The organism is Saonia flava (genome assembly GCF_011927795.1).
In the GTDB taxonomy this organism is placed as follows: domain Bacteria; phylum Bacteroidota; class Bacteroidia; order Flavobacteriales; family Flavobacteriaceae; genus Saonia; species Saonia flava.
The window spans coordinates 1,061,351-1,119,021 of record NZ_JAATJJ010000001.1; the positions used below are offsets into that span (position 1 = coordinate 1,061,351).

Here is a 57,671-nt window from a genome sequence, read left to right on the forward strand (position 1 = left end):
CTAAAAGTATACTGACTAAATAAAATCCACCAAAATCCAACAGTAACAAAAGAAACCTTCATTGCCTCCAGTGAGGCTATATTTTTTGAATTCGTAATAGCTGTACTAAGTTCCTCTTCTGTGCCATTTTCCTTGATATATTCTGAGATACCCACATCGAAACCAAATAACTCCGGCCTCATTACCATAGCCAAATTTACCAATAACAAAATAACGCTGCCTACATATCCCAAAGAGAAACCCTTGGCGCTTATACGATCATGTTGATCAGGAAAGGCAATATCCGGCAAATAAGAGTTATTAATGGCAAAACTTACCCAAAACCCCACAAGACCAAAAAAATAGCAGGCCAAGCTAATATATATATTCTCCAAAGAGAACCAATAAAGCCCTATGCAAGAAACTCCGCCCAAATAGCAAAAGAACTTCATAAAGACCTTCTTATTACCCAAATAATCTGCAATACCTGATAGTAGAGGAATTATAAGTGCTATAAATATAAAGGCCAAAGACGTAACATAGCTTATAAGTGGAGCACGGGCAATTTCACCACCAAAAACTGTAACCTTTTCTATTTCCGCTGTCCTAAAAAGAGCGCCATAAAAAATCGGGAATATGGCCGATGCTATGACCAAACTGTATACAGAATTTGCCCAATCGTAAAATGCCCACGCGTTTAAAAGTTTCTTACTTCCCTTGATTGCCAATGCTCTTGTCATATACTAAAAATAAAAAAGCTGCTCCAAAAAGAACAGCTTCGAATATACAATTAATAATTTCTTTGCATTAATAATATGATACTACGCCATATTTAGCAGCCTCTTCTTTTGCCAAGGGTGCCCAAGCCGTAAGATTAGCTATTCTAGTATCGTTTGATGGATGCGTACTCATAAACTCAGGTGGAGCTTCCCCCCCGCTATTTGCTTTCATTCTTTTCCATAGTTCGGCAGCTTCATCTGGATTATAACCAGCAATTGCCATAATTTGCAAACCTATCCTATCTGCTTCTGTTTCATGGCTTCTACTAAATGGAAGCATTACACCTAATTGAGAACCCAAACCATATGCTTGATTGAACATATTACGTTTTTGTGGATCTTGAATGGCTACATTACCTGCAACAGCTCCTAACTGTTGTAATGTACCTGCACTCATTCTTTGAGCACCATGATCGGCCAGGGCATGGGCCACCTCATGACCCATTATTACAGCTACACCTGTTTCTTGTTGCGCTATAGGAAGTATACCTGTATAGAATACAATCTTACCTCCTGGCATACACCAAGCATTCACCGTTTCATCTTTTACAAGATTGTATTCCCATTGATAGTCCTTAAGATAACCCGGGTATCCATTTGCTGCCAACCATCTTTCTGCAGCAGCGGAAATTCGTTGGCCAACTTTTCTTATCATATTGGCTTCTGACGTACCAGTTATTGTTTCGTTCTCTCCCAAAAATTGATCATACTGTGCAAAAGCCATTGGAAAAATCTGGCTATTTGGGTAAAAATTTAATACTTTCTTTCCCGTAAAAGGGTTTACTTTACATGAAGCAACTGCCAAAAAAATGGCAATTACCAATACTACTTTTTTCATCTTGCTAATGTTAATGTTAGTGTTTATTTTAACAAAGGTAATTTACAAAAAAATTAATTCCCTGTTATATGTAGTTCCGTAAAGTCCTTACTTATTTCTATGCTATTATTCTGGTTCAGCTTCACAGAACTAGGTTCAACTTGCTCATTATCCACCTCTATTGTTTTAATAGAAAAGGGCAATCCATGAAACTGTAGTTTAAATGTTTTATATGGCGTAATAAAACTACCATCTTTGAATTGCTGAATAATAAGCTCGTCTTGTTTTCCCCTTAATCTAAATTTTCTCAAACTATACCTTCCCTTTTTATAGTCGTAACCGTCTTGTTGGTCCTCATAAACTTCAGAATTCTCGATACCATCTTTATAATAAACATCCAAAACCAATTCATTTATTTCTTTTTCGCCAACATATTGTTGTACGGGATATTTAGGAATCATAGCTCCTGCTTTTATAAACATTGGGATTTTACCCAAATCAGCAGACACCCATTTTTCCAAGCCACCGTTAACCATTTCATCTGTCCAATAATTGTACCATTCTCCCAATGGTATATACATTCGACGTCCCTGAGCGTTTGGTTCTTGGACAGGGCAAACCAAAATTTGTTCCCCAAAGATAAATTCATCTGTTCTAAAATGGGTCTGTGAATCACTTTGGTCATAGAAGACCAGAGACTGTATCATTGGCAAACCATCTTTTATATATTTATAAAACATGGTATATAAGTAGGGTAACAATTGGTATCTAAGTTCTATGAATTTTCGAACAATATCAGTAATTTCTTTTCCAAAAGACCAGGGTTCCTGATCGCCATGATCACCACTGGAATGTACACGGCAAAAGGGGTGAAAAATACCCAACTGAATCCATCTGGCAAATAACTCACCATTTGGTTGTTCAGCAAAACCACCTATGTCTGTCCCCACAAAAGAATAACCACTGATACACATTCGTTGTACCTGTACATTTGCAATCCATAAATGTTCCCATGTCGCTACATTGTCCCCTGTCCAAGTGGCACAATATCTCTGAGTACCAGAATAGGCAGCCCGGGTAAGTACAAAAGGTCTCTTGGGATATGTAAATTTCTTTAATCCATCATAAGTTGCACGTACCATTTGCATACCATAAATATTATGTGCCTTACGGTGACTACAAGGGTGCCCATCATAATCGTGTCTTACATCCAAGTTGGCAGTTTTTGTAGGTACTTCCATAATTGCAGGTTCATTCATATCGTTCCAAACCCCATGAACGCCCACATCCACCATCATTTCTTTATAAAGACCTGCCCACCATTCCCGAACCTCTGGATTGGTAAAATCTGGAAACTTACATTCTCCAGGCCATACTTTCCCTTTGAAATGCGGTCCGTCTGCTCTGCGACAAAAGAAACCATTGTCCATCGCTTGTTTATATACCCAATAGTCATTGTCTATCTTAATCCCGGGATCGATCATGGTAACGGTCTTAAATCCGATTTCCATTAAATCATCAACCATTTTTTTCGGGTTTGGAAAACGCTTGTTGTCCCAAGTAAAACAACGAAAACCTTCCATATAATCAATATCCAAATAGATGGCATCACATGGTATTTTTTTATCTCTAAAAGTTGAAGCTATTTTTTTTACATTTCTTTCAGGAAAATAACTCCATTTAGATTGGTGGAATCCCATTGCCCACATAGGTGGTAATTCTGGGACCCCCGTTAAATCTGTATAAGCTTCGACAACTTGTGACATTTTGGGGCCATAGAAAAAATAATAATTCATTTCCCCTCCATCTGCCCAAAAACTGGTTACATGTCTTTTCTCATGTGCAAAATCAAAATAGGTACTAAAAGAATTGTCAAAGAAAATTCCATAAGCCGCTTCATTGTGCAACCCAATATAGAAGGGGATGGATTTATATAAAGGCTCTTGATCCTTGCCATATGCATATTGATCGGTCACCCAATTGTTAACTCGCTTTCCTTTTAAGTTAGAGTGCGAGGCTTTGTCACCCATTCCATAATAGCTTTCTCCAGATTGGGTTACCTTGCTCATTTTTACAATATTGCCTCCATAGTCGAAATTTTCTTCCCAATGAAAGCCCAGCTCATCTTCATTTATGATGTTACCATCCAAATCTGCTATCTGTACTTTTAAATCATCTTTTTTTACATAAATTATGATTTTGGCAGTTTTAATAACATATTCCGGGATTTCATTAGTTACTTCTAAATGATTATATCCTGTGCTAGCATCTTCACTTATGGCATAGGAAAAATCAGGTTCAAAATCATGCTCTGTAGCATATCTAAAACGAATGCCACTATCCCTTAACACGGTTATTTCTAGTATAACCCCATTTTTTGTTGTAAAATAAAGTTTATCCTTTTCCTGCTCAAATGAAGTGATAAAATCTGGAAACTGGTTCCCTCTCTTTGCAACGTCAGTATTGGTAATCATAAATTAGTTGTTTTATTCCCTAACAAAAGAAATACTTTGGATGATAATATTAAAACTATACAATACACATTCTTGAAGTATTTGCATAATGTGATTTTTTAGCGGTTTTTTTTATTGAAAAATGACAACACTTAGTGGTGGAATACTAATTTCAACAGAGTTATTATATCCATGCCATGGTTTACTTTCTATTTCCACATTTGTATTATGAATACCACTTCCTCCATACTTAGTATTATCACTATTGAAAACCTCTTTTAACTTACCCTTTCTTGGCACTCCCATTCTATAATTCTCCCTTGGAACCGGAGTGAAATTACAAGCAACTACTATATCGTTTTTTTTATCGTGCCCTTTTCTTATATAGGTCAATACCGAATTTTCATGGTCCCCATAATCTATCCATTGAAAACCTTCTGGGCTAAATTGTTTTTCATAAAGGGCAGGAAAGGTTTTGTATACTGTATTTAAGTCCTTCACCATTTGTTGAACACCAGCATGAAAATCATACTGCAACAAATGCCAATCCAGGCTCTGCTGGAAATTCCATTCAGAAGACTGGCCAAACTCTCCCCCCATAAAAACAAGGTTGGTACCTGGATGGGTATACATATACCCAAACAACAATCTTAAATTGGCAAATTGCTGCCATTCATCACCTGGCATTCTATACAATAGAGATTGTTTGCCATACACCACCTCATCATGCGAAAAAGGCAACATAAAGTTTTCAGTGAAGGCATAGGTCATACTAAACGTTAAATCATTTTGATGGTGCTTTCTATAAATAGGTTCTTTTTTAAAATATTCCAAAGTGTCATGCATCCACCCCATCATCCACTTCATCCCAAAGCCCAGTCCACCATATTCCACAGGTCTGGAAACCCCTGTAAAAGCAGTTGATTCCTCAGCTATGGTCTGGACTCCATCAAAAGTTGTGTAAATGGTTTCATTGAGCTCCCGAATAAAGGACATGGCTTCCAAATTTTCATTATTGCCGTACATATTGGGTTCCCACTCGCCTTCCTCTCTTGAATAATCCAAATAAAGCATAGAGGCAACGGCATCTACTCGAAGTGCATCTGCGTGAAATTGATCTAGCCAAAACAAAGCATTGCTTATTAAAAAAGCCCTTACCTCATTTCTTCCGTAGTTAAAAATTAGACTTTTCCAATCGGGATGATATCCTTTTCTACGGTCAGGGTGTTCATAAAGGTGAGAACCGTCAAAAAAACCAAGTCCGTGTGCATCCTCAGGAAAATGGGATGGCACCCAGTCCAAAATAACACCTATATCGTTTTGATGCAATTTATCCACCAACATTTTAAACTCTTCAGGTTTTCCAAACCTAGATGTGGGCGCAAAATATCCCGTAAGCTGATAGCCCCATGAAGGGTCGTAAGGATACTCCATAATTGGCATAAACTCAACATGGGTAAAGTTCATTTCTTTTACATAATTCACTAATTCATCCGCCATATTCGCATAGGACAAATATTCATTGCCTTCTTTCCTTTTCCAAGAACCTAAGTGCACTTCGTAGACAGCATAGGGCTTGTCTAGCCCATTTTTATCTTTTCTATAACCCATCCACGCTTCATCATTCCACTTGTAATCTGCATTCCATACAATGGATGCCGTGTTAGGAGGATGCTCACAAAACCGACCAAAAGGATCGGCCTTTTCTGTAATCAATCCATAATTATGCGATTCTATTTTATACTTGTACTTGCTTCCATGTCCTACACCCGGTATAAATCCCTCCCAAATACCACTTTCATCCCATCTTACGTATAAATTATGCTCTCCAGCTGTCCAATAGTTAAAATCCCCAACTACCGAAACAGTTTTTGCCGTTGGGGCCCAGACCGCAAAATAAGTTCCCTTTACACCATCTACCTCTAAAGTATGAGAACCCAACTTATCATATAGTCTGTAGTGTTTTCCCGATTTAAAAAGATTGATATCAAACTCCGTAAATAAACTATGCGCAACTACTTTGGCCATATGTATAAGTGATATTGTTATCAGGAATCAAAAGTAACGTTTTTCTGACGAAAAGTGCGTTGGAATAAACTCAGATCAATTTTAATAAAAATAAGTTTTTTGATTAAAAACATTTTTTGGAATGCTTTTTGTTTTTAATCAATAAAAAAGTGTCCAAAACCGTTTTTTCTGGTTTTAAGGCAACCAAACACAAACAATTAAAATTAAACATCATGAACAAATTAACATTAGTACTCGGCGTATTTTTAACTCTATTCATTATTTCTTGTGAAGGCCCCCAAGGACCTCCAGGCTTTGATGGTTTTGATGGACAAGATGGATTGAATGGGCAAGATGGTATAAACATTTTAGGACAAGTTATTGATATTGAAGGAAGCTTTACTCCAGAAGATAATTATTCCATATTCTTTGAGTTCCCACAAACAACAGAGGTTTTTGAATCAGACGTGGTATTGGTATATCTATTATGGGACCAAACCGAGGATACTAATGGTGAACCTATTGATATCTGGAGGTTATTGCCACAGACCCGAATTCTGGATCAAGGGTTATTGCAATATAATTATGACCATACATTTTTGGATGTAAGCATTTTCTTGGAATCGGACTTTGATTTGGGAACACTTCAAGCGGGGGATACGGACAATCAAATATTCAGAATTGCCATTATTCCCGCAGATTTCACATCTGGCAAAATGGATAAAACCAATATTTCATCAGTAATGAAAACAATTGGTGTAGAAGAAAGCCAGGTACAAAAAATTATGCTAGATTAATCCCCAATAAAGTTTGGCAGAGCCCTATTTCTTTCTTAGAAATAGGGCTTTCTTTATATACTCCTGTGATAATTATGTGATACACTTCTTGTACATTTGAAAGAAATAAGAATTAAAACGTCCTAATTAAAAAACAAAATCATGTTCAAAAAAATATACTTTATCCTAATCTTGACCTTGATGGGATGTAAGGGAAACTCCCAAGAGAATAAAATGGTTCAATCTGAGAAACAAGAAGTTTTTACTGTTTCTAAAACTGATGCCGAATGGAGAAGTCAATTGACAGATATACAGTATTATATCCTTCGAAAAGCTGGGACTGAAAATGCATTTACAAGTGATTTGTTAGATAATAAAGAAAAAGGAATTTATGTATGTGCCGGATGTAATACAGAGCTTTTTAAAAGTGAGCATAAATTTAAATCTGGAACAGGTTGGCCCAGTTTTGATAGGGAAATTGAGGGAAATGTGAGTTTTGATACCGATTATAAAATAGGATATGCACGAACAGAAGAACACTGTGCTACCTGTGGTGGGCATTTAGGGCATGTCTTTAATGATGGGCCAAGCAATACAACTGGAAAAAGACATTGTATAAATGGGGCAGCTCTAAAGTTTGTTGCCAAAAATTAAATTTTTATTACACATATATTTTTAGAATCTCTACTTTATTTACCAAGAAATTTGCATTCTCACAATACTTTGTTGGCATTCCTCCAAACTTGAAAAATGAGGTATTTAATGATCATACTTATAAAAACCAGCTGGAGGGTATCTCCCCTGCCACAACAATTACAATAATCGTGTAGTTTTCATTTTGGTTTTGTAACTTTGCACCTGCAAAAAAGCACATCAAAAAATAGATACATGAGCAATTTCGATGTTATTGTTTTAGGTAGTGGTCCTGGAGGTTATGTAGCAGCCATAAGGGCTTCTCAATTAGGTTTAAAAGTAGCCATAATAGAAAAAGAAAGCCTAGGTGGCATTTGCCTAAATTGGGGGTGTATTCCTACCAAAGCGTTGTTGAAATCGGCGCAAGTTTTTGAATACCTACAACATGCCGAAGATTATGGCCTTAAGGCTGAGGGAGTTGATAAAGATTTTGATGCTGTAGTAAAAAGAAGCCGAGGGGTTGCCGATGGGATGAGCAAAGGAGTTCAATTCCTAATGAAAAAGAACAAAATAGATGTCATTAACGGATATGGGAAAGTTAAAACAGGCAAGAAAGTTGTAGTTACAACAGAAGAAGGAAAAGATACAGAATACTCCGCAAACCATATTATAATCGCTACAGGCGCGCGTAGCAAGGAATTGCCGAGTTTACCACAAGATGGCAAAAAAATCATAGGATACCGAGAAGCATTGAGCTTAAAGAAACAGCCAAAAAAACTGGTTGTAGTTGGCAGTGGTGCCATAGGAATAGAATTCGCTTATTTCTACAATGCAATGGGAACTGAAGTAATTGTTGTAGAATACCTTCCTAACATTGTTCCAGTTGAAGATGAAGATGTATCCAAACAATTAGAACGTAGTTTTAAAAAAGCCGGGGTAAAAATTATGACCTCATCTGAAGTTACCAAAGTTGATACTTCTGGTGATGGGGTAAAAGTGACAGTTAAAACAAGTAAAGGAGAGGAAATACTAGAAGCAGATATAGTACTTTCCGCTGTTGGAATTAAAACCAATATAGAAAATATAGGATTAGAAGATGTTGGTATTATAACCGACAGGGATAAAATTTTGGTAAATGATTTTTATCAGACCAATATTCCAGGATACTACGCCATCGGAGACATTACACCTGGTCCAGCATTGGCTCATGTTGCATCGGCAGAAGGAATTATATGTGTAGAAAAAATTGCAGGAATGCATGCTGAACCCTTGGATTATGGCAATATTCCTGGTTGCACCTATTGTATGCCAGAAATTGCTTCTGTTGGGCTCACGGAAAAACAAGCAAAAGAAAAAGGACTGGATATTAAAGTTGGCAAATTTCCTTTCTCAGCAAGTGGAAAAGCAAAAGCTGCAGGCAACCCAGATGGCTTTGTAAAAGTAATTTTCGATGCAAAATATGGTGAGTGGTTAGGATGCCATATGATTGGTGTGGGCGTTACAGATATGATTGCTGAAGCTGTGGTTGCTCGTAAATTGGAAACTACCGGTCATGAAATATTAAAAGCAGTTCATCCCCATCCAACTATGAGTGAGGCAGTTATGGAAGCTGTTGCCGCCGCTTATGATGAGGTAATACACTTATAATGTTGAAAATATTTCGAGGCACGGCAATTTTAGAAGGGGTATCCTATCTTCTACTCTTTGGATTAAGTATGCCCTTAAAGTATTGGGCTAATATTCCCCAGCCAAATAAATGGATTGGCTACGCCCATGGCATATTGTTCATTGGGTATGGGGTTCTTCTTGTCCTATTAACTTTTGAAAAAAAATGGGGGATAAAAAAATTCTTGAAGTTTTTTGTTGCTTCCCTCTTACCTTTTGGAACGTTTTATATTGACAAAAAATATTTAAAACCTTCAGCTCAAAAAGCTTTGGATAGCTAAATCATAACTCTGCAGACCAAAACCAAGAATAACACCTTTAGCTGAAGGAGAAATGTAGGAAACATGCCTAAAATCCTCTCTATTATAGGTATTGGAAATATGAACCTCAATTACAGGGGTTTCTATTCCCTTTATGGCATCTCCAATACCAATTGAAGTGTGGGTATATGCCCCAGCATTTAGTATTACACCATCATACGAAAAACCCACTTGGTGTAACTTATCTATTAGTTCTCCTTCAATATTAGACTGATAATATTCCAATTCGGCATCAGGAAATCTACTTTGTAAAGTTTTAAAATATTCCTCAAAAGTAGTATTGCCATACACTTCTGGTTCACGCTTACCTAGAAGGTTTAAATTGGGGCCATTTATAATAATTAACTTCATGTGTTAAAAGTAACAAAATGTAATACATAAAAAAAAAACGGAAGCAATATTGCTTCCGTTATATGTTTTTAAAATTTGTTTTACCATGCATATCCCAAAGACAAACCTAATCTGGGCAAAATTCCATCTATACTTACTCCAGATATAGACCCTTGAGTCGATGCCGAAATATATTGAAAGCCCAAATTAAGATCTAATGCAAAACCAGAGTTCCCGCCCCCAAATATCCATTGATATCCTGCAACAGCTCCTGCCCCGAAATATGAGAACTTACCATCTTCTCCAGAAGAGGAGTCTGCACTTGCACTTGCATAAGTTGCTACTGGCGCTGCGTACCAGCCTCTTGGGGCGTTATTTGTTGATGAAAAGTACAATTTATACTTTCCTTCTGCCCCAAACCCATTAGCTTTTACTTCTTCTCCACTATTAAAAGTAGCGTCGCTAGAAAAATACGCCAAGGATACCTCCAAAGCTGATTTCTCATTCAATGCTCTTTCATAACCAAGTTCAGCAGAACCTAATGCCAAACCTAGTGGGTTGATTTTAATTACATTTTCCTGAGCATAAGAATTTAATCCAAACCCTAGGGCAACAAAAGTGATAATAAATACTTTCTTCATAATTTATATTGATTTTTTAATTGAAGTAAACATAGGCATTCAGTAAATTGACACATAATCTTAGTTGTATACTGGGTTAAGAATGTTGTAATCCGTTCATTATTAAGAGTCATAATAATTTTAACAACTAACTAGTTAATGTTTTCTATATTTAAAAAATGAAATGGAAACAGGCCGCACAAGATTATCAACACTATTTAAGTATAGAGCGAGGATTATCTTCCAATTCCATTAAAAATTATGTACATGATGTTGAAAAATTAAAACACTTCCTAGAATCCAAGGAAGTAGCCGAAACACCTATTTCCATTGGCAAGGAAACTGTGCAACACTTTGTTCATGAGGTAGCAAAAACCGTAAATCCAAGATCACAGGCTAGAATTATATCTGGTTTAAAAAGTTTTTTTAATTATTTAGTCTTTGAAGATTACAGGAAAGACAACCCAATGGATTTAATAGAATCCCCAAAAATTGGAAGAAAACTTCCCGATACACTATCAGAAACAGAAATAAATACTTTAATCGATGCTATAGACCTTTCCAAGCCGGAAGGTGAACGTAACAGAGCTATGTTGGAAACTCTTTATGGATGTGGGTTAAGGGTTTCTGAGTTAATTGGATTAAGAATTTCCGACTTGTTCTTTGATGAGGATTTTATTAAGGTGACAGGTAAAGGTGACAAACAACGTTTTGTACCCATTAGCCAAGTCAATAAAAAGTACATTACCATTTACCAGAAAGAAATTAGAGTGCACCAAACCATCCAGAAGGGATATGAGGACACTTTGTTTCTAAATAGAAGGGGGAAACAACTTACAAGGGCCATGGTTTTCACTATTATTAAAAAGTTAGCTGAAAAAATTGGACTGCACAAAAGTATAAGTCCACACACGTTTAGGCACTCTTTTGCAACCCATTTATTGGAAAACGGAGCGGACCTAAGGGCAATACAACAAATGCTGGGGCATGAAAGTATTACTACTACCGAAGTGTATATGCATGTAGACCGTAGTCATTTAGCGGAGGTATTGAATAAATTTCACCCTAGACAGAATAGTTAAAAATTATGAGACGAAGACAGTTTACCATTTTTTTCAGTGTTGTTTTATTTTTGGAATTGATAGGATGTATTTTTTCGGAGTATCAAAGTATTCGTTACATCACCAAACCAGCAATCACCATTTCACTACTCTCCTATTTATTCATGCAACAGAACATGAATCCTAGGATAAAAAAATTTCTTGCTTTAGGGTTATTCTTTTCCTTATTAGGAGATATATTGTTAATGTTTACGGACAAATCTCAACTTTATTTTATGTTAGGATTATTTTCTTTCCTAATAGCCCATATAATGTATATATCTGCTTTTTACAAAAAAAGGATTTTCCAAAACAAATCGATCACATTCTTTATTATTGCACTGGCCATTTACGCTGGAGGGGTTCTCTATTTTATAGGGCCTAAACTAGGAGCATTGTTACCCTATGTTCTTGCCTATATGTTTGTAATTTTACTGTTAGGACTTGTTGCTCTGCTTAGGAGACCTATATCAAAACCAAACAGCTATCAACTTTTTTTAATTGGTGCGATTTCCTTTATTTTTTCTGACACACTACTGGCATTTAACAAATTCCACTCACATTTCTTTATGTCAGCAGCTTTAATAATGTTGACTTATGGTCTTGCACAAATCTTAATTTTATACGCTGGTATTACTGAAACGGATTAAAACTTTATTTTAGACTTAACCAATAGAATATCAGTAGGAGAATTTAATTGGACTGGACCAATTCTAGAATTATTAAGTTGATTATCATAAGAAGCTTCGATAAGTATAGACTCATTAATATCATAACCCAAACCTATTGTATAACTTGTTCGATATTTGTCTCCTTTTGGTATGTGGTACGAATTTATGTCCCTAATCTCTGTATCTAATAGGTCCAATTCCAATTGCATACCACCAAACAAGAACATTTTCTTATTTAAATACTTTTTAACGAACATTCCTATTCTAAATCGTTCATATAACATTTCTTTATCATACGCGCCATCCAAACGAACTCCCCAGTTAGTATTAAGGTTATATCCAATAGAAAAATCTTTATGCACACTGTTCCTGTCCATACCAAAATATGCATGTCCTTCATATGGAAATCTCTCTTTGGGTTTCTTAATTTCTTGGGCCATAACATTGTAAGTCAATCCAATGCACAGAAGTAAAAAGGTATATTTAATCATGGATGCCGAATAATTACATGATAAATTACACATATATTATGATGGGGTCCAATATTCAGCGTAGATTATAACAAATTTAACTACTTGTTAATTAAGAACTTGAGTCATTTAATCCTTAAATTGGGAATAGTTTTTCCTATAAGGTCTAATAATTAACCTTGCCTCCCTATCAAAACGAATGTAGTTATAAACCCAGTTTATAAAGACCACCATCCTGTTACGAAAACCAATCAAAAAGAAAAGGTGAACAAACATCCATACAAACCATGCAAACACACCTTGAAACTTGAAGTTGGGTAAATCTACAACAGCTTTGTTCCTCCCAATAGTTGCCATGCTTCCTTTATCCTTATACTCAAAAGGTTTCATTGGTTTTTCTTCCAAAAGTCGAACCAAATTATCTCCCAAACATTTTCCCTGTTGAATGGCAGGTTGAGCCATCATGGGATGTCCATATGGACAATCTTCTGTTTCCATTAAAGCAACATCTCCAATGGCAAAAATAGTGTCAAAGCCTTCAACCAAATTAAATTCATTCACTTTCAATCGGTTGCTATATGTTAAAAATTCCTTGGCATTCAATCCTTTTAAACTAACTGCTTGCACTCCGGCCGCCCAAACCAACGTGGCGGATTCAAAAGTAAGATCTGTTTTTGTCGTCACCAATTTACCATCATAACTGGTCACTCGAGTATTTTTCCATACCTGCACCCCCAATTTTTCTAGAAAATCCTCTGCCTTTTTTGATGCTTTTGAACTCATACCCTTTAAAAGACAATCACCGGCCTGAATTATATTTATCTGGGCCCTTCTAGTATCCAAATCTGGGTAGTCCTTTGGCAAAATGCCCTTTTTAATTTCGGCCAAAGCACCTGCTAACTCAACTCCTGTAGGTCCTCCCCCCACAATAACAAAGTTCATTAAAGCATCCCTTTCATGTAAATCGTCAGTCAATAGGGCTTGTTCAAAATTTTCAAGAATCAAACTTCTTAGATTCAATGCCTGTGGTATGGTCTTCATGGCCATACTATTTTTTTCAATTTCAGAATTACCAAAAAAATTGGTCTCCGAACCAGTAGCGAGTACTAAATAGTCATATTTTAAATCACCAATATTGGTTTTGATCAACTTTTCCTTGGTTATAACCTCATTGACCTCTGCAAGTCTAAAAAAGAAGTTAGGATAGTTTTGCAAAACCTTTCGAATAGGATATGCTATGGAATCGGGCTCTAGTCCCCCAGTAGAAACTTGATATAATAAGGGTTGAAAATTGTGATAGTTATGTTTATCCAATAACACTACTTGCACTTCTTTTTTGCTTAACTTTTTAGCTAAAGAAATTCCTCCAAAACCACCGCCTATAATTACGATTCTTGGAAAACTGGACTGCGGAATATTCATAGTTGATAAATAAGGGGCAAAATTAAGCATTAGCATACTGTCAACATAAAAGAATGTATTGTTTTTGGTATATTTATCTTATAGCTAATTTATTCCTCCAATTATGAAAAAAATATTCTTATCCCTATCTCTTTGCTTATTCACTGCTTTTGGCTTTGGTCAAAAAAATGTAAATGATGTACTTAAAAAATTAGATAGCAAAAGTGATACCTACGGTGCAATTGCCCAAAACATTTGGGATTTTGCAGAAATGGGATATTTAGAAGAAAAGAGTTCCAGCTTGTTGCAACAAACATTGACAGATGAAGGGTTTTCTGTAAAAAAAGGAGTTGCCGGTATTCCAACAGCATTTATTGCTGAATACGGATCAGGTTTACCAGTAATAGCTATTCTTGGGGAGTATGATGCCTTGCCCGGGTTATCACAACAAGCAATACCAGAAAAAAAATCGGCGGAAAAAGCTGCTGGACATGCATGCGGACACCACTTATTTGGAACGGCATCCGCCGCTGCCGCAATAGCAGTTAAAGATTGGATAAAAACCAATAAAATTAAAGGAACCATCCGTTTTTATGGTTGCCCTGCAGAAGAAGGTGGTTCTGGAAAGGTATATATGGTGCGTGAAGGTCTTTTTGATGATGTAGATGTAGCCTTGCACTGGCATCCAAGTGCTCAAAACTATGCTAGTGCCGGGGCGGCCTTGGCAAATAAATCTGCCAAATTTAGATTTTATGGAGTTTCCGCGCATGCTGCTGGAGCCCCCGAAAAAGGTAGATCTGCATTAGATGGGGTTGAGGCCATGAACAATATGGTAAATATGATGCGAGAACATATTCCGCAGGAAGCTAGAGTTCATTATGTAATAACAGACGGCGGTAAAGCACCCAATGTGGTTCCAAATTTTGCTGAAGTATATTATTATGCCCGACACAACAAAAGGGATGTTGTAATCGACGTTTTTGACAGAATAATAAAAGCAGCCGAAGGTGCTGCTTTAGGTACTGGAACTACAATGGACTATGAAATGATTGGAGGAGTACATGAATTATTACCTAATCTTACTATCCAAAAAGTGATGCACAACAATTTGTCCAAGATAGGTGGTATTTCTTATACTACTGAAGAAAAAGAATTTGCCGATAAAATTTCCAAAACTTTGGGATATATGTCAACGGATTTAGAAACGGCAAGTAATGTTCAACCCTATAAAACAGAGGCCAGAGCTTACGGTTCCACAGATGTAGGCGATGTTAGTTTCACCGTGCCAACTGCAGGAATGGGCACTGCCACATGGATACCGGGAACACCTGCACATAGTTGGCAAGCTGTTGCCGCAGGAGGAACATCCATTGGCAAGAAAGGTATGATGGTAGCGGCCAAAACATTGACTCTTACAGCTATTGACATTCTCAAAGACCCGAGCCTTATAGTTAAGGCCAAAGAGGAGCTTGTTGAAAGAAGAGGTGCCGATTTTATATATATTCCCCTTTTAGGAGAGCGTCCACCCGCATTGGACTATAGAAAATAGACCCTAAAAACTCTTAATAAAAAGATCGATAGTGAGAATGTTATCGGTTTTTTACTTTATTGGTGTAACAATAGTACTTACTTTGCTACCTATAGATAACCAACACTAAAAAAACACTTGAACAAGGAACTGGAACATAAGTTTGTAACAGAACTTGAGAACAATCAAAACATTGTTCACAAGGTGTGTAGTCTGTACACGAACGATAAAGATTCACATAATGATTTGTTTCAAGAAATTACCATACAATTATGGAAGGCATATCCAAAATTTAGAGGTGAATCAAAATTTAGTACTTGGATGTATCGTGTAGCATTAAATACAGCTATTACATTATACAGAAAGTCCAAAAGAAGAATAAAAACACAGGACTATGACTCGGTTATTTTTAAAATAAAATCCAATGAATATGACAATACTCAAGAAGAACAATTAAAACTGATGTACAATGCCGTAAAACAATTGGGGGATATTGACAAAGCATTGGTATTTCTATATCTTGAGAATAAAAGTTATACAGAAATAGCGGAAACATTGGGTATTACAGAAGTAAATACTCGTGTTAAAATGAACCGTATAAAAAATAAATTAAGAACCATACTTAATCCTTAAGGATATGATGGATGAACTGGAATTATTAAAAAAAGATTGGGAAAAAAAGGAAGAAAGTCTTCCAAAATTGTCCTTTGATCAAATCCATAAAATGTTATGGAAAAAATCATCATCCATTGTTAGATGGATACTAATTATTAGTATACTGGAATTGGCATTACCCCATTTACTCTATCTGCTCCCTTCTACAAAGAAAAATTTCGAGGTATACCATAATCTTGGTTTAAACAATATTTTAGTGGCATTATCCATTATCCAATATCTTGTTGTGTTTTATTTCATTTATCAATTTTACACCCGATATAAGGAAATTTCCGTGCTGGATGATGCCAAAAGTTTAATGTCCAAAATAATAAAGACCAGAAGAACGGTAAAGCACTATGTTATTTTCTGTTTAGTATCCCTGTTTATTACATGTGTAATATTGGTCATTGGAATTTATTTAACTGACAACATTTCTGATATATTCCCTATCCCGGAAAGCAAAAATGTTTCACCAGAAAAATTTAAACGCATATTACTATGGTCTATGAGTATTTTCAGTATTGTAATAGTGTTTGTAATGGGTGGAATATACTTCCTCCTATATGGGCTACTTTTGAGAAAGCTTAAAAGAAATTATAAGGAACTAAAACAGCTTGAGGTTTAAGACCTCCATTCACGTTTTTTGTTCTCTTCTTCATAGGCCAGCAGTTCTTTTTCTGAAATCACCTTTAAAAAGGATGGGTGTTGCTCAATTGCATATTCCAATTTTTCAATAATGGATTCTACAGATTCGTTTTCATAGTCAATCTCCAAAGGCTCTTTAATGACCATAGATTGTAGAATTCCCTTTTTCTTGACCCTAAGTCCTTTTTTGTCAAAAGAACGTCTAAACCCATCTATTACCACAGGCACAACAACAGGCTTATACCTCTTTATTATATGGGCCGTCCCCTTTCTTAAAGGTTTCCATGGTGTTGTGGTTCCTTGTGGAAAAGTAACCACCCAGCCATCATTTAAAGCAGTACCAATATTGGAAATATCGCTCATCTTCACCTGTCTGTTCACATCTTTACCTTCTGAACGCCATGTACGTTGAATACTAATAGAGCCCGCATATGCCAAAATTTTGGTCAATAAACTCTTTTTCATGGTTTCTGCTGCGGCAACATAGTACATATTCAATTTGGGATGCCATATGTAGCCAATATTTTTAATATTGTCATCTCTACCACTAAGGCTGGCATTAAAAACATGGAACATCGCTACAACATCTGCGAAATATGTCTGATGGTTGCTTACAAAAAGTACATTTGTGTCGGGCAAGGCCCTGATAATTTCCGAGCCCTCTACTTCCAGTTTATTAAACCCTTTATAACGTTGGTGTGACATAATTCCCAAAATGCGAATCAGCCATTTCTTCAAGAACAAAATATGTCCAAAAGGATTTTCTTTAAATATGCCCATAATTGCAAAACTACAAAATATGGACTTATAACACTTGTTTAAACAGTTCCTTTACCTCGCTCAGCATCATAGCAGTTGCCCCCCAGACCGTATAACCATTTAATTTAAAAGCAGGTACCTCCCATTCTTTGGCATAAGAAGTTGTGATTTTTTCTTTGACAATTCTCTTTTCGTCCATAAAATCCGCTAAAGAAACCTCCACCAAAGTCTCCACTTCTTCATCTTGGAGCTTAAAAGGTTCATTCATATTATATAGACCAAGATAGGGAAACACCTCAAAATTACTTGGAGGTATATATATTTGAGATAATTGTTTAATTACTTTAATATCTCTTGGTTTTACCCCTACTTCCTCATGCGTTTCCCTAAGTGCGGTAGTTAACAAGTTCATGTCTTCTTGCTCCATTTTACCCCCAGGAAAACTTATTTGGTTAGAGTGTACACCTTGGTAGGTTTTTCTTAATATAAGAAGTAGGTGGGTATTCAAGACATTATCAGGGTAAAACAAAGCCATTACCCCAGCTTTCCTAGGGTTTCTTTTTTTTATTTCCTCTGTTTTTAATTCCAAAACTGTAGCCAATGGAGCCATTTTATAGTGGGAATCCACTCCAGGAAGCGGTAGATTTTCTATTTTTGAAATCTTACGGGAAAAATCAGTGAAATTCATAATGGCCAATAGATTAGCATACATTACAATAATACTGCTTTTTTTAGGAGCTTGTAAAGAAGCTCCCAAGGAAAAATCAACCCCTAATAAAGCAACTAAAAATATGGCCATTGATTCTATTCCCCCTAATACCCACGAAGAAGAGGAAGAGGAGGAGTTTGTTTTGACTGAAGAAAATGCTATTGATTTCTTTTTTAATTATCAAAAAACACTGATAGAGGACAAGGTAAAAATAACTACCAATTTGGGCAGTTTTACTGTGGAGCTATATGATAATGTTCCCTATCACAAAGCAAATTTTATATACCTTACCAAAAAAGGGTACTTTAACAATACCATGTTTCACAGGGTAGTAAAGAATTTTATCATCCAAGGTGGAAATTCTGATAATATTGAAGCCGCAAAAAAAAGAAGAAAGATTGGAAAATATCTTTTACCGCCAGATACGCGAAAAGGCCATAAACACCATCGCGGGACCATTTCCATGCCGAGTAGCGAAATAGATAATCCACATATGCTGGCATCTCCCTACGAGTTTTTTATAGTTGTTACAAAACCTGGTTCTTACCATTTAGATGGCGACTACACCCCTTTTGGCAAAGTAATTCAAGGAATGGATGTTGTAGATTTAATAAACCAACAACCCGTGGATGATGGTGATTGGCCTGCTCCCAATATTTATATTACTAAAGCAGAAGTAATTAAATAATTAAATTAAAGTTTTTGCGTAAAGTAGTTGTAATCCTTAAGGATGGTATCCAAATATTGCACATCATACAGTTCGGAATTTGTATTTAGAATACTTTCCACTTTATCCCTCAATGCTTTCATAGTTTTGTAGTCACTGCTTCTTCTGGCTATATGGTACGTTTCTTTAATGAGACGCACGTCCTTGTCTGTCAACAAAGTAACATTGGTAAACTTGGGAACATATTTCTCCTCTACTTCCTCAAGAATAGTATGGGATACCTTGATTTTATTTTTAGTGCTAATGACCACTGTGCCAGCCGCAGCATCTCCCAGTCTTTGTTTTCTTTCAGAAAAAAGAATGGTCAACAATCCTATTGAGCCAACAAAAATCCATATATCAACCAAACGCAGCATCCATCTTACCAAGTAATTGGAAAACTCAACTGGTGAGCCGTCCACCTTTACCACGCGCATTTTTAATAGCATTTTTCCCACTGTACGTCCATTGAACAATGTATGCATTAATAAACTATAGAACATGGCTGGTAAGAAAATTAAGGCTACGAGTCCACGTTGCGTCCATGAATCATCATATACATATCCTATGGCATCACCAATAAGGTTTACCAAAACAGAATAGAGGTACAAAATAAAGGCATCAATAAAAAAAGCGACAATTCGCTCACCAACACTTACAATTTTATAATCTAAGTTGACATTTTGCGTTGTATTGATTTGAAGGTTGGACATATTAATGCTATTTTTAACTCTATAAGAAAATCCCTGTATGCGCGAAGCCGCTTTTGTGAAACAAAATAAGGAAAAATGGATTGCATTCGAAAAAGCCATTGCCCTTAACTCCAATATAAACCCAGATGAACTTGCCAATGGTTATATACACTTGACCAATGATTTGGCATACGCACAGACCTATTACGCAGAAAGCAAGACTTTATTGTATTTAAATTCCTTGGCTTCCCAAGCCCACCAAAAAATATATAAGAATAAAAAAGAAAGTAGAAACCGTATTTTAGATTTTTGGCTAAAGGAGTTTCCTCTATTCTTTAGACAGTATCATAAAACATTGGGAGTTGCCTTCTTAATTTTTGCAGTAGCCACGACAATAGGAAGTATTTCCGCCATCAACGACTCCTCTTTTGTACGGTTGATACTAGGTGATGCCTATGTAAATACGACACTTAACAATATTGCTGAAGGCGACCCAACGGCCATCTACAAAGGAGGGAGCGAGATTGGTAGCTTTTTGGGTATAACCATCAATAATATAAGGGTAGCATTTTTAGCTTTTGCCTTTGGTGTAATAACAAGTATTGGAACTGCCTATATTCTTTTTAGTAACGGAGTAATGTTAGGTGCGTTTATCACTTTTTTTTACACAAAAGGGGTCTTTTTTGAAGCCAATAAACAAATATGGCTTCATGGTACCATAGAAATTTCTGTGATTATCATTGCAGGTTGTGCAGGTCTTATTATGGGCAATAGCATTTTATTTCCCAAAACTTTTTCTAGAAGGGTTTCTTTTATGAGGGGAGCAAAAGATGGACTAAAAGTGGTGGTTAGTACCATTCCATTTTTTATAATTGCCGGTTTTATTGAAGGATTTATTACCCGTTACTCCAATATGCCGTCCTGGTTAGCGTTTCTTATTATTGGCTGCTCATTGGCACTCATTATATTTTATTATGTTGTTTACCCCATAATTTTAAATAGAATACATGCAAAATAATATCCAGAATAAACATATTGAGCTAAAAATAAATCGTGATTTTGGTGAGATTATATCTACATACTTTGATTTTCTAAAACAAAATCTTAAAAAATTTACCAACATTTTTTTAAATTATAATGGTATTTTTTTAATTGGGCTACTCGTTGTTAGTTACCTGCTGGTATCTGGCTTTATTGGCCTATTTACCTATCAACAAAACTATTCGTATGGAAACGCCAATGATATGGATGAATCCTACTTAACATATTTAGTTATTGGTGGAATTTTATATTTCATCATTTTCATTGCTGTAGCTGTCCTAAACTATAGCCTGGCTGGGGCCTATATGATAAATTATGAAAAGCATGAAGGTGCCAATTTTGATAAAAAAGAGGTTTGGGATTTTGTAAAAGATCGTTTAGGAAACATTGTTCTATTTGTAGTACTTCTAGTACTCATCTACATTGGCTGTTCCATTATTGGCTTTATATTGGCAATTATTCCCCTAATAGGCGTTTTTGCCTATTACATCTTAATTTTCTTTGTTTTGGGATGGTTTGGAGTTTCTTTCTTTAGTATGTTAAAAGACAATAAAGGAGTAACTGATAGCTATGGAGAGGGCTGGTCCTTGACCACTAAAAACTTTTGGAAGACAGTTGGCGTAAATTTTATTTTGGGTCTTTTAAATGGGATATTGGTTTTTATAATAATGATTATCCCCGGTGTCATAGTTGGCATCTATACTTTTCATGTAGTAGAGAATAATGTAGACGTTTCAGCTTCCATTGTTCCTACAATAATTTATACAATAGGTACATGTATGTTTTTAATTGTTGGGGTTTTTGGTCAATGTCTTTCACAGTTTGTAAATGGAATCCTGTACTATTCTTTGCATGAAAAAACATACAATACCAACACACGGAGCAAAATAGAACAAATAGGGAACTTGGGCGAGTGATAAAATATTACTTTTCAATATTGATTTTTAGCATTTCATCCTTTGGGTTTTCTCAACAGGAAAAAGACTCTATTACCATACCCAAGGATACAAATCAAGTTGTCAGCTCCCGTTCTTTTAATAAAGAATTAAAAAATAAATATTCTAGTGAGGAATTTAATTATGATGTTGCTACCGGTGAGTCTCAAAATCTTTTGGCCCGTTTTCTAAATTGGATATTTAAGGGGCTAAGAAATACTTTTGGAATTAATATCCCTCCAAATATGCTTAAAATTATTGAGTACTTCATTTATATACTAATGGGTGGTTTGGCTCTCTACCTGCTGATAAAGTTTATTGTGGGCGAAAATTTATCGTCGGTATTCTCTAAAAAAGCAAATTCTATAATAGACATTAATTTATCAGAAGAGCACATAGAAAATATAGATTTGGAAAGTTTAATAAGAGCGGCTTTAGAGCAAAAGGATTATAGGCTTGCCATTCGCTATCATTATTTAAAGGCATTAAAAAACCTTTCCCAAAAGGGCATCATAGAATGGGAATACGAAAAGACAAATTCTGACTATCAAAAAGAAATAGAGACACCCAACATAAAATCAATCTTTAAGGAGGTATCTTACTTATACGATTATATCTGGTATGGGGAACAACCTATTGATAAAATTAAATATGAAGCGGCTCAATCCAGATTTGCCGCTTTAAAAAACCTTTTACCTCGATAATTTGGATAGACGTGCAAAAATAATTCTAGGGGTTTTTGCCGCAGTGCTCATCACGATCATTGTAACGGAAATAGTACGTCCTAAACCCATAAATTGGAGACCCTCTTACTATGCTTCGGATAAAATTCCTTTCGGTTGCCATGTTCTTTTTAATGAACTGACCACTTTGTTTCCTGAAGACACCATACAATCTATTGAAGAAAGTCCATATGAAACGTTAGCATATAGAGACCAAAGTCAAAAATCCAACTACATCTTTATTAACAACTATATATATTTTGATGAAGAGGAAAGTAGGGAGCTTTTGGATTACGTAAGTGATGGCAATTCGGTTTTCATTGCTGCCACCGACTTTGGTGGCAAAGTTGCGGATACGTTAAATCTACAAGTCGCTTCAGATTATACAATTAAGGAAGACACTTTGACCATAAACCTTACCAACACCAGCTTTCCAAAAAAGAATTTCTTATACGCTCGTGGACTCAACAAAACCCATTTTACAAGTGTTGATACTGTAAATACAACTATATTGGGACATTTGGCATACGAGCCTCAACAAAATGTTTTACAGGAAACTGTTGATAATAGTAGTCCAAAAGTGAACTTTATAAAAGTTGAATTTGGTGCAGGTAATTTCTATTTAAATACTACACCCCAAGCTTTTTCCAATTATTACATACTAAGGGGCAATCAGGATTATGTGGCACATGCGCTTTCTTATATAGGGGACAAAACAACTTATTGGGATAATTATAAAAAATCAGGGAGAAGAATTGTCGACTCTCCCATGCGCTTTGTACTTAACCAAATTTCCTTAAAATGGGCCTATTACCTTACCATGCTAGGTCTTTTGGTATTTGTTATTTTTAGGGCGAAAAGAGAGCAACGTATTATTCCCGTTATTGAGCCTTTGAAAAATTCATCGGTGGAGTTTGCCCGTACCGTGGGCAGTTTATATTATCAGCACAAAGACTACACGGACTTAATTTCTAAAAAACTGAACTATTTCCTAGAATACATTCGTAGTCATTACTATATGGATACTTCTACCATAGACGACAAAACCGCTAAAGATTTAGCGGCCAAATCTGGAAAAGCTTTAAAAGAAACAAAAGAATTGATAGATTTTATCATCCATCTAAAAAACAAAACACAGCATTCTGAACAGGATGTCATAGCATTGAATAAAAAAATAGATTCATTTAAGAAATAAAATATGGACGAACATAACCAAGAACAGGAAAACAAGCCATTGGAATTTAACAGTAGGGTAGATTTAACCAAACTACAAGAATCGGTAGAACAGATTAAGTCGGAACTCGGTAAAGTAATTATTGGGCAACAGGATATGGTAGAGCTTCTTATCATTTCCATTTTGGCTAATGGTCATTCTCTAATAGAAGGTGTTCCTGGAGTTGCCAAAACAGTTACCGCCAAATTATTGGCAAAAACTATGAACGTAGATTTTAGCCGTATACAATTTACACCGGACCTAATGCCCAGCGATATTTTGGGAACCTCCATTTTTAATGTAAAAACCTCTGAATTTGAATTTAAAAAAGGTCCATTATTTTCAAATATCATATTAATTGATGAAATAAATCGTGCTCCCGCAAAAACACAGGCCGCTTTGTTTGAGGCCATGGCGGAAAGACAAATAACCATTGACAGCATGGAGTATGATATGCAACCCCCTTTTTTGGTATTTGCTACGCAAAACCCTGTTGAACAAGAAGGCACATACCGTTTGCCCGAGGCCCAACTGGACCGATTTCTTTTTAAAATAAATGTTGACTATCCATCTTTAGAAGAGGAAATACAGATTTTGGAAAGCAAGCACGCACAAAAAAATAAAGATGTGGAAAGTATGATTACTTCCGTACTTACGGCTAAGCAAATTGCGACGTACCAAGAGACCATTAAAGAAATTATTGTAGAAGATAACCTGCTAAAATACATTGCCTCTATTGTAAACAACACCCGTACCAATGCCAATTTATATTTGGGTGCTTCTCCAAGAGCTTCTATTGCCATAATGGATGCCTCCAAAGCTTTGGCGGCCATAAATGGTCGTGATTTTGTAACGCCAGATGACATTAAAAAAGTAGCCAGCCCTATTCTTTCCCATAGAATTATTTTAACTCCAGAAAGAGAAATGGAAGGGTTCACTGCTGAAAAAGTGGTGCAGCAAATTATGGAAACGATTGAGATTCCCAGGTAATTAAAATGAAACGCATTTTTAAAAATATCTATTTACAGAAACGATTTTTTATCGTGTTGGCAAGCCTTATCATAGGCTTTCTATTCTCCTACATTTTTCCGGATTTATTTGGAGCTGTAAAACTGCTATTTTACATTTTTCTAATTATATTTTTGGTAGATATACTATTGCTCTTTGCTTCCAAGGGATATATCCATGGAAAACGAATGGTTCCAGAGAAATTATCCAATGGTGATGACAATGATATTGGTATTCTGTTGACAAACTCCTATCTTTTTCCAACTAAAATTAGAATGTTGGATGAAATCCCCCATCAATTTCAAAAAAGGGATTTTAGTATTAGCACGAACTTGGCAAAAGGTGAAAGCAAACAATTCACCTATACCTTACGCCCTGTGGAAAGAGGAGTATACTTTTTTGGCAATCTAAATGTATTTACCAGTTCACCAATAGAAATGGTAGCTCGCAGATATACGTTCAACAACGAACAGGAAGTTCCTGTCTATCCATCTTTCTTGCAACTTCGTAAGTATGACTTAATGGCTTTTACCAATCGCTTGTTTGAGTATGGCTTAAAGAAAATTCGGCGTATTGGGCATACTATGGAGTTTGAGCAAATAAAAGAATATGTGCAAGGAGATGACATAAGGAATATAAATTGGAAGGCCACTGCAAAGAAAAATCAAGTGATGGTCAACCAATTTCAAGATGAAAAATCTCAGCCCATATATTCGGTGATTGATAAGGGCAGGGTCATGAAAATGCCATTTGAAGAGTTGAGTCTTTTGGATTATGCCATAAATGCAACATTGGTCATTAGCAATATTGCTATTAAAAAACATGATAAAGCAGGCATGTTTGCCTTTAGTAACAAAATAGAAAACCGAGTGGTGGCAGAAAGGCGGAGCTCCCAAATGAACCTTATCTTGGAAACACTCTACAATCTAGAAACTAATTTTGTAGAAAGTGATTTTAGCAGGCTTTATATTGATGTAAAAAGAAATATCTCACACAGGAGTTTATTATTGCTCTACACCAACTTTGAAACTTTAGATGCTCTCCATAGACAACTCCCCTATTTACAAGCCATAGCCAAGCATCATTTATTGGTAGTCATTTTCTTTGAAAATACAGAGTTATCAGAATTTGTGGACACAAAAGCAGAAACTACCCATCAAATTTTTGAACAGACCATTGCGGAGAAGTTTGTCTATGAGAAGAAATTGGTAGTGAACGAACTCAGAAAACATGGCATACAAACTATTTTAACAAAGCCAAAAGACCTTACAGTAAACACAATCAATAAATATTTGGAAATTAAGGCAAGAGGGCTAATCTAATCAGTATTCAATTTTATTTCATATTCAAATCTCCAAAAGATTGATAGTTTCCAAACGAATAGATATCTTTAATCTGTTCCTATGGAAAATACCCAAAACATTAAGCTCTATAAACAATCTGAAAAGTTGGACCAATCCATCTACTTTGGCATTTCCCGAATGGAAGATATCCATGAAAAACATAAGGGAAAAGCAGATGATCCCCATAGACATGACTATTATACCGTTCTTTTAGTGAAAAGGGCTGACGGCAAGCATATTATTGATTTTAAAGAACATCCCCTAAAACAAAATCAGGTATTTTTTATAGCTCCAGGACAGGTACATCAGGTAATTGAAAAGAATAAATCTTATGGTTTTTCCATTGTTTTTTCAATGCAATTTTTAATAGAAAACAACATTTCTATTCAATTTATTGAGGATTTAAACCTATTTAACTTCTATGGAAATTACCCTCCCCTATCTCTTTCCAAGGAAGAATTGGAGAAACTAACCCATTTCTCTGAAGAAATGATTCAATTGTATAAATCATCTAACGTAAAATTCAGTACTCAAGCAATTGGCTCTTATCTTAAATTGTTTTTTATACATTGTAATAATCTATGTTCCTTAAGTTCTAATGAAATTAAACATAATTCTCCTGCCCATACCATTCTTAAGAAGTTCAAGAATTTACTAAATGATAAGCACCAAGAATGGCATGGCACAGCACAGTATGCAAATGCATTGAACATTACATCTGATCATTTAAACCGCACAATTAAATCTCTAGTGGGCAATACGGCAAAGGAAATGATACAATCTCGAATTATTATTGCAGCCAAAAGACTCATTTATTTTACCGATCTCTCTTCTAAAGAAATTGGGTATCAATTGGGGTTTTCGGAACCTGCCAATTTTAGTGCATTTTTTAAGAATTGTACCGGAGTCTCCCCATCCGATTTTAAAAAAACAAGTAATATCGCCTTTTCATAAGTTCTTCCCGTTTTTTCATATTCTCTTCCTGTAATTGTATCCGGACCTTTGTTCTATCTAAAGGAAAGATATGAAAACAGTATTTCACAAATCAGAAACCAGAGGGCACGCCAACCACGGTTGGTTGAATTCCCACCATACATTCAGTTTTGGTGGCTACCAAAATCCTGAAAGAATACATTTTGGCGCATTAAGGGTACTTAATGATGATGAAGTATCCGAAGGAAAGGGATTTGGGACCCACCCACATGACAATATGGAAATTATTTCCATTCCCCTAGTGGGCGACTTACAGCATATGGACAGTATGGGCAACTCCACTGTAATTAAAGAAGGTGATGTCCAGGTAATGAGTGCTGGAACAGGAATTCAACACAGTGAGTACAATAAGAACAAAGATAAACCTGTAAAGTTTCTTCAGATATGGGTATTCCCCAATCAAAGAGATGTTACCCCTAGATATGATCAAATTTCATTAAGGGAAGTAGAAAAAAGGAATAGCTTTTATCAAATCCTATCTCCAAATAAAGATGACCAAGGTGTATGGATACACCAGGACGCTTGGTTCCATTTAGGATCTTTTGATATGGGAACAGAAGACACCTACACACTCAAGAAAAACCAAAATGGGATTTATGTTTTTGTATTAGAGGGTACAGTAGAAATAAATGGTCAAAAACTGGATAAAAGAGATGGCTATGGTATTTGGGATACTGAGCAATTTAACTTTAAGTCAATTACTAACAGTAAGGTACTTTTAATGGAAGTACCAATGAATTTTTAACTAATAATTTAAAATAAAGAAAATGAGCAAAACAAAATGGGTAATAGACCCAACACATTCAGAAGTAACATTTAAGGTTAAACACATGATGATTTCTTCAGTAAGTGGCCATTTTACAAAGTACAATGGCAGTGTAGAAACTAATGGGTCCGACTTTAAAGATTCTACAATAAAAGTTGAAATTGATGTAGATTCCATAAGCACAAAAAATGAGGATAGGGACAACCATCTAAAATCTGATGATTTTTTCAATGCAGAATCATTTCCAACTATTTCCTTTTCATCCAAAAGTTTTAATGGAAGTAAACTCGTTGGTGATTTAACAATTAGGGATGTAACCAAGGAAATAACCCTAAATGTAGATTTCAATGGTATTGCTACGGATCCATATGGTCAAACAAAAGCTGGCATGGAGGTGACTGGTGAAATCAACAGAAAAGACTATGGGTTAAGTTGGAGCGCAGTCACTGAGGCTGGTAACGTAGTTGTATCTGATAAAGTAAAATTAATAGTGGAGGCTCAGTTTATAAAACAGTAGCATAAACTTTTAGTGGCAAACTAGTAGGGTCGGGAGTTAAAACACTCGGCCCTTTTTTATGGATGAATTTTTTTTAAGGAAAATGGCAATGAAAGCATATTAAGGGTTGGTACTTCATTAAATTGCAATACCAAAACTTTTGAGTCTTTTTGATTTATTGTAAAATCAAAGTCGTCATTACCAGTATAGTCGGACAGCTTTTTCTTCCGTTTTTTATTTGTAAAAATATCAATGGTAAAACCTACTGTTGTTCCGCCCAAAACAGTAGCCAGTAAATCCTCATTACTCCAACCTCCATATTGGCTATTATCAATACTTTCCTTTGCCACACCAATTAACAAACTACCGCCAATAGCCCCAGCAAATGTCCAATACCTATCTCCATCAGAAATTTGTTTGGCTATTCCGGCACCCGCCAATCCATACAATGTTCCACCTACAAAGTGGAGTGCTTTATCCCTTTCCACTTGGGCTTGTACATTAGCTGCAAGGGATAACAAAATCAATAAAACGGTTACCTTTTTCACTTCGCTGTAAAAGTATAAAAAGGAAACTCTTTTACAAGAGAAGAACAAAGTTTAATCTAAAAATAGTGCTAATTGCTGTTAGTTTCTTCTTAGAAAAGAAGGTTTTGCGTATTTTTAAAAGGTTCTTAAACAAACAACTAAAAAACCTTCCATGACTTTACCAACAAGACTATTGTGTTTAACATCCTCAATTTGTGCCCTAACATTTTTCTACTCGTGCAAAGCACAAGACAAATCTATCATCGCCGAAGGTGCAGAATTAACTCTGGTTGCCTCGGATTATAAATTTACTGAAGGACCGGCGGTTGATAAAGAGGGAAATGTATTTTTTACCGACCAACCCAATAATAGAATCCTAAAATGGTCTTTAGATGGAAACATTTCTGTCTATATGGAGAATGCAGGTAGGGCAAATGGGCTCTATTTTGATCATAAAGGAAATCTTTTGGCGTGTGCAGATGAAAAAAATGAGCTATGGCAAATTAATTCAGATAAAAGTATAACGGTTCTGGTTGATGATTTTGAGGGAAAAAAATTGAATGGCCCAAATGATCTTTGGGTGGACCCAAAGGGTGGAATATATTTTACAGACCCTTACTACCAAAGAGATTATTGGTCTAGAACCAAGCCAGAACTTGAAAAACAACAAGTGTACTACCTAGCTCCTGGAAAAAGTGAACTCATTGTGGTTGTAAATGATTTGGTACAGCCCAATGGAATTATAGGCAGCAAAGATGGTAAAACACTATATGTGGCCGATATAGGAGACAAAAAAACATATTCATACACTATCAACGAAGAAGGCATCCTATCCAATAAAACACTTTTTACTGAAATGGGTTCGGATGGAATTACTCTAGACAATCAAGGCAATTTATATCTCACAGGAAAGGGAGTAACAGTCTTTAATAAAAGTGGGGTGCAAATTGCCCATATTCCCATCGACCAAGGTTGGACGGCCAATGTGACTTTTGGTGGCAAAAATCAAAAAACCCTTTTCATTACGGCCTTGAATTCTTTGTACACTTTGGAAATGAATGTTAAGGGGGTGAGATAGACCATAAAATATAGGCTCAGACATAAATGTCATATAAATGCCGTAGACAAACCGCTATCAAAAAGCCTTCGCCCTATGTACATTTATACTTAAAATAATGCTTTATGGGGGGAATAGGACAAAAATTAAAAGAAATACGCAGACGTAAAGGGTTTTCCCAAGAAGAGCTTGCCGACAATGCAAAAGTAAATCTTAGGACAATTCAACGCATAGAAAATAATGAAAGTGAACCAAGGGGCACAACTCTAAATTTAATTTGTGAAGCCTTGGATATTCTTCCAGATGATATTTATGACTATGGTAAAGTAGAAGATAAGGGATATCATCTATTATTACACCTGTCAGTACTTTCGTATGGCTTTATTCCCTTGGGAAATATTTTAATTCCCTTGGCTCTTTGGGTTTCTAAAAAAGAAAAAATAATTGAAGTAAATTCCTTGGGAGCCAATATTCTAAATTTTCAAATACTATGGACTTCCATAGTCTTCATCTTTTTCGTAATGGTTATCCTTACCCAAAATCCATTTGTCCTTTTCTTATTGGGACTTATGATACTGATCAACTTTTTATTCCCCATAGCATTGAGTATTGCTGCGTACAAAGGAAGAGATTCTTATTATCCAAATCTTATTAAGTTTGTATCATAAAGACACCACTCTATTTACAGATAATGGTTGGGACATGTAACAAACCAACCATAAGGTCGTCTTAAACTAGTAACAATCAATCAAAATGAAATCAATCAAAAAAACTGGAAGACTTGCGGGGCTTCTTTATTTCATAGTAGTCATCACAGGAATTTTTGCCCTACTTTATGTTCCTTCCAAAATCATTGTATGGGACAATCCAACTACAACCTATTCAAATCTATTGGTACATGAAAGCCTTTTTAGACTTGGTATTGTAGTGAGTTTAGTTTGCTACCTATTCTTCCTTTTTGTGCCCCTGGCACTTTACAGACTATTTGCACCGGTAAATAAAACAATGGCAACATTAATGGTTGCTTTGGCCGTTTCTGGTGTTCCCATTGCTTTTCTTAATATGGCCAATTATTATGAAATAGTATCCCTAATAGGTAATCCAGAATATCTTGAAATTTTTGGTAAGACACAAATTCAAAACCAAATACTACTAAAACTAAATTCCCATAGCAATGGTTATTTAATAGCCCAGGTATTTTGGGGACTTTGGTTATTCCCATTGGGTTACTTAATTTTTAAATCTGGTCTAATACCCAAAGTTTTGGGTGTTTTTTTAATGATTGGCAGTATAATGTACTTCTTGGATTTTGTTTTAAAAACCATGCTACCAAACTATAATGATTTAACTATTTCATCTTACATACTTATACCGGCCAGCATAGGGGAAATTGGAACTTGTTTATGGCTTTTGATAATGGGAGCAAGAGATAGGTAACCATCCTTGCCATTTAAAAATTTTTTCATATTTAATATTTGGATTTTAGCAATCACTTTTCAGTTAAATACCTTAATATATAATAAGTTATGATTACCTCTATTGATATAAGATTAGGTAAGTAAAAGACAAAACACTTTAAAAAATTTTGGTAACTTTCATTTATAAAACCAACACATATGAAAAGCCACTTAATTTTCCTCATAGCACTCCTATTTATTTACCAGATTAACGCACAAGAAACACTTATAGGTTTCACCCCTGAAAATACCCAAAAACAAATAACCTTAGAAACTAAATTCGATGCCCAACTTTCAGCCGATAATTTGGAAGAATGGATGAAACTTATGTCTGCCAGACCCCACTATGTTGGAACAGAATTTGGGGAAGAAAATGCAAAGTGGATAGCCAATCAATTTAAATCGTGGGGATACGATACCCGAATCGACACCTACCATGTGCTTTTTCCCTATCCCAAAATACGATCTTTGGAGCTCACTTCCCCCACACAATACACCACAAAATTAACTGCCGTTCCCGTTGAAGGAGACCCCTATACCGGGCAAGGTGATGAGCTTTTACCTAGTTACAATGCTTTTTCCATTGATGGCGACGTAGAAGCGGAGTTAGTTTTTGTCAACTATGGTATTCCAAAGGATTATGAGGAACTAGAAAAATTGGGTATTGATGTAAAAGGAAAAATAGTAATTGCCAAGTACGCTGGATCATGGCGAGGAATAAAACCTAAATTAGCAGCTGAAAAAGGAGCCATTGGTTGTATTATTTATTCCGATCCAAAAGATGATGGTTATGTTCGTGGGGATGTATATCCAAAAGGAGCTTTTAAAAATAAAACAGGTGTACAAAGAGGTTCGGTCATGGATATGCCAACCTATCCCGGAGATGTGCTCACTCCAGGTTATGGTGCAACTAAAAATGCCAAAAGACTAGAAATAGAAGACGCTCCCACCATTACCAAAATTCCAGTTTTACCAATCTCTTATGAAGATGCACAGCCCCTATTGGCCGCCTTGGATGGTGCTGTGGCACCAACTTCATGGAAAGGGGGACTTCCCATTACATATCATATTGGTCCCGGACCTGCAAAAGTGCACTTAAAACTGGAATTTGACTGGCAGTTAAAACCTGCCCATAATGTAATTGCAACTATGAAGGGAATAGAGTTTCCAGACCAGTGGATAATGCGTGGCAACCATCATGACGCATGGGTACACGGCGCCGCTGATCCAGTAAGTGGAATGGTTGCCCTAATGGAAGAGGCCCGAGCCGTTGGAGAATTGGCCAAAGCAGGAAATAAACCTAAAAGAACTTTGGTCTATTGCGCATGGGATGCAGAAGAACCAGGACTTATTGGTTCTACTGAGTGGGTAGAAGATCATAAACAAGAATTGCAAAAGAAGGTTGTGGCCTATATAAATACGGATGGCAACGGCAGAGGTTTTTTAGGGGCCGGAGGTTCCCACTCCTTGCAAGCCATGGTAGGTGAAGTGGCACAATCCGTAACAGACCCACAAAAAGGAGTATCTGTACATGATAGAAGAATGGCCGTTAATCTAATCAGGGGCGGCACAGACAAGTTTGAATTATATGCTCTTGGTTCTGGATCTGATTATACACCATTTATTCAACATGCAGGAATAGCCGCCCTTAATTTGGGATTTGGGGGAGAAAATGCAGGTGGTGAATACCACACCATTTATGATACATATAGTCACTATAAGCGTTTCAAAGACCCAGAGTTTGCATATGGTGTTACACTGGCAAAAACCGCAGGACGTATTGTCCTTCGTATGGCCAATGCAGATGTTCTGCCCTTTGAGTTTAAACAATGGCATTCTACTATTGCCATGTACCTAGATCAGGTAATCAAAAGCTGTGAGACCATGAGGGCAGATGTAGAAAAACATAATAAACTACTGGATAAAAATGCTTTTGAATTGGCTGCTGACCCATCCAAGCCTTTTGTACAGCCCCAAAGAAAGGCAAGAATTCCACATCTGAATTTTACTCCCCTAATGAACACTTTGGATGTATTAAAAATGACAGTTGAAGAATTTTCATCCAAAGACTTTACCAAACTTTCTAAAAATCAATTGGTAGAATTGAACAAAATGCTCATGAAGTCAGAACATATTTTGACCAACGAAACTGGACTTCCAAGAAGGTCATGGTACAAACACCAAATATATGCTCCAGGTTTTTATACAGGTTATGGTGTTAAAACATTACCTGGTGTGAGAGAGGCTATTGAGCAAGAAAACTGGGAAGAAGCCCAAGAACAAATTATGTTATTGTCTGGAACTCTAAAAAACTTGGATCAACACATTAAAAACATGTCTGCTTTATGAATTTTAAAAAAGCTAAAACCTCTATAGGTTATTTTTTTATGAGTGTATTTGCCATTTTTATTGGCCTATACCCTATAGCTTTTATGTTTATCCCCGAAGACCAATCTCTTTTGTCTTCAAAACCAGAATATCTACTTCAGGAAAATTGGTATTTAATTGCATTTTATACACATATCTTTTTGGGGGGATTATCACTCTTGGTAGGTTTTTCTCAATTCTTTAAGAAACTAAGAAAAAAACGTCTTGGATTACACAAACTGTTAGGGAAAATCTATGTTTATGCAGTACTTTTAAGTGGTGTCTCTGGATTGGTCATTGCCTTTTTTGCCTCTGGAGGTATCATTTCAGCGTTCGGTTTTGGTGCCCTTGCAATTTTGTGGCTTTATACTACTGCAATGGCTTATTTAACTATTAAACAAAAGAATATAGATGCCCATCAACGTTGGATGATTAAAAGTTATGCACTCTGTTTTGCTGCCGTAACACTTCGCGTATATTTACCCATATTTCTGGCAGGTTTTAAAATGGAATTTATATTTGCCTACAGAATTATAGCCTGGCTGTGTTGGGTTCCCAATCTTTTGGTTGCTGAATTTCTTATTGTCCGTCCATTAAAAACCACACACTTATAGTAAGATGAAAAGAAGAAAATTCTTTCTTTTAACTGCTACAGGAGCTGCCATAATAGCAATCCCAAGTTGGTATTATTTTCATAAAAAAAAAAACCGGGACAATACGTTATTATCCAACCCAGATATGCTTGCCCAAATATGGGATGAAGAAACCCTTCTAAATATTGGCAAAAAATACTATGAGGAAAATCCAGAAGAACGCAGCGAAAAAAAACTATTAAAAACCCTATCTAAAAACATCTCTTCATTTAAACCTAACTTAAATGAAGTCATTCAAGAAGATTATAAATCGGGAAGAATCATCATAGTAGATGGTTGGTTTATATCGGTTACCGAAGCCTGTCAATGTGCTCTGTATTATTTAAAACAAACTAAATCCTAGTTATGCATATTGATGCCAGACAACTTAATAATAATTCCCTAATTGAAGGTGATATATGTATTATTGGGGCTGGAGCGGCAGGAATAAGTATTGCTTTGGATTGGATGGATACACCATATAAGGTTATTCTTCTAGAAGGTGGCGGATTTGAATATGATGATAAAGTCCAAGAGCTTTATGCGGGTAAAACCACGGGGCAAAAATATTACCCTCTTAAATCCAGTCGGCTACATTATTTTGGGGGAACAACAGGCCATTGGGCAGGAATGTGCTCTCCTTTTGATGATGTGGATTTCAAAAAAAGGGATTGGGTGGGAGATAGTGGTTGGCCCATTACAAAAAAAGATTTAGATCCTTTTTATGCTAAGGCCCATAAACCCTTACAACTGGGTCCCTATAACTACGAGTATGAGTATTGGAACAAAGAGCTTCCCAACCTAAATCCCTTTCCATTGGATGAACAGGTGGTATGGAACAAAATGTGGCAATATAGTCAGGCTCGTTTTGGTAAATTATACAACAAAACAATTATCAACTCCAAAAACGTCCATCTATATACCTATGCCAATGTAATGGATATATTGACCAATGAAAGCGGAACGCAGGTTAATGAAGTTACCATAAAAAACCATCAAGGAAAAACGCATAAGGTCAGGGCCACCCATTTTATAATGGCCTGTGGCGCTACTCAAAATGCCCGACTTTTACTCGCTTCAAACTCACAAGCACCAAAAGGATTGGGCAATGACCATGATTTAGTAGGTCGTTATTTTATGGAGCATTTGGAAATAGCTTCAGCGGAATTATGGTTATTTAAACGATTTCCTACAGATTTATATAGATGGCACTATGGCAAAACAAAGTCCAGTGCAGAATTGGCCTTGACCGAAGAAATTCAAAAAGAAAAAAGAATTTTGAACGGAACTGTTTCCCTAAGTCGTTTATCTCTTGCCAAAAACCTTAAACCTAAAATTGAAACATGGCAAGATGATGACCCAAGAAAAAGTAGGGAAAAACTCAATGAGAGCTACGATGACGCAGGTGAAGCTTCAAAAAATGAAACAGGAAACATTAGAAAAGCCTTTCAACTCAATACTCGTATTGAACAAGCTCCAAACCCTAATTCCCGTGTTACACTTGGAAAGGAAAAAGATGCACTTGGGATGCCCAAAACCCAATTACATTGGGAATTAACGGCATTGGATAAAAGAAGTATTAGAACAATCTACCAGATTTTAGGGCAACAGGTGGGTATAGCTGGGATTGGTCGCATTAAATTACATGAATTTTTAAGAGACCCAGAAGATGATACTTTTTCAGATAGCACCAACGCAGGATGGCACCATATGGGTACCACCAGAATGAGCAATAATCCAAAGGAAGGAGTAGTAGACTCCAACTGCAAAGTACATGGGATAGGCAATTTATTTGTTGCAGGCTCGGCCTGCTTCACCACCTCCGGAGCTCCAAATCCAACACTCACCCTAGTGGCACTGTCCTTACGATTGTCCCAACATATAAAAGATATAATTAACAATGCTTAGAGTATTAAATTATTCTCTATCTTGTTATACTCCAATATTTTAACAATGCCTATATATTTCTACTTACTGAAATTATAACCAAACTAAAAAACACTCATAATGACAAAACAATCAAGAAGAAAATTTATCTACGCCATTTTAAGCGGTGTAGGAATTCTTGCATTAGTAGCATGGATTTTTAGAAGACCTATTATTATGAAAACACTGTATGCTGCAGATTTTGACTCTAATTTGCTTTCTCATGCGCCATCGGATATGGACGCTGCCTGTATTTTAACCTCTGAACAAACTGAAGGTCCTTTTTTTTATCCTTCGCCCGAGCGTAGTGATATTACCGAAGACAAACAAGGCAAACCTTTTAATTTACGTCTTCAGATAATAAGACAACCGGATTGCACTCCATTGGCTAATGCTGTAGTAGATATTTGGCATTGTGATGCCGAAGGTGTTTATAGTGGGTATCCAGAAGAAATTACCCACGATGTATGGAAAGGTTATTTGTTTGAAGAAAGACATGGAAAAATAGTGAATGGAAGATTTCATGTAGACCCAATCAATGACGCTAGTTTTCTTCGTGGAAGGCAAAAAACAAATGAAGATGGATGGGTTTCATTCAACACCATTTTTCCTGGTTGGTATGATGGTAGAGTACCACACATTCATGCAAAAATATATATTGATGAAGTTGAACAATTAACCACTCAATTTTATTTTGAAAACGAAACTTGTGATACCATCTATACTACACACGAGCCATACATTAAGTATGGAAAAGCGTCTACAAAGTTTAAAGATGATATTGCCTTAGATATGTATGATGAAGCTAACGGACTAGTATTAACTACAAAAGGTCCTTTAAATGATAATAGTGCCTTAGTTGCAACTGCAAAAATTGGAATAAAGCAAGCCTAAAAAATGAAAACCAAACTAATACTTGTACTTATGGCAATACCTTTTGCCCTCCCCGCCCAACAAAAAACAATTGGAAAACTTGTAGCAGAAGACTCCAAATTCTATGAACTTATTGATAAAAATGCCAAAATTGAAGTTTTGGCGGAAGGCTTTACTTGGTCAGAAGGTCCCATTTGGAGTAAAGAAGGGGAATTTCTTCTTTTTTCAGATGTCCCCGAAAACACCATTTTTAAATGGAAAAAAGACGAAGGGTTGACCACTTTCTTAAAACCATCAGGTTATACAGGCATCTTGCCTTATAGTTCAGAACCGGGAAGTAACGGGCTTACTATAAACATTGATGGGGAATTAGTCGCTTGCGAGCATGGGGACCGTAGGGTCACCCGTATGCCAATTAATGGCGGGGGAGGTAAATTTCCGGTTGCAGATACATGGCAAGGAAAGCGCTTTAATAGTCCCAATGATGTGGTGCAAGCGACAAACGGCATCTATTATTTTACGGATCCACCTTATGGATTGCCAGATAGGGAAAATGCCTCTACAAGAGAAATTGACCTGTTTGGGGTTTACAAAGTGGATACTTCTGGAAATGTAGATATTGCCATTCAGAATCTAACCCGGCCCAATGGCGTTGCCCTCTCTCCTGATGAAAGTATATTATATGTGGCTCAATCCGATCCAGATGCGGCATATATAATGTCATATAACATTTTGCCAAACGGAGAATTGGATAAAGGGAAACTACTTTTTGATGCCACTTCTATGGTAAAAGCAGGATTAAAAGGCTTGCCAGATGGCCTTAAAACCGACAAAAACGGAAACATTTTCACTACAGGGCCTGGAGGTATATTGATCTTAACGCCAGAAGGCAACTTATTGGGCAGAATAGATACAGGTGAGGCCACTGCTAATTTAAATTGGGGCAATGATGGCTCTGTACTTTATATCACTGCAGATATGTATTTGGCCCGAATACAAACAAAAACCAAAGGAAAAGGTTTTTAATACATATATGAAAGCAAAAAATCATATGGGAGCGGGTATTGCAATAGGTACTGGTGTCGGTGCCGCTATTGGAGTAGCAATGGGCAATTTGGCTATTGGAATAGCTATTGGCATAGCCCTAGGGATTGCCATTGGTAGTTCAAAAAAGAAGAATACTCCTGAAGAAAAATAATATCTCGGCAAAACTGTCGGTTCGCACATGAAATAGGCACGAACTTACGATTGTTACTTTAAAATCTTGCCATTAGCTTTCTTGTGTCTCCTCAAGCGGAGTCGACAGGTCTCCATGTGATTTCTATGCTGCTATTTAATTTACACTTGTTCCGTTAAACCAATCATAAACCTCTTTCTCTTTACAGTCCAATTCCTTATTTTTAACGAGCTTAATAAATAACTAATTATACCACCAAATGAAAGTAGCATCTTTAATGCGTTACCCCCTATCTTTTCTTGTTTTATTATCAATTCTTTTTTCTTGTGACAACACCCCAAAGATTCCTACAGAGATTCCGCTTGCCAAAGTAGAAGATTCTGTTAATGGTGTCCTTGCTGCCAAAGAAGCGAGGGCCAATATTTCACCATTTGTCGCAGATGGTATAACACTTTCATTATGGGCATCAGATTCCTTGGCTCCAGACCCTATTGCTATGGATATTGATAATGAAGGACGGGTTTACATTACCCGAACCAATCGTCAAAAAAATTCGGAATTCGATATTAGGCCTTATCAACATTGGATGATTCCTTCCATTGGTTTTCAGTCTATAGAAGATCGTCGTGCTTTTTTACATGAAACCTTTGCACCAGAAAAGAGTGAAGAAAATTCATGGCTAAAGGATTTAAATAAAGACTCCATCCACGATTGGAGAGATTTGGCCGTTGAGAAAGAAGAAGTTTGGATGCTGGAAGACAGAAACAACGATGGTGTTGCCGATATTTCCACTAGAATATTAGAGGATTTTAACACTGAAATTACGGACCCTGCCGGTGCTCTTTTGGTTCGTGACAACGATGTCTTTGTTGGTGCCGCTCCAGATATGTGGCGACTTACAGATACCAATGGAGATAAAGTTTTAGATACAAAAACCTCACTGGCCAATGGTTTTGCCGTTCATATTGGTTTTAGTGGTCATGGAATGTCTGGCGCCATTGAAGGACCAGACGGAAAAATTTATTGGGGCATTGGTGATATTGGTGCCAACCTTACCACAGTAGATGGTGTAAACCATAAATACCCAAATCAAGGAATAATAGTACGTTGTAATCCTGATGGTTCTGACTTTGAAATTTTTGCAAGGGGACTACGAAATACACATGAGTTTGTTTTTGATGAATATGGAAATATAATTTCTTCAGACAATGATGGGGATCATCGGGGCGAAAGTGAACGTTTGGTCTATATTGTTGAAGGTTCAGATGCAGGTTGGAGAAGCAATTGGCAGTATGGAAAATATGTAGACCCAAAAAACAACGGTTACAAAGTTTGGATGGATGAAAAACTGTATACCCCAAGATGGGAAGGACAGGCAGCCTATATAATTCCACCAATTAAAAACTTTCATAATGGCCCAACTGGGATGGTATACAATCCGGGAACAGCTTTGGGCAAGGATTGGTTAAACAAGTTCTTTTTGGTAGAATTTGTGGGCGATCCAAGTCTATCTCACATATGGTCTTTTGATTTAAAACCAAGTGGTGCTGGTTTTGAATTGAACAGTGATAATGACATGATCAGTGGAATTCTACCCACAGGTTTGGAGTTTGGCCCAGATGGTGCTTTGTACGCTGCAGATTGGATCAATGGATGGGGAACCAACAATGCAGGTCGTGTCTGGAAAATAGATGTGGTGGAAGATAAGAACGATCTAGAAGCAGAGAGAGAAGAAACCAAACGTCTTATGACTTTGAATTATAGTGACCAATCCAATGATGAATTGGTGGCACTATTACGCTACCCAGATATGCGTATTCGCCAAAAAGCTCAGTTTCAGTTGGCAAAAAGTACCTTTTGGGGATATAGAGCCCTAAAAAATGTACTTACCGAAGAAACAGACCAACTGGCAAGAATACATGCCATTTGGGGCATTGGGCAGATTGCAGGTGAAAATGCAAGTAAAGCAGAACCTCTGGTAGCTTTATTGCAAGATCAAGATGCGGAAATTGTGGCTCAAGCTGCTAAAATTTTAGGCGATGTAAAATATATGGAAGCCGCTGAACCTTTACTTCCACTTTTACAACATTCCAACGACCGCGTAAAATTCTTCGCTGCTCAAGCTTTGGGTAGATTGGAACATAAAGATGGCGTACAGGGATTATTGGACATGATTGTGGCCAATGCAGACAAAGATGTGTATTTAAGACATGCTGCCGTATTGGCTTTGAGCCGTATTGGGGCAGAAGAGCAAGTAGCCGCGCTTGTTGACAATGAAAATAGAAGCCTTAGAATTGCAGCCGTTTTAGTATTACGAAGATTGCAAAGTCCGTTGGTGGCGCAATTTCTAAATGATAAAGACGAATATATTGTTACAGAAGCTGCAAGGGCCATTAACGACGATTGGTCCATTGAACAAGCCTTGCCCGCTTTGGCAGCGATGTTAAATCAGACACAATTCACTTCCGAACCTTTGCTTCGCAGGGCCATTAATGCGGCATTGCGTGTGGGTGGGGAAAAAGAATTGAATGACCTTATCGCCTTTGCCAAAAGAACAAATGTTCCCAGTATTTTAAGAGGGGAAGCGTTGGCAACCATAGGTACATGGGCATCCCCTTCCACTTTGGACAGGGTAGATGGCCGCTTTAGAGGTGAAATTACTAGGGATGCCAATACGGTAAAACAAAAAATTGAAGGTGATATTCCTGCTTTCCTTGCGGATAAAGACCAAGAAATATTGATAGGCACCTCCAAGGTGTTAGGTGCTTTACAAATTGAAACCTATAACGATCAATTGCATAAAATAATGACAAGCCACAGTGCACCCCAAGTACGTGGTGCTATGTTAGAAGCTTTGGGTGGATTAAACTATGCCAATATGGAATCTTCCATGAAATTGGGTATGCAAGACAAAAACTGGCAAGTGCGGGCTTCTGCAGTTGGGCTTATTAGCAAATTGGACATCCCAAAAGAAAAACTACCTGCTATTGTTGGACCCGTTTTTAGAAATGGCTCTGTTGGTGAACAACAACGCTTAATGAGTGTGTTGGGAGAAATGCCTATAGAAAAAACCAGCGATGTATTAAGTGGATTAATTACTCAGGCGGATAAAAACCAGCTAAAGCAAGGAGTAATCTTAGATTTAATTGAAGCAGTAGAAGCAACAAAATCACCTTCATTAATTGCACAATTGGACAAAATTAAGAAAAGTGGTCAAACGGTTGATGCCTATAAAGAAACGCTGGAAGGCGGACAAAGATGGCCAGGAATGCAGGTGTTCAACAGCAATCCTACAGCACAATGTGTACGTTGCCATGCCGTAGGTGGTGCCGGTGGAAAAGTAGGCCCTGCATTGGATAATATTGGTAATATTTTGAGTCGAGAACAACTTCTGGAAGCTTTAATAGAACCAGGAAAACGTTTGGCACCAGGCTATGGCAGTGTAACCCTTACCTTAAAGGATGGGCAAGTGGTGACCGGTGTTTTAATGGAAGAGACCCAAGACCAGATTACATTAAAAACCAGTGATGCCGAGCCCTTTGTAGTAGCTACCTCTAGAATTGAAAAAAGGACAAATCTACCTTCTGGTATGCCAGCCATGGGTAGGTTAATAGAAAGAAGGGATTTACGTAATTTAATTGAATACCTAACTACGTTAAAAGTGGAGAATGAACGGGAGGCAGCGTCTCATTAAAAATATAGTAACAAAGAAGTTATACAAGTAACATTTCGGACGGATATGCTGAGCTAGTTGCCCGAAATGTTACTTGCAAGTTTGAAAAAAGTGAACTTCACGGAGAAACAAACACAAGAATTTTTCAAAAGAATTGAAAAATTGGACTCTGAATTAAAACCAAAGTTTGGAAAGATGAATGTCAACCAAATGGTTTGTCATTGTTCAGACTTTTTTCGCATGACTGGTGGAACCAAAAAAGCTCTAGAATATAGAGCTATAGATCCAAAAGAAATCATCCTCCTTGCACGCTCTGGAAAAACAACACCTGCCCCAAGGGGGTTTGGACAGATTGAAGGAAATGGAACTTTGCCAACCAATTTAGAAAATGACAAAAAAATTCTTAAAAAGCATATTCTTCAATTTTCACAATTTGGTAAGGACAAGAAATTTGCTGAACATCCATATTTTGGTATTATAAGCAGAGAACGCTGGATTGAACTTGCAAATTATCATTTGAATCATCATCTAAAACAATTCGGAGTTTGAAAAAGGAGGGGTAGCTAACAATTTATTAAAAACAATAGAATGCAAACTAAAAAACGTATACTATTTACAGGAGGATCAGGAAAAGCAGGAAAGCATGTAATTCCCTATCTTCTGGACCAAGGTCATAGCATATTGAATGTAGACCTAACGCCTTTGGACTGCCCAGGGTTGGATAATTTAATAGCTGACATTACAGATTCCGGACAAATGTTCAATGCCATGAGTTCGTACACGGGCTTGCATGAATTGGAACCCGGAAATGGCGTTCCAAAATTTGATGCCGTTGTACATTTTGCTGCCGTACCCAGAATATTGATCAAGCCTGATAATGAAACTTTTCGTGTTAACACAGTAGGCACCTACAATGTAATTGAAGCAGCTGTTAAGCTCGGTATTAAAAAAATAATTATTGCTTCATCAGAAACTACATATGGTATTTGTTTTTCAGATGGGGAAACCGACCCCAAAGTATTGCCGCTAGAGGAAGATTATGACGTGGACCCTATGGATAGCTACGGAATATCCAAGGTTGTAAATGAAAAAACGGCACAGGGTTTTCAACGACGGTCTGGCTTTGATATTTATGCCCTCCGAATCGGAAATGTGATAGAACCCCACGAATACACTGAACTGTTTCCACATTATTTTAAAAACCCTGAGGTACGGCGCAGAAACGCCTTCTGTTACATAGATGCACGTGACCTAGGGCAGATTGTAGATCTATGCCTAAAAAAAGATGGTCTAGGCTATCAAGTTTTCAATGCTGGGAACGACCACAATGGTGCTGTTCTAACCAATAAAGAATTAATTAAGAAGTTTTTCCCCAATGTGCCTATTAGTCGTGAATTAGAGGAGCATGAGGCGTTGTTTTCCAATCAAAAAATTCGTGAAGTTTTAGGTTTTAAAGAACAACACAACTGGCGCAACTATTTAAAGTGGGATTAAGGCAAAATAGAAATTACTTCATTCCTTTAATCACTATGGAACTTATTTTGTCTTTTCAACAGAGCCTTAAAGAGGGACGAAAAACTTTTTATAAGATTTCTCAATCATACTTCATTTCGAAATGACAAAGTACAAGGCTTTGTAAATCTGCCAAAAACAAGATATTACAGTTTATTTGTTTGACATTAAAAATAGTTTGTCATTCCGAATGAGGTACGAAGAGGAATCTCAAAACAACAAGATTTCTCGTCATTCATTCATTACTCTCTAGAACTAGAGGTCAAGAAATCATTTCACTCCTTTTAAAACCACAAATAGCCTAACTCTTTCACCGGTAAGCTAACCACTATTAAATGGTCCAGATATTCTCCCCATTATATGGAAGGCACCCCTTATAACTTCCTGGAATTGGGTCAAAACGCAATACGTTTTTTCCAATTTCCTCCGATGTAAAATAGCCTGTAAGGGTAAATTGCTTCACTCTTCGGTAAAAATCCAAAGGAGGTTGCGGTATAAGTTTACTTCCCCAAACAGTAGGCACAAATGTATTGGTCTCCTCCCCTACTTTTTTAAGGACCTCAGCACGTTCATCGCTGTTCATTTTTAAGAAAGATTTTCCATGTAGTTCTTCGCACGCAGCCATAAACTTTTCATATCCTTCCAACACGTGCTTTTGGTCTTCGGGGGATAGGGTTTCTTTGAACATGAGGTCCACAAAAATATCAACTTTTAAATCTTTTGCACCCGGGGTTTCCGTTCGCGGCAAAATCATATCAGTAATCTCTGAAACTACTTGCGCTTGTTCTTCCGTAAAAAACTGAGGTGTCCAATCCAATCGGTTTTGACTTTGACAGGATTGTAACATGGTAGACAATGTGCCACTAGATAAGGTAGCGCCAACCAACATAGCCGTATTTTTCAATGCTTTTCTTCTATCCATGGCCTATAAATTTTGCTTTTTTAATTCCTCCACTGCATGGTTTGCCGCTCTTGCCGTAATTGCCATATAGGTCAATGACGGGTTAACACAGGAGCTGGATGTCATACAGGCACCATCCGTTACAAAGACATTTTTAGCCGCATGTACTTGATTTGTACCATTAAGTACAGATGTTTTAGGGTCGCGTCCCATTCTAGCCGTTCCCATTTCATGTACTCCATGTCCCGGTGGACTTTTTGCATCAAAAGGCATTATATCCTTAAAACCGGCCTTTTCCAACATTTCCACAGCATCAGTTTTAATTTGTCTGTTCATTGCCAGTTCATTATCCTTAAATTCAGCATCTATGGACAAGGTAGACAATCCCCATTTGTTCTTTAATTCGTGATTTAAAGTAACTTTATTTTCATGGTTGGGCAAACACTCGGCAAAACCAGTAAGAAACATACCCCATCCTCCTGGTTTCATGAGTCCGTCTTTAAAGTCGGCCCCAAATTCATTATTGTTTACTCCAGAACCCCAGCCAGAACGACCCGCTCCTCCTTGAAATCCAAAACCACGTACAAAATCATTGGACTTTGTCTTTTCATCCAAATTCACATAACGGGGAATATAAATTCCATTAGGTCTACGCCCAGAATAGTATTTATCCAGAAAACCATCTATACCACCCATTGCACCAACTTTATACGTATGATCCATAAGGTTATGGCCCAATTCTCCACTATCGTTCCCAAAACCATTGGGAAAACGATTGGAAGTTGAATTAAGAAATATGGATGTAGTGCTCAAAGTAGAGGCATTGCTAAAAATAATTTTGGCATAGAATTCAATTTCCTCATTGGTTTCGGCATCTACAATACGCACTCCTGTAGCTTTGCCTTTTTTCTCGTCATAAATAATGGACGAGACTATGGAATGCGGTCGTAATGTTAAATTCCCTGTCTTTTCTGCAGCAGGTATTGTCACAGACATACTACTAAAATAAGCTCCATAAGGACAACCGCGAGAACATCTATTTCTAAATTGGCATTGTCCGCGACCATTAAGAGGTTGAGTTAAATGTGCAACACGACCAATAATTAAATGTCTGTCATAATTCTCTTCAATACTTTGTTTGGCGTGCTCTTCTACACAATTTAGCTCCATGGGAGGCAAGAAATGGCTATCTGGCAAATGTGGCAATCCCAAAGCCTCTCCACTTATACCTGCAAATTTTTCTACATAGGTATACCAAGGTTCAATATCTTTATATCTAATGGGCCAATCCACTCCATGACCATCCTTTGCATTAGCTTCAAAATCTAAGTCACTCCATCTATAGGTCTGTCTGCCCCAAAGCATGGAACGACCTCCAACTTGATGCCCACGCATCCATACAAAAGGTTTTACCTCCGTATAAGGATTATCTACATCATTTGCAATAAAATGCTTGCTATCGGCTCCCGCCCAACCTACTTCCGAAAATACTTTGTGTTTTTTTTGTTCTTCATAGGTAAGTGCTCCACGCAGTTTATAATCCCAGGTTTCATTGTGCATTGTTGGGTAATCCTGTAGATGTTTTACATCTCTACCACGTTCCAACACCAAGGTTTTTAGTCCGCCCTCACATAATTCTTTAGCGGCCCATCCCCCACTAATACCAGAGCCTATTACAATTGCGTCAAAGGTATTTTGTTTTTGAGCTTCAATATTTAAGTATGCCATTCTAGTTATTAATTGTTGAGTTTAGTTGGGTATCAAGATATAAAATTAATCCGTGTAAACCTTATTTTCCTGCTCTGCAACCCGTATAAACGTAGTCCGTTTAGTTAGTTCTTTAAGTCTTGCTGCCCCTACATAGGTACAGGTGCTGCGCAAACCACCCAAAATGTCCCTAAGCGTATCCGCTACATTACCTCTAAAAGGCACCTCAACAGTTTTACCCTCGCTGGCACGATATTCTGCTACCCCACCAACGTGTTTGTCCATAGCGGTGGCCGAACTCATTCCATAAAACCGTTTATAGGTTTTGCCATTTCTCTCTATCTCTTCCCCTCCACTTTCACTATGACCGGCCAACATACCCCCCAACATAACAAAATCTGCCCCTGCACCAAATGCCTTTGCCACATCACCCGGTGTTGTACAACCACCATCGCTTATAATTTGCCCTCCCAAACCATGGGCCGCATCTGCACACTCAACTATGGCAGATAATTGTGGATACCCGACACCTGTTTTTACCCTGGTCGTACAAACTGAACCAGGACCAATACCCACCTTTATAATATCTGCACCAGCCAATAGTAATTCTTCTACCATTTCACCAGTTACCACATTGCCAGCAATTATTACTTTATCTGGGTACTGGTTACGAATCTTCTTTACAAAATTTACAAAATGTTCGGAGTATCCGTTGGCCACATCTATACAAATAAACTTTAATTGGGGGTTGGATCTGAGAACGGTCGCCACTTTTTTAGCATCCTCAACACCTGTACCCATACTTATGGCTATATGGTCCACTATATCCTCTGGAGTGTTTTTTAAAAAGTCGTTCCACTCCTCAACAGTATAATGTTTATGAATAGCTGTGAACAATTGGTATTTATAAATGGACAATGCCATATTAAATGTTCCGACCGTGTCCATATTGGCGGCCATAATAGGAACACCTGTCCAATTGGTTTTGCTGTGCAAAAATTTAAATTCTCGCACCAAATTAACATTGGACCTACTTTTTAGGGTAGATCGCTTAGGCCGAATCATTACATCTTTAAAACCAAGCTTTATTTCATATTCAATTCTCATAGTCCTACTATTATACTTCGTACCAAAAGTAAATTTAATTCGGTGGTTTTTAAGGTTTTTAAAGATCAACATATGAACACTTAGAAACTATTTTGTAGTATTTATGTACTATTTAATAAAAATTATCGTTATTTGTAATAATCTTTTTCTTACAATAGTTAAGTCAATGATTTGGTTTACATAAAGTTACCCTGAAAAATATGATCCCACCCTTAGAACATCCAAACGAAACAGGAAGGTTGGAAGAATTGAATTCGTATTCAATCCTGGATACCCTTCCTGAAGAAGATTATGACAACTTAACTGAAATAGCAGCTGAAATATGTGGTACGCCAATTTCCCTAGTAAGTTTATTGGATGACAAAAGACAATGGTTCAAATCTCATCATGGCCTCAATGCAGAAAGTACTCCTAAGGAATATGCCTTTTGCGCCCATGCTATCCATGAGGATGAAATTTTTATTATTCAAGATTCAAGAACGGATAATCGTTTTCATGACAATCCACTTGTAACAGGTGAGCCCAAGGTAATCTTTTATGCTGGAGTCCCCCTTGTAACCGAGCAAGGACTTCCTTTAGGCACACTTTGTGTAATTGACCATACGCCCAAATTGCTAAGCAAAAGCCAAATAGGTTCTTTAAAGGCATTGGCAAAACAAGTCATGAATCTATTGGAGCTAAGAAAAAGCAATGCTTTATTGGAAACATCCATGGCAAGTTTAAAAGAGAAAAATGAAGAACTGGAGCAATTTGCTTACATCGCTGCCCATGATTTAAAATCACCATTAAACAATATTTCCAGTATTTCCGAACTGTTTTCTGAGAGTTATGGCCCAGATATGGATGAAGAGGGTAAAATGATGCTAAGTTTTATTAAAAACGCTTCAGACAAATTAAAAGGACTTGTTGATGGCCTTTTGCAATATAGTAGAAGTGATAGTGTTTTCAAGGAAGGTGATTCCCTTATCAATTTAGAATCGTTAAAGTCAGATATTTTGGGCCTATATTCCTATGACAATGAAATAAGCATCGATTTAAAATCCAACGTAAAGGAAGTTAAAACAAATAGGGCCGCCATAAATCAAATACTAATGAACCTTATTAGTAATGCCATAAAATACAGCGACAAAGAACATGTGAAAATTGAATTGGGCATTTTTGATATTGACAATAACTATGAATGTTACGTTAAGGACAATGGTCCGGGAATACCCTCTGATCAACACGAAAAAATATTTGAAATTTTTATCACCTCCACCGAAAAGGACAAATACGGAAATGCCGGAAATGGATTGGGACTGGCTACCGTAAAAAAAATAGTGGAAAAAATGGGTGGTTCCATAAAAGTAGAATCATCCCTAGGAAAAGGTGCCAACTTTATATTTAGAATACAAAAATAAAATCAAAGGGTTTTTATATTGGCTTTAGCTTCTTCAAACTCCTTCATCATATCTGCAACAATTTGGACGGCAGGTTTAATATCATGTATAAGGGCAGAAACCTGACCTATTTCCAGTTCACCTTCCTTCATATCACCTTCAAACATACCTTTTTTGGCACGACCTCTTCCTAAAAGCGCCTTCAACTCTTCCATAGAAGCTCCATTTACATAAGCTTGTTGTACTTCTTTATAAAATTCATTTTTCAACAAACGAACTGGTGTCAATTCCTTAAGTGTCAGCTCAGTGTCCCCTTCCTGGGCTTCCACAACTCTTTTCTTAAACAATGCATGGGATGAAGCCTCTACACTTGCCACAAAACGGCTACCTACCTGAACACCATCTGCACCCAATATCATAGCTGCCAACATTGATTTTCCAGAACCGATTCCTCCGGCCGCAATTATTGGGACACTTATTTTTTCTTTTACCGATGGAATTAAAACCAAAGTGGTTGTCTCATCCCTACCGTTGTGTCCGCCAGCTTCAAAACCTTCCGCAACAATCGCATCCACTCCAGCATCCTGTGCTTTTAGGGCAAATTTCACGCTACTTACCACATGTACCACGGTTATTCTATTTTTCTTTAGAAAAGAGGTCCATGTTTTTGGGTTCCCCGCAGCAGTAAAAACAATTTTAACACCCTCCTTCACAATAATATCCATCAATTTTTCAATTTCTGGATAAAGCATAGGGATATTTACACCAAAGGGTTTATCTGTAGCTTGTCTACACTTATGAATATGTTCTTGTAACACCCCTGGATACATACTTCCTGCTCCCAAAACACCCAGTCCCCCTGCATTGGAAACTGCGGAGGCCAACCGCCAACCACTGTTCCAAACCATTCCTGCTTGAATGATGGGATATTTTATTCCGAAAAGCTTGGTGATTCTATTCTCCATATACTCTGTAGTTCCCATTAATATGAAAATAGCTATTTATCCTAAGATATAACTCCAGAACCAATTAATTCATCCTCTAAATACCATGCTACAAACTGACCTTCTGTAATTGCAGATTGTTTCTCCTGAAAATCTACATAAAGGCCAGAATCAACTTTATAAATAGTTGCTTTGCTCAAAGCTTGTCTATACCTAATTCGGGCTAAAACTTCCATAGACTCATCCACCTTTAATGCCAAATCGGGACGTACCCAGTGCAATTCTTCATTGTTGACAAATAAAGTTCTCCGGTACAATCCTGGATGTTCCTTACCTTGTCCAGTATAAATTACATTTTTCTCCACATCTGTATCAATAACAAATAAAGGTTCTTTAGTACCGCCAACAGCTAAACCTTTACGTTGTCCCTTTGTAAAATAATGTGCCCCTTGGTGTTCTCCTACCACTTTACCATCCTCAATATGGTACTCAGGTTTCTCGGCAAAATAAGCTAGCTCCAAATCTTTAGAATCAAATTCAGGTATGGGTTTTTGATAAAGTTCAAAGTCTGAAGGCACTTCTACTATCACTCCATTCTTTGGCCTAAGTTTTTGTTGTAAAAAATCTGGTAAGCGAACTTTACCAATAAAACAAAGACCTTGCGAATCTTTTTTATCAGCTGTAATTAAATTATTTTCTGCTGCAATTCTGCGCACTTCAGGTTTTTGTAACTCGCCAATTGGAAAAAGTGTTTTTGCCAACTGCTCTTGTGAAAGCTGACATAAAAAATAGGACTGGTCTTTATTGCCATCTGCTCCTGCCAATAATTGATAAGTTTCGGTTCCATCTTCATTCTTTATGATGCCCCTTCTACAATAATGTCCCGTAGCCACATAATCGGCACCTAATTGGAGGGCAATTTTCATAAAAACATCAAACTTGATCTCTCTATTGCACAACACATCTGGGTTGGGTGTTCTTCCCTTTTCATACTCATTGAACATATAATCCACAATACGCTCCTTATATTGTTCACTTAAATCAACTGTTTGGAAAGGAATTCCTAATTTATCAGCTACAATCAAGGCATCATTACTATCCTCCAGCCAAGGGCATTCATCAGAAATGGTAACCGAATCATCGTGCCAATTTTTCATAAAAAGCCCAATGACATCGTACCCCTGCTCTTTTAAAAGATAGGCCGCTACGCTAGAATCTACCCCTCCGGACAAACCAACAACAACTTTTTTCATTTTATTATAAAAAGTGGAACAAAAATACAATTTAATAAGCTTAAAATATAAAGGATTTGTCTTCTTAACTAATACCCTTACTATCAAAAGTTGAGCTATTGGCCTTAAAATCAATACTATTTTGTTAAACTTTATTTAAAAAACATTAAACAATATTATTTTTGTTTAACTTTATTTCATAATTATTAAACATAATATTTAATAACCTAAAAAAACAAAAATGAAAAAGTTACTTAATTTGAAGACAGTCATTGCTGTTTTAGCAATGACTGTCTTGTTCGTTTCATGTTCCAATGATGACAATGCGCCTGATCCAGAACCAATTCAGGAAGAACCAGATATAGTAGAATTAGCAGTAGCCACTTCTGATTTAAGTAGTCTTGTTGCGGCCCTGCAGAGCGCTGATCTTGTTAACACACTGCAAGGTGATGGTCCCTTTACGGTATTTGCTCCAACAAATGAAGCTTTTACCGCATTCTTGAGTGATAACAATTTTGCCTCTTTAGAAGATGTCCCAGTAGAGGTTTTAACACAGGTACTTTTAAATCATGTAGTTTCTGGCGAAAATTTGTCCAATAGCCTTTCTAATGGATATATAAGTTCTTTATCTACAGCTGGAGTGGATGGAAACAATCTTAGTTTGTACATAAATACCTCCAGTGGTGTAAATATCAATGGAGTTGCAAATGTTACTACTGCAGACGTAGCTGCCACCAATGGTGTGGTTCATGTTGTTGATGGAGTCATAGGTTTACCCAATATCGTTGACCATGCAGTGGCAAATGAAAATCTTTCAGAATTAGTTGGAGCTTTAACGGCTGATGGAAATACAACATTTACCACCTTGCTTTCTTCTGATGATACAGATTTTACCGTTTTTGCCCCCTTAAATACGGCCTTTAGCGCCTTTACCAATCCCAATGGCAACGATCTTTCGGATATCTTATCAAATCATGTCATTTCGGGGGCCGCTCTTTTATCAACAAGCTTAAGTAATACATACGCCAATACGGTAGCCACAAACGTGGATGGAGATTATTTGAGTATTTATGTTAATACGGATAGTGGTGTTAGTTTGAATGGAACTAGTAATGTAGGATTAGCAGACATTGTTGCGACCAATGGTATTATACATGCCGTTGATGAAGTAATAGATATACCAACAGTAGTGACTTTTGCCATAGCAAATCCTACTTTTGCACCTCTTGTTGAAGCATTGACAACTGCTACACCCGCAACGGATTTTGCCGCTGTGTTAGGTGGTGAAGGTCCTTTCACGGTCTTTGCCCCAACAGAAATGGCTTTTCAAGCCCTTTTGGATAGCAATATGGATTGGAATACCGTAAGTGATATTGATGAGGCTTTATTATCCTCTGTTCTGCAACATCATGTTGTCAATGGAAATGTTCGTTCTGGTGACTTAACAGACGGTATTTCACCCGCAACACTGGAAGGGGACAATATTACCATTAACCTACCAGGAACAGGCGATAATATTGCCGATGTTACAGATGGAAGTGGGGCTTCGGATATTGGAATCATAGCTGTTGACGTACAAGCCGGGAATGGAGTTATCCATGTCATCAACAAGGTAATGATACCAGATACAGAAAATTAAGAATTCTTAATCAACTGGGTATAAAAAATTAATTAAATGGGAAAAAGCTATGAAAAGGTAATTTGGTTGGTTTTATTTTGGTTGGTTAATAATTGGGAATCCTTCTAGCTTTTTTAGGAGGATTTTCTTTTTAGAATCAATCTCACTCTATTATTTTCATTCTAAAGTATAGTTGATGCCCCAAAGCTCACCTAAAAAAGCTCACCTAAATTTATATATCAATAAACTTACTTTAGTACCCCTTGCAAAAAAAATCAAATTAAACCTCTATCATTTTATGACCTTTTCATACTATATTATTAATGTTGTTGCATTAAAACACATTTAATCAACACAATAGGGCTATCCTTAAAACTTAATTAAGAGAGTTTAGGCACAAAACGGCTTTTTGGTTTTTAGATTATAAGTGGTGTAGTCTATATAATAGACAAAATTTTATTGCCAAATTTGGCTATTTCCACTTTCCAAAAAACAGTTCACAATATCCCCATTATAAAAAACAAAGGAGTATAAATTTAAGTTGGTTTATTTTTTTTCCTACAAAGACAACACACATTTTTTTCAAACATCAATTTAAGATGGTTTTATAGATAGTTTTCTTATTTATACAACTCTTATTTTATTTATCCGAATGGGTGTCACATCTTTGAAATCCCAAATCTTTCCAAACTAAACCTAGTTGGTGATAAAAACCCCGAACCATATGGCCGGGGTTTTTTATTACCTAAATAATCTATGGTGTTTAAAAGAGATTATTTCTTTCCTGTTTTCTTTTGAGCTTCCGCCTGCTCCATCATCTCTCGCATTTTTGCTTGAAACTTATTTTCTTTTTTAGGTTTCTTTTTATTCTCTTGTATTTGGGCATGGATTTTATCATCGTCAAGAATAAACTTCTTGATAACCAACATTATTCCAATGGTAATCAAATTAGATACAAAATAGTACAAACTTAATCCACTTGCATAGTTGTTAAAGAAAATCAGCATAAAGAGTGGCGATAGGTACATAATGAATTTCATGTTCGGCATACCTGGCTGTTGTGGCATATTCTGGCCTGTGGTCATCATCATATAAAAGAAAATCGCTATTGACGCCAAAATAGGAAACAAACTCACATGGTCCCCATAAAATGGAATATTGAAAGGCAATTGTGCAACAACATCATAGGATGAAAGGTCTTCTGCCCATAAAAATGATTTTTGCCTTAAAGCAAATGATGTGGGGAAGAACATAAACAAGGCATAGAAAACGGGCATTTGTAACAATGCGGGCATACACCCGCTCATAGGGTTCACCCCCGCTTTGCGGTTCAATTTCATAGTTTCCTGTTGCCTCTTCATGGCATTGTCCTTGTACTTTTCATTGATTTCTGAAATCTCTGGCTTTAATACTTTCATTTTTGCCTGAGACAAATAAGACTTATAGGTCAATGGAGACATGAGCAACCTTATCAAAATGGTCATCACAACAATTGCAATACCATAAGGCAGGAATGAACTTAAGAAAGTGTATAAAGGTGTAAACAGATATCTATTGATCCAACCAAAGATGCCCCATCCAAATGGAATGGAATCCACAAGACCTAATTCCTTGTATTGTGACAGTACTTTTACATCTGTTGGTCCATAATACCAATTCATATTTTGTGAAAGTTCACCACCATCCATGTCCAATTGTACTTTAGAGCTATATTCTTTTGTGAACCCTAAGGTTTTATCTTCTTGCTCTACAAGGTTTATAGAGCTTAAATCAGCAGATGCAAAAAGAGTTTTGGTAGCCAAAATAGAACTAAAAAAGTGTTGTCTATAGGATAGCCATTTAACATCCGTCTCGGTTTCCTCATCATCGCTACCCTCAGAGAGTTTGCTTATTTTACCATCATCATGGTTATAGGTTAAACGAGTATATCTATTTTCATACTGTACACTTTTATTGTGGCGAATACCTTTAACATCCCATTCCAAATTCACAGGCTGGCCTGCATTGATGACCCCGTTCAATCCTTGGGAACGTATAGTAAAATCCACCAAGTAATCATCGGGTTTCATTTCATACCTGTATTCCAAAAATTGATTTTCAGAAACCTTGGCTTTCATTGACAGCACTTGGTTATCCCCATTTTTCGCCATAGAAGGCTCAAAAAACATGTCCTTGGTATGTAGCACCCTATTATCAGATGTGGAAAAATTAAGCCCAAAAGTAGCATTACCGTCTTTGATAAGATACACGGGAACTGAGTCATAGGTGACAAAATTCTTCATCTTAGCCTCAACTATCTGCCCTCCTTTATTGCTAATTTCCAAATACACCAAATCATTCTCCAATATAGTGGTGCCTTCGACGGGATTTGTGAATCCAAAAGCGCCCAATGAACTCTTATAGTTTGCAACTGTAGTTGAATCTTGTAGGTTTACAACTGGAGCAGTTGTTGTAGTGGCATTCTTATTGGTTTCTAAAGCTTTAGCTTCTGCCTCAACTTGCTCAATTTCGGCTTTCTTAGCCTCTATTTCCTCTGGTGTTGGTTGATTTTGGTAAAACATAAAGATGAGTATCCCAAAAATCAATACAAATCCAATTATAGAATTTATATCCAGTTTCTTTTCTTCCATTTAAATAAGCTCTAGTTTATTTTACTTGTGGTAAATTTCTGCCTTTCAGTTTGCAAATATATGCCCAATTGTGCATTTTATGCCAAACTGGCATTAGTTTGTTGCTTTTTGTGTTTTAAAGCAGCTTGTACAAACCCCACAAAAAGAGGGTGTGGATTGGCAACTGTACTCTTATATTCTGGGTGATATTGCACTCCAATGAACCAAGGGTGTGAAGGCAATTCTACTATTTCTACCAAGCCTGTTTCTTTGTTTATACCAGAAGCAATAAGCCCGGATGACTCTAGTTGGTCCTTATAAGCATTGTTAAATTCATAACGATGGCGATGTCTTTCTGATATATCAGTCGCTCCATGGTAAACCTCTTGTGCCAAGCTTCCTTTTGCCAATTCACAATCCCATGCCCCCAATCGCATAGTACCCCCTTTATTGACAACCGTCTTCTGCTCTTCCATTAAATTAATAACAGGATGTGGACTGTTCTCGTCCATCTCAGTAGAATTTGCTTTGGCAAGACCCAATACATTTCTTGCGCTTTCTATCACGGCCATTTGCATGCCCAAACAGATTCCTAAAAAAGGGATTTTGTTTTCCCTAGCATATTGTACCGCTTTTATTTTTCCCTCTATACCTCGCTCACCAAATCCCGGAGCAACAAGAATACCATCTAGACCTTTCATTTTATTTTCAAAACCTCTAGTGATATATTCAGAGTGAATAGACTTTACATTCACTTTCACCTCATTAGTGGCTCCCGCATGTATAAAGGATTCCAAAATAGACTTATAGGAATCTTGTAATTCTACATATTTTCCAATAAGCCCAATGGTAACTTCGTTCTTTGGATTTTTATGTCTATCCAAAAATTGATTCCAATTGGTCAAATCTGGAACCATATCATCAGAAAGTTTTAGTTTTTCAAGAGCTACGGTATCTAAACCTTCTTCCTGCATTAAAATAGGCACATCATAAATGGTAGAAGCATCTATGGATTGTATAACCGCTTCCTTTTTAACATTACAGAACAAAGCTAGCTTTTCCTTAATATCATCTGAAATCTCATGTTCTGTTCTACAAACAAGAATGTCTGCCTTTATACCACTTTCCATCAATGTTTTAACAGAGTGTTGTGTGGGTTTTGTTTTTAGTTCGCCAGCAGCGGATAAATATGGAACCAAGGTAAGATGAATGACAATACCATTGTTATCTCCTAATTCCCAAAGCAATTGTCTTACCGCTTCTATATAAGGTAAGGATTCTATATCCCCAACAGTTCCGCCAATTTCGGTGATAACAATATCATATTCTCCACTTTTCCCCAAAATCTGAACCCGTTCCTTAATCTCATTGGTGATATGGGGTACAACCTGAACTGTTTTGCCCAAAAATTCTCCTCTTCGCTCCTTTTCGATTACACTTTGGTAAATTCTTCCTGTTGTTACATTATTGGCCTGTGAAGTTCTTACGTTTAAAAAACGCTCATAATGACCTAAATCCAAATCTGTTTCCGCACCATCATCCGTAACATAACATTCACCATGCTCGTAAGGGTTCAATGTTCCAGGGTCTACATTTATATATGGATCTAATTTTTGAATGGTAGTTTTATATCCCCTGGCTTGTAGTAATTTAGCCAAGGATGCGGCAATAATTCCTTTTCCCAAAGAGGATGTTACGCCTCCCGTAACGAAAATGTACTTTGTTTGTGACATATTTAGTTATCCTGTTACGGGGTGTAAAGATACACATTGCCAGAATAAATTAAGGGGAATCTACAGGGAAATCTTTCCGAATTTTTCTAATTAAAGGCTCTAATCCATTAATTTTAATTTCCAGCATGGCTTCCAGTAAGTTACCTAATTTGCCTGCTGGGAATCCTTCTTGTTTAAACCAAACCAAGTAAGGTTCTGGCAAATCTACCAAATAACGCCCCTTAAATTTTCCAAAGGGCATTTTGTAATGTGCCAACTCAATTAGTTTTTGTTTATCTGGTTGTATTTCCATTTTTAAATTTAAAAAGATATCTTTAGTGAAATCAATTTTACCATCTAATGAAACGTAGAAATTTTATCACATCCGCTGCCGCTGCATCTGTTGGGGTTATGGCTTGCAAAACTGCCTCAGGGGCCGAAATTACCACAATAAATGAAACCGAATTAAAAAATAATATCAATCACAGTGCATGTCGTTGGTGTTACAACGATATTCCTTTTGAAGAATTACTTCAACATTTTAATACGCTGGGAATAAAAGCAATTGACCTAGTTGGGCCAGAAGAATGGCCTTTAATGAAGAAGTACAATATTCATGCCTCCATGTGCTGGGGGGCTGGAAAAGGCATTTTAGAGGGCTGGAACGACCCAAAATTACATGAAGAGCTGATTGCAGATTACAAACAAATGATTCCTAGGGTTGCAGAAGCTGGATACACCAACCTTATTTGTTTTAGTGGAAACCGAAATGGCATGAACGACCTTGTTGGCCTACATAACTGTGTCGAAGGTCTAAAACAAATAGTTCCACTTGCAGAAGAGCACGGTGTGGTGCTACAAATGGAATTATTGAATTCCAAAGTAGACCATAAAGACTATATGTGCGACAATAGTTTATGGGGCATAGAACTCTGTAGAAGGTTGGGTTCCGACAATTTTAAACTATTATATGATATTTACCATATGCAAATTATGGAAGGGGATGTTATTAGAAACATACAAGAAT

55 protein-coding genes (2 of these 55 running past the window's edge) are annotated in these 57,671 nt (G+C 36.9%); 35 read left to right on the plus strand and 20 right to left on the minus strand.

Going from position 1 to position 57,671, the window contains the following annotated elements; all coding sequences use genetic code 11:
- The 4 genes from GGR42_RS04565 to glgB all read right to left on the minus strand — a co-directional run.
- Nucleotides 1–719 carry the 5' portion of an MFS transporter gene (locus GGR42_RS04565; RefSeq protein WP_167961286.1) on the minus strand. Its footprint begins 661 nt before the window's first position, so the window shows 719 of its 1,380 coding nt (coding positions 1–719); its start codon is at nucleotides 717–719; the stop codon falls past the left edge of the window.
- Nucleotides 720–786: 67 nt separating this feature from the next.
- Nucleotides 787–1,596 (minus strand): M48 family metallopeptidase, encoded by an 810-nt coding sequence (locus tag GGR42_RS04570; protein ID WP_167961288.1) that lies wholly within the window; start codon nucleotides 1,594–1,596, stop codon nucleotides 787–789.
- Between the two features lie 53 nt (nucleotides 1,597–1,649).
- Nucleotides 1,650–4,049: a glycoside hydrolase family 31 protein gene (locus GGR42_RS04575; protein ID WP_167961290.1), complete on the minus strand. Its 2,400-nt coding sequence runs from the start codon at nucleotides 4,047–4,049 to the stop codon at nucleotides 1,650–1,652.
- 111 nt (nucleotides 4,050–4,160) lie between these two features.
- A complete protein-coding gene (gene glgB / locus GGR42_RS04580; RefSeq protein ID WP_167961292.1) occupies nucleotides 4,161–6,056 on the minus strand; it encodes a 1,4-alpha-glucan branching protein GlgB in 1,896 nt (631 codons plus the stop codon).
- Nucleotides 6,057–6,268: 212 nt separating this feature from the next.
- Here glgB and GGR42_RS04585 point away from each other — a divergent pair, with 212 nt between their 5' ends.
- From GGR42_RS04585 to GGR42_RS04600, 4 genes are all read left to right on the plus strand, one after another.
- On the plus strand, nucleotides 6,269–6,832 hold the full coding sequence (locus tag GGR42_RS04585) for a collagen-like triple helix repeat-containing protein (RefSeq protein WP_167961294.1): 564 nt from the start codon (nucleotides 6,269–6,271) through the stop codon (nucleotides 6,830–6,832).
- A 141-nt stretch (nucleotides 6,833–6,973) separates the two neighbouring features.
- Complete coding sequence (msrB, locus tag GGR42_RS04590; protein ID WP_167961296.1) at nucleotides 6,974–7,465, plus strand: peptide-methionine (R)-S-oxide reductase MsrB; 492 nt, start codon at nucleotides 6,974–6,976, stop codon at nucleotides 7,463–7,465.
- Between the two features lie 234 nt (nucleotides 7,466–7,699).
- On the plus strand, nucleotides 7,700–9,091 hold the full coding sequence (gene lpdA, locus GGR42_RS04595; protein WP_167961298.1) for a dihydrolipoyl dehydrogenase: 1,392 nt from the start codon (nucleotides 7,700–7,702) through the stop codon (nucleotides 9,089–9,091).
- Nucleotides 9,091–9,390: a DUF3817 domain-containing protein gene (locus GGR42_RS04600; RefSeq protein ID WP_167961300.1), complete on the plus strand. Its 300-nt coding sequence runs from the start codon at nucleotides 9,091–9,093 to the stop codon at nucleotides 9,388–9,390. Before lpdA ends, GGR42_RS04600 begins: the two co-directional genes overlap by 1 nt.
- On the opposite strand, the gene aroQ is transcribed toward GGR42_RS04600, so the two are convergent.
- Complete coding sequence (gene aroQ, locus GGR42_RS04605; protein ID WP_167961302.1) at nucleotides 9,364–9,780, minus strand: type II 3-dehydroquinate dehydratase; 417 nt, start codon at nucleotides 9,778–9,780, stop codon at nucleotides 9,364–9,366. The genes GGR42_RS04600 and aroQ overlap by 27 nt on opposite strands.
- A gap of 80 nt (nucleotides 9,781–9,860) precedes the next feature.
- Nucleotides 9,861–10,400, minus strand: a complete 540-nt coding sequence (locus GGR42_RS04610; protein ID WP_167961304.1) for a DUF3575 domain-containing protein — start codon at nucleotides 10,398–10,400, stop codon at nucleotides 9,861–9,863.
- Nucleotides 10,401–10,558: 158 nt separating this feature from the next.
- Between GGR42_RS04610 and xerD the strand changes: the two genes are divergently transcribed.
- Nucleotides 10,559–11,461, plus strand: a complete 903-nt coding sequence (gene xerD, locus GGR42_RS04615) for a site-specific tyrosine recombinase XerD (RefSeq protein ID WP_167961306.1) — start codon at nucleotides 10,559–10,561, stop codon at nucleotides 11,459–11,461.
- A gap of 5 nt (nucleotides 11,462–11,466) precedes the next feature.
- Nucleotides 11,467–12,129: a lysoplasmalogenase gene (locus tag GGR42_RS04620; RefSeq protein WP_262887090.1), complete on the plus strand. Its 663-nt coding sequence runs from the start codon at nucleotides 11,467–11,469 to the stop codon at nucleotides 12,127–12,129.
- On the opposite strand, the gene GGR42_RS04625 is transcribed toward GGR42_RS04620, so the two are convergent.
- Together GGR42_RS04625 and GGR42_RS04630 are read right to left on the minus strand one after the other, a co-directional pair.
- Nucleotides 12,126–12,641, minus strand: coding sequence for a porin family protein (locus GGR42_RS04625; protein WP_167961310.1), 516 nt, complete (start codon nucleotides 12,639–12,641; stop codon nucleotides 12,126–12,128). The genes GGR42_RS04620 and GGR42_RS04625 overlap by 4 nt on opposite strands.
- 108 nt (nucleotides 12,642–12,749) lie before the next feature.
- Nucleotides 12,750–14,042 carry an NAD(P)/FAD-dependent oxidoreductase gene (locus tag GGR42_RS04630; protein ID WP_167961312.1) on the minus strand — a complete coding sequence of 431 codons (1,293 nt, stop codon included), beginning with the start codon at nucleotides 14,040–14,042 and terminating at the stop codon, nucleotides 12,750–12,752.
- Nucleotides 14,043–14,145: 103 nt separating this feature from the next.
- Here GGR42_RS04630 and GGR42_RS04635 point away from each other — a divergent pair, with 103 nt between their 5' ends.
- From GGR42_RS04635 to GGR42_RS04645, 3 genes are all read left to right on the plus strand, one after another.
- Nucleotides 14,146–15,570, plus strand: coding sequence for an amidohydrolase (locus GGR42_RS04635; protein ID WP_167961314.1), 1,425 nt, complete (start codon nucleotides 14,146–14,148; stop codon nucleotides 15,568–15,570).
- A gap of 117 nt (nucleotides 15,571–15,687) precedes the next feature.
- Complete coding sequence (locus GGR42_RS04640; protein ID WP_167961316.1) at nucleotides 15,688–16,182, plus strand: RNA polymerase sigma factor; 495 nt, start codon at nucleotides 15,688–15,690, stop codon at nucleotides 16,180–16,182.
- Nucleotides 16,183–16,186: 4 nt separating this feature from the next.
- Nucleotides 16,187–16,831 carry a hypothetical protein gene (locus GGR42_RS04645; RefSeq protein WP_167961318.1) on the plus strand — a complete coding sequence of 215 codons (645 nt, stop codon included), beginning with the start codon at nucleotides 16,187–16,189 and terminating at the stop codon, nucleotides 16,829–16,831.
- Here the strand turns inward: GGR42_RS04645 and GGR42_RS04650 are convergent.
- Both GGR42_RS04650 and GGR42_RS04655 read right to left on the minus strand, forming a co-directional pair.
- A complete protein-coding gene (locus GGR42_RS04650; protein WP_167961320.1) occupies nucleotides 16,828–17,631 on the minus strand; it encodes a lysophospholipid acyltransferase family protein in 804 nt (267 codons plus the stop codon). The two genes, GGR42_RS04645 and GGR42_RS04650, sit on opposite strands and share 4 nt — an antisense overlap.
- Nucleotides 17,632–17,656: 25 nt before the next feature.
- Nucleotides 17,657–18,298: an NUDIX hydrolase gene (locus tag GGR42_RS04655; RefSeq protein WP_167961322.1), complete on the minus strand. Its 642-nt coding sequence runs from the start codon at nucleotides 18,296–18,298 to the stop codon at nucleotides 17,657–17,659.
- A gap of 103 nt (nucleotides 18,299–18,401) precedes the next feature.
- Between GGR42_RS04655 and GGR42_RS04660 the strand changes: the two genes are divergently transcribed.
- On the plus strand, nucleotides 18,402–19,007 hold the full coding sequence (locus GGR42_RS04660; RefSeq protein ID WP_394352748.1) for a peptidylprolyl isomerase: 606 nt from the start codon (nucleotides 18,402–18,404) through the stop codon (nucleotides 19,005–19,007).
- Nucleotides 19,008–19,012: 5 nt separating this feature from the next.
- On the opposite strand, the gene GGR42_RS04665 is transcribed toward GGR42_RS04660, so the two are convergent.
- Nucleotides 19,013–19,738 (minus strand): RDD family protein, encoded by a 726-nt coding sequence (locus tag GGR42_RS04665; RefSeq protein WP_167961326.1) that lies wholly within the window; start codon nucleotides 19,736–19,738, stop codon nucleotides 19,013–19,015.
- Between the two features lie 37 nt (nucleotides 19,739–19,775).
- On the opposite strand from GGR42_RS04665, the gene GGR42_RS04670 reads away from it, so the two are divergent.
- The 9 genes from GGR42_RS04670 to GGR42_RS04710 all read left to right on the plus strand — a co-directional run bounded on the left by GGR42_RS04670 (nucleotide 19,776) and on the right by GGR42_RS04710 (nucleotide 28,255).
- Entirely contained in the window at nucleotides 19,776–20,735 is a 960-nt protein-coding gene (locus GGR42_RS04670) for a stage II sporulation protein M (RefSeq protein WP_167961328.1), read from the plus strand.
- Entirely contained in the window at nucleotides 20,725–21,675 is a 951-nt protein-coding gene (locus GGR42_RS04675) for a hypothetical protein (protein WP_167961330.1), read from the plus strand. Before GGR42_RS04670 ends, GGR42_RS04675 begins: the two co-directional genes overlap by 11 nt.
- Nucleotides 21,672–22,397: a hypothetical protein gene (locus tag GGR42_RS04680; RefSeq protein WP_167961333.1), complete on the plus strand. Its 726-nt coding sequence runs from the start codon at nucleotides 21,672–21,674 to the stop codon at nucleotides 22,395–22,397. Before GGR42_RS04675 ends, GGR42_RS04680 begins: the two co-directional genes overlap by 4 nt.
- Nucleotide 22,398: 1 nt before the next feature.
- On the plus strand, nucleotides 22,399–23,610 hold the full coding sequence (locus GGR42_RS04685; protein WP_167961335.1) for a DUF4350 domain-containing protein: 1,212 nt from the start codon (nucleotides 22,399–22,401) through the stop codon (nucleotides 23,608–23,610).
- A gap of 3 nt (nucleotides 23,611–23,613) precedes the next feature.
- Nucleotides 23,614–24,618, plus strand: a complete 1,005-nt coding sequence (locus tag GGR42_RS04690) for an AAA family ATPase (RefSeq protein ID WP_167961337.1) — start codon at nucleotides 23,614–23,616, stop codon at nucleotides 24,616–24,618.
- A 5-nt stretch (nucleotides 24,619–24,623) separates the two neighbouring features.
- Nucleotides 24,624–25,958, plus strand: a complete 1,335-nt coding sequence (locus GGR42_RS04695; RefSeq protein WP_167961339.1) for a DUF58 domain-containing protein — start codon at nucleotides 24,624–24,626, stop codon at nucleotides 25,956–25,958.
- An 81-nt stretch (nucleotides 25,959–26,039) separates the two neighbouring features.
- Complete coding sequence (locus GGR42_RS04700) at nucleotides 26,040–26,933, plus strand: helix-turn-helix domain-containing protein (protein ID WP_167961341.1); 894 nt, start codon at nucleotides 26,040–26,042, stop codon at nucleotides 26,931–26,933.
- Between the two features lie 70 nt (nucleotides 26,934–27,003).
- Nucleotides 27,004–27,717: a pirin family protein gene (locus tag GGR42_RS04705; RefSeq protein WP_167961343.1), complete on the plus strand. Its 714-nt coding sequence runs from the start codon at nucleotides 27,004–27,006 to the stop codon at nucleotides 27,715–27,717.
- A 22-nt stretch (nucleotides 27,718–27,739) separates the two neighbouring features.
- Nucleotides 27,740–28,255, plus strand: coding sequence for a YceI family protein (locus GGR42_RS04710; protein ID WP_167961345.1), 516 nt, complete (start codon nucleotides 27,740–27,742; stop codon nucleotides 28,253–28,255).
- Between the two features lie 56 nt (nucleotides 28,256–28,311).
- Here GGR42_RS04710 and GGR42_RS04715 read toward each other — a convergent pair whose 3' ends face one another.
- Nucleotides 28,312–28,782: a hypothetical protein gene (locus GGR42_RS04715; protein ID WP_209023923.1), complete on the minus strand. Its 471-nt coding sequence runs from the start codon at nucleotides 28,780–28,782 to the stop codon at nucleotides 28,312–28,314.
- A gap of 151 nt (nucleotides 28,783–28,933) precedes the next feature.
- On the opposite strand from GGR42_RS04715, the gene GGR42_RS04720 reads away from it, so the two are divergent.
- The 13 genes from GGR42_RS04720 (at nucleotide 28,934) to GGR42_RS04780 (ending at nucleotide 43,417) form a co-directional block, all read left to right on the plus strand.
- Nucleotides 28,934–29,839, plus strand: coding sequence for an SMP-30/gluconolactonase/LRE family protein (locus tag GGR42_RS04720; RefSeq protein WP_167961347.1), 906 nt, complete (start codon nucleotides 28,934–28,936; stop codon nucleotides 29,837–29,839).
- Between the two features lie 104 nt (nucleotides 29,840–29,943).
- A complete protein-coding gene (locus GGR42_RS04725) occupies nucleotides 29,944–30,486 on the plus strand; it encodes a helix-turn-helix domain-containing protein (RefSeq protein WP_167961349.1) in 543 nt (180 codons plus the stop codon).
- Nucleotides 30,487–30,571: 85 nt separating this feature from the next.
- On the plus strand, nucleotides 30,572–31,255 hold the full coding sequence (locus GGR42_RS04730; protein ID WP_167961351.1) for a DUF4386 domain-containing protein: 684 nt from the start codon (nucleotides 30,572–30,574) through the stop codon (nucleotides 31,253–31,255).
- A 179-nt stretch (nucleotides 31,256–31,434) separates the two neighbouring features.
- Nucleotides 31,435–33,624 (plus strand): M28 family metallopeptidase, encoded by a 2,190-nt coding sequence (locus GGR42_RS04735; protein ID WP_167961353.1) that lies wholly within the window; start codon nucleotides 31,435–31,437, stop codon nucleotides 33,622–33,624.
- Nucleotides 33,621–34,256 (plus strand): DUF2306 domain-containing protein, encoded by a 636-nt coding sequence (locus GGR42_RS04740; RefSeq protein WP_245201392.1) that lies wholly within the window; start codon nucleotides 33,621–33,623, stop codon nucleotides 34,254–34,256. The genes GGR42_RS04735 and GGR42_RS04740 overlap by 4 nt, the downstream gene beginning before the upstream one ends.
- Before the next feature lie 4 nt (nucleotides 34,257–34,260).
- A complete protein-coding gene (locus tag GGR42_RS04745; protein WP_167961355.1) occupies nucleotides 34,261–34,638 on the plus strand; it encodes a hypothetical protein in 378 nt (125 codons plus the stop codon).
- Nucleotides 34,639–34,640: 2 nt separating this feature from the next.
- Nucleotides 34,641–36,182, plus strand: coding sequence for an FAD-dependent oxidoreductase (locus tag GGR42_RS04750; RefSeq protein ID WP_167961357.1), 1,542 nt, complete (start codon nucleotides 34,641–34,643; stop codon nucleotides 36,180–36,182).
- 99 nt (nucleotides 36,183–36,281) lie between these two features.
- Nucleotides 36,282–37,094 carry a dioxygenase family protein gene (locus GGR42_RS04755; protein WP_167961359.1) on the plus strand — a complete coding sequence of 271 codons (813 nt, stop codon included), beginning with the start codon at nucleotides 36,282–36,284 and terminating at the stop codon, nucleotides 37,092–37,094.
- A gap of 3 nt (nucleotides 37,095–37,097) precedes the next feature.
- The gene (locus tag GGR42_RS04760) at nucleotides 37,098–38,099 is read left to right on the plus strand and encodes an SMP-30/gluconolactonase/LRE family protein (RefSeq protein WP_167961361.1); all 1,002 of its coding nucleotides are present in this window, start codon (nucleotides 37,098–37,100) and stop codon (nucleotides 38,097–38,099) included.
- 7 nt (nucleotides 38,100–38,106) lie between these two features.
- The gene (locus GGR42_RS04765) at nucleotides 38,107–38,271 is read left to right on the plus strand and encodes a hypothetical protein (protein ID WP_167961363.1); all 165 of its coding nucleotides are present in this window, start codon (nucleotides 38,107–38,109) and stop codon (nucleotides 38,269–38,271) included.
- Between the two features lie 238 nt (nucleotides 38,272–38,509).
- A complete protein-coding gene (locus GGR42_RS04770; RefSeq protein ID WP_167961365.1) occupies nucleotides 38,510–41,944 on the plus strand; it encodes a DUF7133 domain-containing protein in 3,435 nt (1,144 codons plus the stop codon).
- Between the two features lie 66 nt (nucleotides 41,945–42,010).
- The gene (locus GGR42_RS04775; RefSeq protein WP_167961367.1) at nucleotides 42,011–42,472 is read left to right on the plus strand and encodes a DUF1569 domain-containing protein; all 462 of its coding nucleotides are present in this window, start codon (nucleotides 42,011–42,013) and stop codon (nucleotides 42,470–42,472) included.
- A 39-nt stretch (nucleotides 42,473–42,511) separates the two neighbouring features.
- Nucleotides 42,512–43,417: an NAD-dependent epimerase/dehydratase family protein gene (locus GGR42_RS04780; RefSeq protein ID WP_167961369.1), complete on the plus strand. Its 906-nt coding sequence runs from the start codon at nucleotides 42,512–42,514 to the stop codon at nucleotides 43,415–43,417.
- 349 nt (nucleotides 43,418–43,766) lie between these two features.
- On the opposite strand, the gene GGR42_RS04785 is transcribed toward GGR42_RS04780, so the two are convergent.
- The 3 genes from GGR42_RS04785 to GGR42_RS04795 are packed head-to-tail and all read right to left on the minus strand — an operon-like array spanning nucleotide 43,767 to nucleotide 47,150.
- Complete coding sequence (locus GGR42_RS04785) at nucleotides 43,767–44,357, minus strand: gluconate 2-dehydrogenase subunit 3 family protein (RefSeq protein ID WP_167961371.1); 591 nt, start codon at nucleotides 44,355–44,357, stop codon at nucleotides 43,767–43,769.
- Between the two features lie 3 nt (nucleotides 44,358–44,360).
- Nucleotides 44,361–46,064, minus strand: coding sequence for a GMC oxidoreductase (locus GGR42_RS04790; RefSeq protein WP_167961373.1), 1,704 nt, complete (start codon nucleotides 46,062–46,064; stop codon nucleotides 44,361–44,363).
- Between the two features lie 45 nt (nucleotides 46,065–46,109).
- Nucleotides 46,110–47,150: a GMP reductase gene (locus GGR42_RS04795; protein ID WP_167961376.1), complete on the minus strand. Its 1,041-nt coding sequence runs from the start codon at nucleotides 47,148–47,150 to the stop codon at nucleotides 46,110–46,112.
- A 200-nt stretch (nucleotides 47,151–47,350) separates the two neighbouring features.
- On the opposite strand from GGR42_RS04795, the gene GGR42_RS04800 reads away from it, so the two are divergent.
- The gene (locus GGR42_RS04800; RefSeq protein WP_167961378.1) at nucleotides 47,351–48,550 is read left to right on the plus strand and encodes a sensor histidine kinase; all 1,200 of its coding nucleotides are present in this window, start codon (nucleotides 47,351–47,353) and stop codon (nucleotides 48,548–48,550) included.
- Between the two features lie 2 nt (nucleotides 48,551–48,552).
- On the opposite strand, the gene GGR42_RS04805 is transcribed toward GGR42_RS04800, so the two are convergent.
- Both GGR42_RS04805 and mnmA read right to left on the minus strand, forming a co-directional pair.
- On the minus strand, nucleotides 48,553–49,494 hold the full coding sequence (locus GGR42_RS04805; RefSeq protein WP_167964352.1) for an NAD(P)H-dependent flavin oxidoreductase: 942 nt from the start codon (nucleotides 49,492–49,494) through the stop codon (nucleotides 48,553–48,555).
- A gap of 41 nt (nucleotides 49,495–49,535) precedes the next feature.
- Nucleotides 49,536–50,726, minus strand: coding sequence for a tRNA 2-thiouridine(34) synthase MnmA (mnmA, locus tag GGR42_RS04810; RefSeq protein ID WP_167961380.1), 1,191 nt, complete (start codon nucleotides 50,724–50,726; stop codon nucleotides 49,536–49,538).
- A 220-nt stretch (nucleotides 50,727–50,946) separates the two neighbouring features.
- On the opposite strand from mnmA, the gene GGR42_RS04815 reads away from it, so the two are divergent.
- A complete protein-coding gene (locus GGR42_RS04815; RefSeq protein WP_167961383.1) occupies nucleotides 50,947–52,344 on the plus strand; it encodes a fasciclin domain-containing protein in 1,398 nt (465 codons plus the stop codon).
- A gap of 752 nt (nucleotides 52,345–53,096) precedes the next feature.
- On the opposite strand, the gene yidC is transcribed toward GGR42_RS04815, so the two are convergent.
- From yidC to GGR42_RS04830, 3 genes are all read right to left on the minus strand, one after another.
- Nucleotides 53,097–54,953, minus strand: a complete 1,857-nt coding sequence (gene yidC, locus GGR42_RS04820) for a membrane protein insertase YidC (RefSeq protein WP_167961385.1) — start codon at nucleotides 54,951–54,953, stop codon at nucleotides 53,097–53,099.
- Nucleotides 54,954–55,030: 77 nt separating this feature from the next.
- Nucleotides 55,031–56,665 (minus strand): CTP synthase, encoded by a 1,635-nt coding sequence (locus tag GGR42_RS04825; RefSeq protein WP_167961387.1) that lies wholly within the window; start codon nucleotides 56,663–56,665, stop codon nucleotides 55,031–55,033.
- 49 nt (nucleotides 56,666–56,714) lie between these two features.
- Nucleotides 56,715–56,957, minus strand: a complete 243-nt coding sequence (locus GGR42_RS04830) for a DUF3820 family protein (protein ID WP_167961390.1) — start codon at nucleotides 56,955–56,957, stop codon at nucleotides 56,715–56,717.
- 47 nt (nucleotides 56,958–57,004) lie between these two features.
- Here GGR42_RS04830 and GGR42_RS04835 point away from each other — a divergent pair, with 47 nt between their 5' ends.
- Nucleotides 57,005–57,671: the 5' portion of a hydroxypyruvate isomerase family protein gene (locus GGR42_RS04835; protein ID WP_167961392.1), read on the plus strand. 203 nt of this gene lie beyond the right edge of the window; 667 of the gene's 870 nt are visible here — the first part of the coding sequence; it begins with the start codon at nucleotides 57,005–57,007; the stop codon falls past the right edge of the window.

Excerpts from the sequence above, each read along its gene's own strand:
- GGR42_RS04570 (WP_167961288.1), bottom strand. The coding sequence starts at position 1,596 with ATGAAAAAAGTAGTATTGGTAATTGCCATTTTTTTGGCAGTTGCTTCA.
- GGR42_RS04575 (WP_167961290.1), bottom strand. The coding sequence starts at position 4,049 with ATGATTACCAATACTGACGTTGCAAAGAGAGGGAACCAGTTTCCAGAT.
- glgB (WP_167961292.1), bottom strand. The coding sequence starts at position 6,056 with ATGGCCAAAGTAGTTGCGCATAGTTTATTTACGGAGTTTGATATCAAT.
- GGR42_RS04585 (WP_167961294.1), top strand. The coding sequence starts at position 6,269 with ATGAACAAATTAACATTAGTACTCGGCGTATTTTTAACTCTATTCATT.
- msrB (WP_167961296.1), top strand. The coding sequence starts at position 6,974 with ATGTTCAAAAAAATATACTTTATCCTAATCTTGACCTTGATGGGATGT.
- lpdA (WP_167961298.1), top strand. The coding sequence starts at position 7,700 with ATGAGCAATTTCGATGTTATTGTTTTAGGTAGTGGTCCTGGAGGTTAT.
- GGR42_RS04600 (WP_167961300.1), top strand. The coding sequence starts at position 9,091 with ATGTTGAAAATATTTCGAGGCACGGCAATTTTAGAAGGGGTATCCTAT.
- aroQ (WP_167961302.1), bottom strand. The coding sequence starts at position 9,780 with ATGAAGTTAATTATTATAAATGGCCCCAATTTAAACCTTCTAGGTAAG.
- GGR42_RS04610 (WP_167961304.1), bottom strand. The coding sequence starts at position 10,400 with ATGAAGAAAGTATTTATTATCACTTTTGTTGCCCTAGGGTTTGGATTA.
- xerD (WP_167961306.1), top strand. The coding sequence starts at position 10,559 with ATGAAATGGAAACAGGCCGCACAAGATTATCAACACTATTTAAGTATA.
- GGR42_RS04620 (WP_262887090.1), top strand. The coding sequence starts at position 11,467 with ATGAGACGAAGACAGTTTACCATTTTTTTCAGTGTTGTTTTATTTTTG.
- GGR42_RS04625 (WP_167961310.1), bottom strand. The coding sequence starts at position 12,641 with ATGATTAAATATACCTTTTTACTTCTGTGCATTGGATTGACTTACAAT.
- GGR42_RS04630 (WP_167961312.1), bottom strand. The coding sequence starts at position 14,042 with ATGAATATTCCGCAGTCCAGTTTTCCAAGAATCGTAATTATAGGCGGT.
- GGR42_RS04635 (WP_167961314.1), top strand. The coding sequence starts at position 14,146 with ATGAAAAAAATATTCTTATCCCTATCTCTTTGCTTATTCACTGCTTTT.
- GGR42_RS04645 (WP_167961318.1), top strand. The coding sequence starts at position 16,187 with ATGATGGATGAACTGGAATTATTAAAAAAAGATTGGGAAAAAAAGGAA.
- GGR42_RS04650 (WP_167961320.1), bottom strand. The coding sequence starts at position 17,631 with ATGGGCATATTTAAAGAAAATCCTTTTGGACATATTTTGTTCTTGAAG.
- GGR42_RS04655 (WP_167961322.1), bottom strand. The coding sequence starts at position 18,298 with ATGAATTTCACTGATTTTTCCCGTAAGATTTCAAAAATAGAAAATCTA.
- GGR42_RS04660 (WP_394352748.1), top strand. The coding sequence starts at position 18,402 with ATGGCCATTGATTCTATTCCCCCTAATACCCACGAAGAAGAGGAAGAG.
- GGR42_RS04665 (WP_167961326.1), bottom strand. The coding sequence starts at position 19,738 with ATGTCCAACCTTCAAATCAATACAACGCAAAATGTCAACTTAGATTAT.
- GGR42_RS04670 (WP_167961328.1), top strand. The coding sequence starts at position 19,776 with ATGCGCGAAGCCGCTTTTGTGAAACAAAATAAGGAAAAATGGATTGCA.
- GGR42_RS04675 (WP_167961330.1), top strand. The coding sequence starts at position 20,725 with ATGCAAAATAATATCCAGAATAAACATATTGAGCTAAAAATAAATCGT.
- GGR42_RS04690 (WP_167961337.1), top strand. The coding sequence starts at position 23,614 with ATGGACGAACATAACCAAGAACAGGAAAACAAGCCATTGGAATTTAAC.
- GGR42_RS04695 (WP_167961339.1), top strand. The coding sequence starts at position 24,624 with ATGAAACGCATTTTTAAAAATATCTATTTACAGAAACGATTTTTTATC.
- GGR42_RS04700 (WP_167961341.1), top strand. The coding sequence starts at position 26,040 with ATGGAAAATACCCAAAACATTAAGCTCTATAAACAATCTGAAAAGTTG.
- GGR42_RS04705 (WP_167961343.1), top strand. The coding sequence starts at position 27,004 with ATGAAAACAGTATTTCACAAATCAGAAACCAGAGGGCACGCCAACCAC.
- GGR42_RS04710 (WP_167961345.1), top strand. The coding sequence starts at position 27,740 with ATGAGCAAAACAAAATGGGTAATAGACCCAACACATTCAGAAGTAACA.
- GGR42_RS04720 (WP_167961347.1), top strand. The coding sequence starts at position 28,934 with ATGACTTTACCAACAAGACTATTGTGTTTAACATCCTCAATTTGTGCC.
- GGR42_RS04725 (WP_167961349.1), top strand. The coding sequence starts at position 29,944 with ATGGGGGGAATAGGACAAAAATTAAAAGAAATACGCAGACGTAAAGGG.
- GGR42_RS04730 (WP_167961351.1), top strand. The coding sequence starts at position 30,572 with ATGAAATCAATCAAAAAAACTGGAAGACTTGCGGGGCTTCTTTATTTC.
- GGR42_RS04735 (WP_167961353.1), top strand. The coding sequence starts at position 31,435 with ATGAAAAGCCACTTAATTTTCCTCATAGCACTCCTATTTATTTACCAG.
- GGR42_RS04740 (WP_245201392.1), top strand. The coding sequence starts at position 33,621 with ATGAATTTTAAAAAAGCTAAAACCTCTATAGGTTATTTTTTTATGAGT.
- GGR42_RS04745 (WP_167961355.1), top strand. The coding sequence starts at position 34,261 with ATGAAAAGAAGAAAATTCTTTCTTTTAACTGCTACAGGAGCTGCCATA.
- GGR42_RS04750 (WP_167961357.1), top strand. The coding sequence starts at position 34,641 with ATGCATATTGATGCCAGACAACTTAATAATAATTCCCTAATTGAAGGT.
- GGR42_RS04755 (WP_167961359.1), top strand. The coding sequence starts at position 36,282 with ATGACAAAACAATCAAGAAGAAAATTTATCTACGCCATTTTAAGCGGT.
- GGR42_RS04760 (WP_167961361.1), top strand. The coding sequence starts at position 37,098 with ATGAAAACCAAACTAATACTTGTACTTATGGCAATACCTTTTGCCCTC.
- GGR42_RS04765 (WP_167961363.1), top strand. The coding sequence starts at position 38,107 with ATGAAAGCAAAAAATCATATGGGAGCGGGTATTGCAATAGGTACTGGT.
- GGR42_RS04770 (WP_167961365.1), top strand. The coding sequence starts at position 38,510 with ATGAAAGTAGCATCTTTAATGCGTTACCCCCTATCTTTTCTTGTTTTA.
- GGR42_RS04775 (WP_167961367.1), top strand. The coding sequence starts at position 42,011 with ATGTTACTTGCAAGTTTGAAAAAAGTGAACTTCACGGAGAAACAAACA.
- GGR42_RS04780 (WP_167961369.1), top strand. The coding sequence starts at position 42,512 with ATGCAAACTAAAAAACGTATACTATTTACAGGAGGATCAGGAAAAGCA.
- GGR42_RS04785 (WP_167961371.1), bottom strand. The coding sequence starts at position 44,357 with ATGGATAGAAGAAAAGCATTGAAAAATACGGCTATGTTGGTTGGCGCT.
- GGR42_RS04790 (WP_167961373.1), bottom strand. The coding sequence starts at position 46,064 with ATGGCATACTTAAATATTGAAGCTCAAAAACAAAATACCTTTGACGCA.
- GGR42_RS04795 (WP_167961376.1), bottom strand. The coding sequence starts at position 47,150 with ATGAGAATTGAATATGAAATAAAGCTTGGTTTTAAAGATGTAATGATT.
- GGR42_RS04800 (WP_167961378.1), top strand. The coding sequence starts at position 47,351 with ATGATCCCACCCTTAGAACATCCAAACGAAACAGGAAGGTTGGAAGAA.
- GGR42_RS04805 (WP_167964352.1), bottom strand. The coding sequence starts at position 49,494 with ATGGAGAATAGAATCACCAAGCTTTTCGGAATAAAATATCCCATCATT.
- mnmA (WP_167961380.1), bottom strand. The coding sequence starts at position 50,726 with ATGAAAAAAGTTGTTGTTGGTTTGTCCGGAGGGGTAGATTCTAGCGTA.
- GGR42_RS04815 (WP_167961383.1), top strand. The coding sequence starts at position 50,947 with ATGAAAAAGTTACTTAATTTGAAGACAGTCATTGCTGTTTTAGCAATG.
- yidC (WP_167961385.1), bottom strand. The coding sequence starts at position 54,953 with ATGGAAGAAAAGAAACTGGATATAAATTCTATAATTGGATTTGTATTG.
- GGR42_RS04825 (WP_167961387.1), bottom strand. The coding sequence starts at position 56,665 with ATGTCACAAACAAAGTACATTTTCGTTACGGGAGGCGTAACATCCTCT.
- GGR42_RS04830 (WP_167961390.1), bottom strand. The coding sequence starts at position 56,957 with ATGGAAATACAACCAGATAAACAAAAACTAATTGAGTTGGCACATTAC.